Genomic DNA, 57671 nt, shown 5'->3' with positions numbered 1-57671 from the left:
CGGCTCTATCTGGCCGTGGTCCGCGCAGTGTTGCGCACGAACGCCTTTGCCCCCGCCGGGCAGGTGGCGCTGGCCTTCAAGATCGATTCCGCTGCCGTGCCCGGCTTGCCCAAGCCGGTGCCATGGCGCGAGATCTTCGTCTATTCGCGACGGCTTGAAGGCATTCACTTGCGCTCGGGCCCGATCGCGCGCGGCGGGATCCGCTGGTCGGACCGGCGCGACGACTTCCGCACCGAGATCCTCGGCCTGATGAAGGCGCAGAAGGTCAAGAACGCGGTCATCGTTCCCGCCGGGGCCAAGGGCGGCTTCTACCCCAAGCAACTGCCGGACCCGGCGCTGGACCGCGCCGGCTGGGCAGCGGAAGGGCAGGCGGCCTACGAAGTGTTCATCTCGACCCTGCTTTCGGTCACCGACAACATCGTTGAAGGCATGGTCGTCCATCCCGCCGATGTGATCGCCCGCGACGGTGAAGACCCCTATTTCGTCGTCGCCGCAGACAAGGGCACCGCGCGGTTCTCCGACGTTGCCAACCGGATCGCCCAGAGCGCCGATTTCTGGCTCGACGATGCTTTCGCCAGCGGCGGCTCCAACGGCTACGATCACAAGGCGATGGGCATCACCGCGCGCGGTGCCTGGCTTTCGGTGCGCCGCCACTTCGCCGAAATGGGCGTGGACGTGCAGAGCGATCCCGTCCGCGTGGTCGGCGTGGGCGATATGTCTGGCGACGTCTTCGGCAACGGCATGCTGCTGTCCCGCGCCATCCGGCTGGTCGCCGCTTTCGATCACCGGCACATCTTCCTCGATCCCGACCCCGATCCCGAAACCGGCTGGGCCGAACGCAAGCGGCTTTTCGATCTGCCGGTTTCAAGCTGGGACGATTACGATCGCACCCTGATCAGCCAGGGCGGCGGTGTGTTCCCGCGCACCATGAAATCCATCCCGCTCAGCCAGGAAGTGCGCGACGCCTTGGCCTTCCAGGTACCCGAAGTGGACCCGGATTCGCTGATATCGGCGATCCTGTGGGCCAAGGTGGACCTGCTGTGGTTCGGCGGCATCGGCACTTACGTCAAGGCATCGGGCGAGAACAACGCCGCCGTAGGCGATCCCGCCAACGACGCGCTGCGGGTCAGCGCCAACGAAGTCGGCGCGCGTGTCATCGGCGAAGGTGCGAACCTGGGCGTGACGCAGGCCGGGCGCATCGAATTCGCGCTCAAGGGCGATGGCGGGCGCGGCGGCCGGATCAACACCGACTTCATCGACAATTCGGCCGGCGTCGATTGTTCGGACAACGAGGTCAACATCAAGATCGCGCTGGCGGCGGCGAAGCGCGCAGGCAAGCTGTCCGAAGCGCGCCGCGTCACCCTGCTGCGTGAGATGACCGACGAAGTGGCGGCGCTGGTGCTGGAGGATAACCGGCTGCAGGCGCTGGCCCTGTCCATCGCCGAACGCGGCGGTGCCGAAGCGCTGCCCGCACACATGCGGCTGACCGAACTGCTGGAAGAACGCGGCGGCCTGGATCGGCGCACCGAAGGCTTGGCCGACAACGACGTCCTCCAGCGCCGCGCGCTCGACGGGCGCGGGCTGACCCGGCCCGAGCTGGCGGTGCTGCTGTCCAGCGCCAAGCTGATGCTGCAGGACGCGATCGAGCAGAGCCGCCTGGCGGGTGATCCGGTGATGGTGCCGATGCTGATGGCCGCTTTCCCGGAACCGATGCGTGCCAAATTCGCCCGGCCGATCCGCGAGCACCGGCTGGCCGGAGAAATCATCGCCACCAAGCTCGCCAACCGCATCGTCAACCGGCTGGGTATCGTCCATCCGTTCGAGCTGGCGGAGGAGGAAGGCGCGTCGTTGTCCCAGGTCGCCGCAGCCTTCGTCCTGGCCGAGGAACTGCTGGGCCTGGAAGCGACCTGGACGCGGCTGGAAACGGAACCGATGCCCGAACAGGCGCGTCTGGCCCTGTTCGAGCGGCTCGCCATCGCCACACGCGGCCACATGGCCGACCTGCTGCGTGCCGGCGCGGGAGAGCAGACGCCATCGGCTTTGCTCGCGCGGCTGACAAAGGGCATGGCGGCACTGTCCGACATCCCGCCTGACGTCCTGGGCGAGGTTACGGTGGCGCAGGGCCAGGCGATGCGCGACCGGCTGGCCGCGCTGGGCGCACCGGCCGATGCACTGGACGATGTCCTGCGGCTGTTCGACCTTGACGGCGCGGTCGGGGTGGCGGCGCTGGCCGATCAGACGCGGATCGCCCCGCTCGATCTGGTCGCCGCGTTCACCCGGCTGGGTGCCGGGCTGGGGCTGGACTGGGCACAGTCCACGGCGGCCATCATGAACCCGTCCGACCCATGGGAACGCTTGCTGGTCGCCGGCCTCGCGCGCGATTTCCAGCAGATGCGGCTGGACTTCCTGGCCGGTCTCGCGGCCACCAAGGATGGCCGCGCCGATCTGTCCGCCGCCTGCGAAACGTGGATGCGCGAACACTCGCAGGCGATCCGCGCCTATCGCATGACCGTGGCCCGCGCCGAAACGGCGGTGCCGACCACCGCCGCGATGCTGGCGCAACTGGCCGGGCAGGCCCGCAACCTGCTGGGCCGGTAGGCCGGCGGGGGCGTCCTCTGCTGGCCCGGGAAAAACGATTTGGGGGGAGTGGGCAAGCCATTCTCCCGTTCGTATCGAGCGCAATCGACATACGAACGGGGGCGATGCCTTCCCGCAAGCGTTCTACCGCTCCCAGCCGCCCTGCGCGAGGAACGCTTCGGCCAGCCGGGCGAGATAGGCGGCCCCTTGCGGCAGCACCGTTTCGTCGACCATCATCCTGGTCGAATGGATGCCGCAACAGTGCTGCCAGTCTGCGCCTTCGTGCGCGACGCCGAGGAAGAACATCGCGCCGGGCACTTTCTCCAGCACATAGGCGAAGTCTTCGGCACCCATGATCGGATCAGGCAGGCGCAGGAAGGCCTGCGGGCCATAGAGATCGCGCGCAACCTGCTCCCCGAAAGTAACCGCGCGGCCATCACACAAGGTGGGCGGGAAGCCTTCGAGGATGGTGACCTCCGCCGCCATCCCGTGCGCGGCGGCGATGCCCTCCGCCAGCCGGGTGATGTCGGCCTGCAACCGGGCGCGGTTCGCAGGCGACAGGGTGCGCATGGTGCCGGTCAGCCGCGCGCTGTCGGGGATGACGTTGTGGGTGGTGCCGGCCTCGATCTTCGCGATAGTGACGACGACCGGATCGAACACGCTGTAGCGCCGCGCCACCAGCGCCTGCAGCGCGCTGACGATCTCGCAGGCCACCGGCACCGGATCGAGCGTATCGTGCGGCATCGACGCATGGCCACCGCGCCCGGAGACGACGATGCCGATCTGGTCCGCCGCCGCCAGCAGCGCGCCTTCGCGCCCGCCGATCAGGCCGTGCGGGGCGTTAGGCATGACATGCAGCGCAAACGCGGCGTCGGGCAGGGCGATGCCGCTATCCCCACCGCCCAGCAGCCCATCGTCCAGCATGAAGCGCGCGCCGTGGTGGCCTTCCTCGCCCGGCTGGAACATGAAGCGCACTTCGCCGGCCAGGCTTTCCGCCCGCGCGCACAACAGCCGCGCCGCGCCGGCCAGCATCGCCACATGCGCATCGTGGCCGCAGGCGTGCATCACGCCGGGCACGGCCGAGGCGAATTCCAGCCCGGTTTCTTCCGGCATCGGCAGCGCGTCCATATCGCCGCGCAGCAGCACGCAGGGACCCGCACCGGCCCCGCCGCGCAAGGTAGCGACCAGCCCGGTGGTCGACGGCCCTTCAACCCATTCCAGCGGCAGCCCGGCCAGCGCCGCGCGAATCTTGTCGCGCGTCAGCGGGGTATGCAGCCCCAGCTCCGGCTCGGCATGGATGGCACGGCGCAGCGCGACGATGTCGGCGGCGAGTGTGCGCGCCTCGTCGAGCAAGCGATCGGGGTTCTGAAGCATCCGCGCACCATACCCGTTCCTATTCGCCAGTCGAGAGACCTTGTTCGAGGATGTCATCCGGAGCGACCGGCACCTTGTGGCGTAGCGCCCACAGCGCCATCGCGCCCATCATCACATAGCAGACGAGCCCCGAGATCATGACCGCCCATGCCGCACCGGTAGCGCCATGGCCGGCCAGCGCGAACAGGCCGATCCCCAGCACGACGACGGCGGCGATCCGCGCGGCCAGCGACAGGCGGGCATGGCCGGTCGAGTGCAGCACCGGTTCGAAAGCCAGGCTGGCGAGATCGAAGCTTGCCGCGATGGTCAGCGGCACCAGCACCGCAGCGCCATTGCCGAACCCGTCTCCGCCGATCAGCCCCAGTATCTGGCGGCCGAACAGCAAGGCGACGAGCACGACGACCAGACCCGCCCCGCCCGCCATCAGGCTGAGCCGGATCGCCAGGCGGCGGAAATCGACGAAATCGGCGGTCACCCGCGCCCGCGCCAGTTCGGGGTAGACCGCGCGGGTAATGGTGGTCGAAAGCTTGCTGAGCGATTGCGCGAGCTGGCTGGCCATGCGGAACAGGCCCGCCGACCGGGTTCCCGCCAGCGCACCGACCGCCAGCAGCGGCCCCTGCTTGGTCGCCGCATCGATCGTGGAGCCCGAATAGGTCACCCACAGGAAGCGCCAGATGCCCGGATTTTCCTGCAGTCCACACCGCCAGCCGACGAGGTTCGCCAGCGTCAGCGCCTGCGGTGCGCGACGCCAGGCTTCGACCCAGAACAGCGCCGCGCCGATCAGCGATGCGAGGGCCCAGCCGATCAGGAAGCCCGCCACTGTCGGGCCGATCCACCATACGATCAGCGCGGCGACCAGTCGTCCGAACAGCGGGATCGCTTCCAGGATGGCGATCGCCTCGAACCGGTCAAGCGTGCGCAGAACGCCCGTCATCGCCGAGTTCAGCGTCCACGCCGAGGCGACGCAATAGTAGAACGCCAGATCGATGTAGGCCGGGTTGAGGTCCAGCGCATCGGCGAAGCCATAGATCAGGATCGCCGCCAGCGCGCATGTGCCGATGGCGCCGACGACATCCATGATCGCGCAGATCGCTACCAGGCGGCCGAACTTGTCCCATTGCGCGTGATGAACGTATTCGACGCCATAGCGCACGACGACCCGCCAGGTCTGGAAGCCGGCGATGGCACTGAGCGCCTGGCCGGTGCCCGCGATCAGCGAGAAGTGGCCGAAACCCTTGACGCCCAGACCACGCGCCATGAGCGCGAGGTAGATGACGCTGCAGATTGCCGCGAACCCCTTGCCCCCCATCAGCCACGCGACATTGATGAAGATGCGGCTGATCGCGGATTTTTCGGGGGGTGCGGTCACGTCCGGATCGTCAGGCATCGCACGGCACTTGGCCGAGCGCAGGAGACATTACAAGCCATACCTTCACCGGGCCGGCGCACAGCCCGCCTCCAGCAGATCGACCAGCGCCCGCGCGGCGCGCTCGGCAGCAGGCACACTCTCGACGCTGAAGGTGCGGGCAAACGCCTCGGCCTGCCGCGCGGCATAGCCGTCAGGGCTGGCCTGCGCAGCGTCCAGCGCATGGGCCATCCCAGCAATGTCGCTGACGACCGGCCCGAGCTGCCAATGGGCGAAATTGGGATCATCGTGCCAATCGATCCGACGCGGGTTGAGGAAGATCGCCGGACGCGGGCGGGCGATCCATTCATAGATCTGGCTGCTGGCATCGCCGAGATAGATGTCGGCTGAACGGGTATAGGTCATGTCGGTCGACCGCGCGCTGCCGGTATCGATCAGCATCGCGGGATGATCGCGAAACCGCGCCGCAACCGCGCCGCGCCAGCGCAGCAGGCGATGTTCGACCGAAGCATGGATGCGCCGGCGAAACAGCATGACATGCGGCGCGAACACCAGATTGAAGCGATCCTGTCCCGCAAACCAGTCCAGCACCGCCTCGCCCATTTCAAACCACGAGGACAGGCGCGGATCGAAGTGCGGATTGTACACCACCGTCGGCCGGCCGTTGGCGAACAATGGCGGACCGGGACTTGACGGGTCCAGGGTATCAAACTTGGGATAGCCGACGATCCGGCACCGCTCCGGCTCCACCCCCCCTTCCGCGATCATGCGCTCGCGCACTTTGGGCCCCGCCACCAGCACCAGATCGAACCGGGCAGCGATACGGCGAAAGCCGACCGAACGATCCCCGGCACCATGCGGAATCCAGATCAGTTTGGGCGTCTTTACCCCCATCGCGTCGCGCAGGAGCATCGTCGTCGTTTCGGGAACCACGATGGCATCGTAGCCGGCAAGGTGGTGCCGATTGTGCAGCAGTACGGCGATGCGCCGGAACGGGCCCGCCAACGAGAGCAGCGGCCCGGCAGCCCGGGCAATCGGCCCCGGGGTCAGCATCCTGAACCGGACCGGGCCGTTCCCCTCATTTTCGCCGACGATGGCGCGCGCTTCGCGGTCCTGCGCCGCGCTCGATGACAGGATCGCCACTTCCAGACCGGCATACCGCGCCAGCCTTGCCGCGACCGGCGCGGTATGCCGCACCTGATGCACTGCCTCGTGATTGAACAGGAACGCGACCCGGAAAGGGGGGGCCCGGTTCACGGGCGCGAGACCGACCGGCGCACAAAAGCCATGATTGCCTCGGCGCAGCGCGCGCTGGCACCCGGGCTGGTATCGCCCAGCGTATCGGCGATCATACGCTCCTGCCGTTCGCGATAGAGCGCGTGGCGTTCGGGCGCGGCGCGGATCGCATCCATCACTTGCGCGGGATCATCCACCACTTCGCCCAAGTGCCAGTTGGCGAAATGTGGATCATCGCGCCAGTCGATGCCGTGCGCGTTCAGAAACACGCACGGGCGCGGCCGGTCGAGAAAGTCGTAAACCTGGCTGCTGATATCGCCGACATAGATCCGGGCGACGGCCGGATACGTACCGTCCACCGATTCCCTGGAGCCCGGATCGCACAGGACATTGGCGGTACTGCGCGCGCGCAACGCCGCACGCTCGCGCTCGGTGCGGCGGTTGTACATCTTGATGTGGGGCGCGACGATGAGGTTCATCGAACGGTCCTCGTCGAACCCGCGCAGCAACGGGTTGAGGAAGCGGTGCCACGAGGTCAGCTTGGGCTCGCGGTGCGGATTGTAGAGAACGGTTGGCAGCCGCATGTCGAGAGGTGCCGCCCAGCGTCCACCCAGCCGCGCCGCGACTTCCAGCTTCACCACGCCGGTCAGCGCGTAATGGCCTGGGCGGATGAGCCCCTTTTCCAGCATCCGCCGCTCGGTCTTGGGGCCCGCCAAAGTGACGAAATCGAACCTTGCAATGCGCGGGAGGAACGAGACTGCGCGATCGCCGAAGCCATGCGGGAGATAGATCATCAGCGGTCGATCGACGCCCAGATCGCGCAGTGCGATACCGCTGTTTTCCTGAGCGACGATGGCGTCATACCCGTTAAGCTCCGCCACATTGTCCCGCATGACGGTTTTCTTGAACAGGCTGAATCGTCCCAGGGCCCGCTTCAGCAGGCGCGTGCGCAGCCGTTGGCGCATCGGCCGGCAATCCAGCGGTTGAAAACCGAAGGCCTGCCGTATGCGCTCGATCTCGGCCGGGGTGGCGGGATCGTGATAGTAGGCGGTGACATCCCAGCCGCTGCGCTGCGCCAGCTCCATGGCAACCGACGCACCGTGATAGGTCTGATAGGCTTCGGCAATGAACAGGAATGCGATCTTCATGCCGCCGCGCCATACCGCTACGTTGCGGTTAACTCAATCGCATCACGCGCGGGAGGCAAGACCACCAAAACCGGAAACCCGCAGCTTCCCTAAAATGTAACAATTGTATGATACGCGTCCTTTTCTGATGATTTTTCCGCGCCTCGCCTCTATGGAAGGCGGCGTGCACGGTACGATCTACGAATTCGAAGCGCTGCCCGCGCTGGGCAAGCAGGTCGCGCAGGAAAGCGCGCGACGGCGGCGTGCGGCCAATGCCGGGCCGGCAGTCGCGCTCGTCGGAATCATCCGCAATCCGCGCAGCCATCGCAACAAAGGCGTCCCTGCGGAGATGGAGGATTGCTCCAACATCCTCACCCGCACGCCCAAATCGCGCGAGGAACTGCATCGGGAACTCGCCGGTTTCGCCCAGCGCGGGATCGATTATCTGGTGGTCGATGGCGGCGACGGCACGGTCCGCGATGTGCTTTCGTGCGGCGCGGAAATTTTTGACGAGGCGTGGCCGACGCTGATCGTCCTGCCCAAGGGCAAGACCAACGCGCTGGCGGTCGATCTGGGCCTGCCGACCGACTGGACGCTGACCGACGCGATGGCTGCGGTGCGCTCCGGCGATACCCTGACCCGCCGCCCGCTGCGCATCCGCCGTTCGGATGACACCGCGATGGCGATCCAGGGTTTCATCATGGGCACCGGCGTTTACAGCCACGCCACGCAAGTGGGCCAGGAAGCGCATCGCCGTGGCGCGTTCAACAGCCTCGCCGTCGGCGTGACGGTGCTGTGGGGCATCATCCAGGCGCTGTTCGGCGGCAGCCGCAATCCCTGGCGCAAGGCCACCCGCACCCGGCTGACGGATCGCCAGACCCGGCAGGACCTGCCCCGTTCGCGCCGCGCCGCGCGCGATGAGCGCTATCTCACCATCGCCACCACCTTCGAACGCTTCCCGCTCGGCGCGCGCCCGTTCGGCCGCGACGTGGCCCCCGGCCTCAAACTGGCCCTAATCGATGCGCCGGTGCGCTGGGTGGTGGCGCTGCTGCCGCTGGTGATCTTCGGCATCTACGGACGCCTGCTCAAGCGCGCCGGGCTCCACCGCGTGCATGCCAGCGAAGTGGAGATGGATCTGGATGGCACCTTCGTCCTTGATGGCGAAAGTTTTCCGGCCGGCCATTACATCATCGATGAAGGACCGCTGCTGACCTTCGTGGTCCCGTGACCACCGATCTGGAAGGGCGCGTCGCGGCCGCGCTGGCGCGGTCCGTGACCGCTCCGGTGCGCGCCTTTGCCGCTCACCTGGCGACCCACCGCAGCGATGCCCGGCCCGTGGCTGCGGCACTGTTCTACGGCTCCAACTTGCGCACCGGATCGCTTGAAGGGGTGCTGGATTTCTACATCCTGACCACGGACACGCGCGAAGAGCGGATCTGGCCGCGCGTCAGCTATCATGAATGGGAATGGCAGGGCGTGCCGCTGCGCGCCAAGGTTGCCACGATGAACTTGACCACCTTTGCCGCCGCCGCCCGTGGAGACCGGCTCGACACGACGATCTGGGCCCGCTTCGTCCAGCCCGCGGCTCTGGCCTGGCAGGCCGATGATGCCGCCGCCGCCAGCGTGGTGACAGCGGTCTCGCAATGCGCCGCCACCGCCGCCCGGCTTGCCGTGGCACTGGGCCCGCAAGCCGGCACGCCCGAGGATTACTGGCGTGCGCTGTTCCGCGCGACGTATGCGGCCGAATTCCGGGTGGAGAAGGCGGGCCGCGAGGATTCGATCCTGTCCGCCAACCGCGATCACTTCGACGGGCTGCTGCCACTGGCTCTGCTGGCGCAGGGCATCGATTTCGCGCGCGGCGCGGACAGTGTGATTCGCCCGCACCTGCCGGCCACGCAGCGCCTCGCCCTGCTACGCTGGTGGCGCGCGCGCCGCCGGATGGGCAAGCCGCTCAACGTCACGCGCCTGCTCAAGGCATCGACCACGTTCGAGGGGGCGGCGCGCTATGCCGCCTGGAAGATCGAGCGCCACACCGGCATCGTCGTTGCGCTGACGCCCTGGCGTGAACGCCATCCGGTGCTGGCGGCCCCCGGCGTGCTGTGGCGGCTGTGGCGCGCCCGCCGCGCCGCCGCCCGGTCTGCCGCATGACCCCGGCCGCGCTGATCCTGGCCGGATCGCGGCCCGGCGCGCCCGATCCGGTGGCCCATGCCCAAGGCGTCAGCCACAAGGCGCTGGTCGATGTGAACGGCCAGCCCATGCTGGCGCGCGTGGTCGGCGCGGTGCGCGAAGCCGGGCTGTCGCCGGTCGCCGTGGTCGCCAGCGATCCCGCAGTCATCGCGCTGGCGCAGCGGCTCGATTGCACGGTGATACCGGCCGAACAGGGCCCCAGCGCCAGTGTCGCCGCCGCCTTCCAACGGCTCGGCGCGCCACTGCTGGTCACCACCAGCGACCATGCGCTGCTGCGTCCCGAATGGATTGCCCAGTTCCTGCGCGATACGCCCGGCGGCACCGATGTCAGCGTCCTCCTCGCCCGACGCGAGGCGATCGAGGCGGCGATGCCCGGGAGCCGCCGCACCTACCTGCGGCTGGCCGACGGCGCGTGGTCGGGCTGCAACCTGTTCCTGCTACGCACCCCGGCGGCCCGCGCCGCACTCGACACCTGGTCGATGGTCGAGGCCAACCGCAAGAAGCCCTGGCGGATCGCCGCCCGGCTCGGGCCGGGAATGCTGCTGGCGTTCCTGCTGGGCCGGCTGTCGCTGGCGGCGGCGCTCGATCGCCTGGGGGGCGGGATCGGCATCGTTGCCCGCCCTGTCGCCGCCGACGATGGGCTGGCGGCCGTCGATGTCGACAAGCCCTCTGATCTGGAGGATGCCCGGCGCTTGTTGGCCGGGCGCTGATCCGGCTTACATGTACCGCATGTGGATGCGGATCGGCTTGACGTCCTGCCCCACCGCCACGCCGACCTTGCTGTAGCTGGGCTTGCCCAGATTGAAGATGTTGAGCGACGGGTTGTTCGACATCGCGCCGCCATCGGACGAGATATCGGTCTTGCCGTTGCCGTTCTCGTCATGCCGGACCGCGACGCCGTAAGTGCCGGGGGCCGGCATCGGCAGGCAGAACGTCATCGTCCCGGCGCGGGCCGGAACCTCGATACGATGCAGCCACTTGCCCTTGACCAGCCATTCGGCCGCATTGGCGCGATAGGACTGGACACGCAGGGTGCCGGCCGACGACTTCACCCCATCGACGGTCACCAGCAGCGCCGGCCCCGATCCGGCGCGGCATTCGCTCATATCGTTGCGGATTTCGTTGCGGTACTGCCCCGCTGCCGCAGCCGGCAGCGCGAACGCCAGAGCCAGAACGCCGACGGCTCCGGTTTTCACTGCCCGGGTTTTCAGGGCGGCGCGATAAACCATCGAAATCGTATCCTTCCTTTTCATCGAACCTGAAGCATTCCGCCGCGATAGGGCTATCGCCGTGAATAGCCTGTGAATTTGCAGCGACCTTTGCGTTAATCAAGGGTAGCCAGGCGACGTTTCGCCCGCATCCGCAACGCTGGCATGCCGATCTACCACATAGCGTGTGGAAAACGCCCGTCTGCGCGCTTGTCGCCTCAAGATGTGGTGCCTTATCGTTTCCCCAAAGGAGTTCCATCCCCCTCATGACCGTGCCCCTGATTTCGCCGTCCATCCTGTCCGCCGATTTCGCCCGGCTGGGGGAGGAAGTGGCCGCAGTCGATGCCGCCGGGGCCGACTGGATCCATATCGACGTGATGGACGGCCACTTCGTGCCCAACATCACAATCGGGCCCGCCGTGGTGAAGGCGCTGCGCCCGCACACGGCCAAGTGCTTCGACGTTCACCTGATGATATCGCCGATCGATCTCTATCTCGAAGCGTTCGCCGATGCGGGAGCCGACGTGATTACCGTTCACCCCGAAGCAGGGCCGCACATCCACCGCACCGTGCAGACCATCAAAAACCTGGGCAAGCAGGCAGGCATCTCGCTCAATCCGGGAACTCCGGCGAAGATGCTGGATTACCTGATCGACGATATCGACCTCGTCCTGGTGATGAGCGTGAACCCCGGCTTCGGCGGGCAGAGCTTCATCTCCAGCCAGTTGCGCAAGATCGAGGCGGTCCGCAAGATGATCGACAAGTCGGGCCGGGACATCCGGCTGGAAGTGGATGGCGGCGTGGATGCGAACACCGCGCCGCTCTGCGTATCGGCCGGGGCCGATGTGCTGGTGGCGGGGTCCGCCACGTTCCGGGGCGGGCCGGGACAATACGCGGGCAATATCCGCACGCTCAAGGGACTGGCCTGACCGATGGGCGCCCGGCGGCCAGGGGCAGCGAGCATGACCCGGCCTGCGGGCACCTTGCCCGACGCTGCGGCGGACGAACGCACCGTCGGTGCCGCAACGGCACAGCGGGCGGTCCCCCTGACCCCCGCGCCCGAGGAGGCTGTGGTGAAGCATAAGGCGGCCCCCAAGCCGATCGAGCGGCCGGGCGAACTGATAGAGCCGGGCCGCGCGCTCGCGCTCGTCGATTTCTCGCCCCCGTCACTGGGGGCCGGCGAACGGCTGATCCGCTTCGCCTACAAGGTCGGCATCCCCGGATCGATGCTGAGCGCCCCGGTCGGCCGCAAACCAAAGAACCGCGTTCTGGCCACCGTGACCAATACCGTGCCGGGCAACCGCGCCGCCGGTGTCGCGCTGCGCGCCGGGCATTTCCTGGTCCACGGGGCCAAGACGCCGATCGCGCAGATCGATTTCGCCGGTGCCGCGCGGGTGACCCCGCCGCTCGAACGGGTGGTGCACAGCTTCGCCTGGCTGGCAGACCTGGAAGCGTGCACCGCGCGCGAGCAGGGCGCACCGGTGGCCGAGCGCATCCTCTCCGCCTGGCTAGCCGCCAATGCCGCGCCGCCCTCGCGCCCCGGCAAGGGACCGGCGTGGAGCGTGGGCTGCACCGGCGCGCGGCTGATGAACTGGCTGGCCTTCGCCCCGCTGGTGCTGTCGGGCGACAAGGCGCTGCGCTCGCGCACGCTGGCCGCCATTGCCCAGACCGCGCGCTGGCTTGACCGCCACGTGACCCGGGCGGAGGATCATCTGGCGGAAGTGGCGGGCTGGTGCGGCATCGTCGCCGCCGGCCTGCTGCTGGCCGACGGCCATCCGCGCCGGCTGTTCGGCGAAGCCGGCCTGATCAATGCACTCGGCGAACTGATGGGCGACGATGGCGGCGTCCTGTCGCGCAGCCCGCTGGCGCAGATGGAGGCGATCGCGCTGCTGGTGCGGCTGCGCGATTGCTACAAGGCTACCCGCCGCGATGCTCCCGAAGCGGTGGAGCAGGTGCTGGCGATGCTCGTTCCGCCGGTGCTGGCTCTCACCCATGGCGATGGCTCGCTGGGTTCGTGGCAAGGGGCCTGGGCCGTAGATGCCGCCGATATCGCCGCGCTGATCGCCGCCAGCGGCGTGCGCACCCGGCCGCTGCGCGATGTTCGCCAGTGGGGCTACCAGCGGGTGCTGGCGCGCAAGACCATCCTGCAGTTCGATGCCGCGCCGCCGCCGATGCCACGCCACGCCCGGTTTGGTTGCGCTTCCACGCTGGCCTTCGAGATGAGCCACGCCGGCCACCGCCTGATCGTCAACTGCGGCGGCGCGGCGGCGGGCGGCGGGCTGGTTCCCGTGCGGCTCGAACAGGGCCTGCGCGCCACCGCCGCGCACTCCACCCTCACGCTGGACGATGCCAATTCCACCGCGATCCTCATCAACGGCAAGATCGGCTCGGGCGTCACTGAAGTCGCAGTGGACCGCAAGACGCTGCAGAACGAGAACGGCAGCAGCGCCACCCGGCTCGAAGCCAGCCACAACGGCTATGCCGCGCGCTATGGCCTGACTCACCAGCGCATCCTGATCCTGCGCGATGACGGCACCGAACTGCGCGGCGAAGATCTGCTGATCCCCAAGGGCCGCAAGACCCGCCACGGCCGCATCGGCTTCGCCATCCGCTTCCACCTTGCCCCCGAAGCCGAAGTCCGGCTTGGCGAAGACGGCCAGGGGGCGGGCATCGCGCTGCCGGACGGCAGCTACTGGCAAATGCGCCTGACCGGCGAGGGCGACCTTGCGCTGGAAGATTCGCTGTGGGTCGATGGCCAGGGTCGCCCGCAAGCGAGCCAGCAACTGGTGATCCAGGGCATGGTCTCTCGTGGGGGCGGCAACTTCGGGTGGCTGATCAAGAAGATGGGGTGAGCGGGCGGGCTGCGATTGTCTCCGCGCTCACCCCCATATTGCCTGACGCATTCCCTTACCCGGCATCCTTGTCGATCCGGATCAGCACCGCACCGGCGGTTACCTGATCGCTTTCCGCCGCGTTGAGGTCGGCGACCGTCCCGTCGAAGGGTGCGGTCAGCGTGTGTTCCATCTTCATCGCTTCGAGGGTCAGCAGCTTCTGGCCCTTGAGAACGCGATCGCCCGTCGCGATCGAAACGGCGATGATGCGGCCCGGCATGGGTGAAAGGATGGTCCCGTCCGAGGCATCGCCGCCCGCCGAAACGGTCGCGCGCCAGGGTGCCAGACGCCATACCTGACCGGCTTGAGTGACAAGCGCTTCATCGCGCTGCGGCTCGTCGCCCGCGTGCGCTGCCACCGCGATCGTGACCGGTTCGCCATCGAGCAGGAAGGTCGCTTCGGCCCGCCTGTCGGCATTGAGGCGGAACCCGGCCAGCATGCCGCCGCGCGAAAGCGTCGCCGCAGCATCGGCCAGCAGCGCCTCGTCCGGACGAGCCGGGGGCATCAGCGCGTCACCGGCCCGCTCGATCAGACCGGTATCGAGGCGCGCCGCGCTGAAATCAGGGTGTTCCAGCGTCTTGACCAGAAAGCCCGCGTTGGTCTTGAGCGGCCAGATCACCGCGTCTTTCAGCGCCGTTGCCAGCGACGTCCGCGCCGCATCGCGGTCGGTGCCATGCGCGATGACCTTGGCGATCATCGGATCGTAGAACGGCGAGATTTCCGCCCCCTGTTCGACCCCGGTATCGATCCGGCAGCCTGCGCCCAGCGTGAAAGTATCGAGCCGGCCGATCGAGGGCAGGAAGCCTTTCGCCGGGTCCTCGGCATAGAGGCGCGCCTCCATCGCCCAGCCGTTGATCGCCAGCTCGTCCTGCGCCTTGGGCAAAGGCTCACCCGATGCGACACGCAGTTGCCATTCCACCAGGTCCTGCCCCGTGATCTCTTCGGTCACCGGATGCTCGACCTGGAGGCGGGTGTTCATTTCCATGAACCAGATATGGTCCGCCCGCAGGCCGGCCGATCCATCGGCGATGAATTCGATCGTCCCGGCACCGACATAGTTGACCGCCTTCGCCGCGCGAACGGCGGCCTGGCAGATCGCCTCGCGCGTGCCGGCATCCATGCCGGGGGCGGGCGCTTCCTCGATCACCTTCTGATGGCGGCGCTGCAGCGAACAGTCGCGCTCGTACAGGTGGACGACCTGGCCCTGCCTGTCTCCGAACACCTGCACTTCGATGTGGCGCGGGTTCGTGATCCACTTTTCCAGCAGCACATGGTCATTGCCGAAGCTGGAGATCGCCTCGCGCCGGCACGATGCCAGCGCCTCGGCGAAGTCCCCGGCCGTATCGACCTTGCGCATGCCCTTGCCGCCGCCACCCGCGACAGCCTTGATCAGGACCGGATAGCCGATCGCGTCCGCCTCGGCGGCAAGGCGCGCCGGGCTCTGGTCTTCGCCGAGGTAGCCGGGCGTCGTCGGCACGCCGGCATCCTGCATCAGCTTCTTGGCCGCGTCCTTGAGGCCCATCGCGGTGATCGACGCGGCATCAGGCCCGACCCAGACCAGCCCGGCATCGACGACAGCCTGCGCAAACTCCGCGTTTTCGCTGAGGAAGCCATAGCCGGGATGCACGGCCTCGGCCCCGGTCGCCTTCGCGGCGGCGATGATCCGCTCGCCCACCAGATAGCTTTCGCGCACTGGCGAGGGGCCGATATGCACCGCTTCGTCCGCCAGCCGAACGTGCAGCGCCTGTGCATCGGCGTCGGAATAGACCGCGACGGTACGGATGCCGAGCCGACGCGCGGTACGGATGATCCGGCAGGCGATTTCGCCACGATTGGCGATGAGGAGGGATTTCATCAGGGCCATGGCGATTACATCCTGAACACGCCGAACCGCGCCTGTTCCGGCACCGGCGCGTTCAGCGTTGCCGCGAAGGCAAGGCCCAGCACATCGCGGGTCTGCGCGGGGTCGATGATCCCGTCATCCCAGATTCGTGCAGTGGCATAGTAGGGGTTGCCCTCGTCCTCGTATTTCTGGCGGATCGGGGCCTTGAAAGCCTCCGCTTCCTCGGCCGTCCAGGTCGCGGCGTCACGATGGACGGTGGCGAGCACGGATGCCGCCTGCTCGCCACCCATCACCGAGATGCGCGCGTTCGGCCAGGTGAACAGGAAACGCGGCGAATAGGCGCGGCCGCACATGCCGTAATTGCCCGCGCCGAAGCTGCCGCCGACGACGACGGTGATCTTCGGAACGCTGGCCGTGGCGACGGCGGTGACCAGCTTGGCACCGTGCTTGGCAATGCCTTCCGCCTCGTACTTCCCGCCGACCATGAAGCCGGAGATGTTCTGGAGGAACAGCAGCGGAATGCGGCGCTGGCAGGCGAGTTCTATGAAGTGCGCGCCCTTGAGCGCGCTTTCGCTGAACAGCACGCCGTTGTTGGCGAGGATCGCGACCGGCATGCCCCAGATATGCGCGAAGCCGCAAACCAGCGACGATCCGTAGAGCGCCTTGAATTCGTGAAATTCGCTGCCGTCGACGATCCGGGCGATGACTTCGCGGACATCGTAAGGCGCCCGGACATCCTGCGGGATGATGCCATAGAGCTCGGCCGGATCGAACTGCGGGGCCTTGGGCTCGCGCAAATTGAGGTCCGGCCTCAGGTCCGGCTGCAAGGTGCTGACGATATCGCGCACGATGCTCAGGGCATGCTCGTCATTCTCGGCGACGTGATCAACGACGCCGGACTTGCGCCCGTGCAGATCGCCGCCACCCAGCTCTTCGGCGCTGATCACTTCGCCGGTCGCGGCCTGCACCAGCGGCGGCCCGGCAAGGAAGATCGTGCCCTGATTACGCACGATCACCGTTTCATCGGACATCGCCGGGACATAGGCACCGCCCGCCGTGCAGCTTCCCATCACGCAGGCAATCTGGGCGATGCCGCGCGCGGACAGGTTCGCCTGATTGTAGAAAATCCGCCCGAAGTGATCGCGGTCGGGGAATACTTCGGCCTGATTGGGCAGGTTCGCGCCGCCCGAATCGACGAGGTAGATGCACGGCAGGCGGTTTTCGAGCGCGATCTCCTGCGCCCGCAGATGCTTCTTGACGGTCAGCGGATAATAGGTGCCGCCCTTCACCGTCGCATCGTTGCAGGCGATCAGCACCTGCCGGCCGGCAACCCGTCCGATCCCGGCGATGATCCCGGCACCGGGCACTTCATCGCCGTAAAGACCGTTTGCGGCCAACTGGCCGATTTCGAGAAACGGCGATCCGGCATCAAGCAGCCGCTCGACCCGCTCGCGCGGCAGCAGCTTGCCGCGTCCGACATGCTTGGCCCGCGCGCTTTCGGAGCCGCCCTGCGCCGCTCGTGCCACCGCGTGCCGCAGCCCTTGTGCCAGCGCGCGATTGTGGACCGCGTTGGCTCGGAATTCCGGACTTTCGGGCGACAGCTTGCTTTCCAGAACCGGCCCGCTCATGCCCCGATCAACTCCCGGCCGATCAGCATGCGCCGGATCTCGTTCGTGCCTGCGCCGATATCCAGCAGCTTGGCATCGCGCATGTAGCGTTCGACCGGCCAGTCCTTGGTATAGCCCGCCCCGCCCAGCGCCTGCACCGCTTCGAGCGCAACCTTCATGGCATTCTCCGACGCCAGCAGGATCGCGCCCGCCGCATCGAACCGCGTCGTCCGGCCGGCATCGCAGGCCCTGGCCACGGCATAGACATAGGCCCGCGCCGAATTGAGCGCGACATACATGTCCGCGACCTTGGCCTGCATCAACTGGAACGCACCGATCGGGCGGCCGAACTGCCGGCGTTCGCGCACATAGGGCAGCACCGTATCGAGACAGGCCTGCATGATGCCGAGCTGGATGCCAGACAGCACCGTGCGTTCGTAATCGAGGCCCGACATCAGCACGCCGACGCCGCCGTCGAGCGGGCCCATCACGTTGCTGTCCGGCACTTCGCAATCATCGAACACCAGTTCCGCCGTGGGCGAGCCACGCATGCCCAGCTTGTCGATCTTCTGGCCGATGGAGAAGCCGGCCATGTCCTTTTCGATGATGAAGCTGGTGATCCCGCGCGAACCCTCGCCCGTCTTGGCGTAGACGATCAGGGTATCGGCATAAGTCGCGTTCGTGATCCAGAACTTGGTGCCGTTAAGGACATAGCGATCGCCGCGCTTCTCCGCCCTGAGCTTCATGGACACGACGTCCGACCCGGCCCCGGCCTCGGACATCGCCAGGCTGCCGACATGCTCGCCGGAGATCAGCTTGGGGAGGTACCGGCGCTTCTGATCGTCATTGCCCCAGCGCCGGAGCTGGTTGACGCACAAGTTGGAGTGGGCCCCATAGGACAGCCCGATCGAGGCGGACGCCCGCGCCACCTCCTCCTGCGCGACCACGTGCTCCAGATAGCCGAGGCCAAGCCCGCCCCATTCCTTCTCGACCGTGATGCCGTGGAGGCCCAGTTCACCCATTTCCGGCCAGAGTTCGCGAGGAAACCAGTCCTTCGCATCGATCTCGGCGGCGAGCGGGGCGATGCGATCGGCGGCGAACCCCGCGGTCGCTTCACGGACCATGTCCGCATCTTCGCTCAAGGCAAAATCGAAATCGGTCAACGCGCCTCTCCTTTGGACCACGCTTTACGCCACCGCAGTCCTGTTCTCTAATTGAAAGATCGGGGCCAACAGCATAGATAAAATCTATGATGGACCGCTATCACCTCCGGTACTTTCTGGCCGTGGTCGATCATGGCAACTTTTCGCGCGCGGCGGCGCACTGCAATGTCGCGCAGCCTACGCTCTCCGTCGGGATTGCCAAGCTGGAGAGTGCACTGGGGACGAAGCTGTTCGTCCGCACGAACCAGCGCGTCGAATTGACGGTGGCGGGGGCCCGGTTCCTCAACTACGCCCGGCGGATCGAGGGGGAGTTCAACGCCGCCCAGCGCGCGATGGCACAAACCGCCCCGGCGGCGCTGTTCCGTGTCGGCGTGCTCGGCAGCATCCCTGGCGCGCTGATCGCGCGGGCCGTCGCCGCAAGTCTGGCGGTGGACCCGTCGCTGCGGATCGAGATCGTCGACGGGAGCGAGCGGGAACTGTCCGCCCACGTGGCGCGGGGCCGGGTGGATTGCGCCGTGACCCTGATCGATCGCGGCTCCGACCGGTTCGAGGAGGAACTGCTGTTCGAGGAAGGCTATGCCCTCGCGCTCTGGGCCGATCATCCCCGCGCGGCCGAGGCAGTGGTGCAAGGCGAAGACCTTGCCGCCGACACCATGATCGTGCGCCGCCACTGCGAGGCGCTGGGCGAGACCAGCCGGCATTTCACCGAACGCGGCGTGCGGCCGCGCTTTTCCTACCGCTCTACCAATGATGAACGGGTGCTGGCACTGGTCGCGGCCCGGCTGGGCATCACGATCATGCCCGACTGCTTCGAGGCACCCGGCGTGGCGCGCCCGAGGCTGTCCGGCTTCACATTGCGCCGCAAGATCGGGGTGGCCTACACCCTGGAATCGCACGCCAGCGGCGTGTCCACACACCCGTTCCTGCAAACTCTGCGGGAAATGGCCCCTGCCCTCAACGTCTGACCGCTGATGCAGTTCAGCCGCATTGCCAGTGGTGCCGGGCATGGCTATGGAGAGTTGAAAGTTGTTTCAGGCTCAGCCGGCCCGGTTTTTGGGTCGCGGCCGTGACAGTTTACTATGTCCGGCACCCTTGCCGTGCATGGCGATTGGATCGATGCAGCGGTTTTGATGAACTACGACGCTAGGATTGATGTGCAGGCCCCCTCGGAAGCCGTGATGCCCGATGCCGACCCCGCACTATCTGGTGCCGCTCCGGAGATACCCGGATATGCGGCACCGGCATCGCGTCGGCGCGTCTGGATCATCGGCGGCGCAGTCGCCCTTGCCGTCATCGCGGCGGTGGCGCTGCTCCATCGTGCCCCGCCCGAAGAAGCCGCCGGTGCGGACGACAGCCAGATCCCGCACGTCAGCGTTTCCGTTCCCGGCCGGTCCACCGTAGCCGGCGTCATCAAGGCCACCGGTACGCTGGCGGCGCGACGGGAAATGCCGGTCGGCTCGGTCGGCGAAGGCGGGCAGGTGCGCGCGGTGCTGGTCGAACCGGGTGACTGGGTGAGCAAGGGCCAGGTGCTCGCGGTGATCGACAGTTCGGTCCAGTCGGAACAGGTCGCGAGCCAGGCCGCGCAAGTTCAGGTGGCGCAGGCCGATGCGCGGCTGGCGCAGGCCAATCTCGATCGCGCGCTGAAACTGGTGGATCGCGGGTTCATCTCCAAGGCGGACGTCGATCGGCTGACAGCGACCCGCGATGCCGCCAACGCCCGCGTGGCAGTGGCCCGGGCGACCTTGGGCCAGTTGCGGGCGCAGACGGCGCGGCTCAATATCCTTGCGCCGGACGCCGGCCTGGTGCTGACCCGCGCGGTCGAACCGGGGCAAGTGGTCGGCGGCGGCACCGGTGTGCTGTTCTCGATCGCGCGCGGCGGCGAGATGGAACTGCGCGCGCAGTTGAGCGAGGATGATCTCGCGCGGGTGTCGGTGGGCAATACCGCGCAAGTGACCCCGGTGGGATCGGGCAAGGTCTTTACCGGCCAGATCTGGCAGATTTCGCCCGTCATCAATGCCGAAGACCGTCAGGGTCAGGCGCGCATCGCGCTGCCTTACGCGCCTGAACTGCGCCCCGGCGGCTTTGCCAGCGTGCAATTGCGCAGCGGCACGATGGTCGCCCCGACCCTGCCCGAATCGGCCATCCTCAACGATGAGCAGGGCAGCTACGTCTATATCATCGGCAAGGACAACAAGGTGCAGCGCCGCGCCGTCAAGATCGGCACGGTCGGCGATGACGGCATCGCCATCGCCGAAGGGCTGAACGGCAGCGAGGCCGTGGTGCTGCGTGCCGGCGGGTTCCTCGCGCCGGGGCAGGCTGTCGTCCCGCGGCGGGTGTCCGCAGGCCAGACGCGCTGACCGTCAGACCCCGATCATGAACTTCCGCAACATCTCGGCCTGGTCGATCCGCAACCCGGTCGTGCCGATCGTGCTGTTCCTCGGCCTGCTACTGGCGGGCATCGTCGCGTTCAACAGGATGGACGTGAACGACAATCCGGATGTCGATTTTCCGGCCGTCACAGTCGATATCAGCCAGCCGGGTGCCGCGCCGACGGAGATCGAAACGCAGATCACCCAGCATGTCGAAGCGGCGGTGCGTTCGATCAGCGGCGTCGATGAAATCCAGTCGACCGCGAGCGAGGGCAATTCCAACACCTTCGTTCAGTTCGCCATCGGCGTCGATGCCAACGATGCGGTCAACGAGGTCAAGAACGCGGTCGATCAGATTCGCGGCGAACTGCCCGAAGGCATCCTCGAACCGCGCGTGGCCAAGGTGGATATCGGCGGTGGCGGGCAACTGGCGATGTGGGCGGTCCAGGCCGATGACATGACGATGGAGCAGCTTAGCTGGTTCGTCGACGATACGATTGCCAAGCGCCTGCTGGCGATCGAGGGCATGGCCCAGGTCGAGCGCGTCGGCGGGGTCGATCGCGAAATCCGCGTCGTCGTCGATCCCGCGCGGATGCAGGCGCTGGGCGTCACCGCCAGCCAGATCAACGCGGTCCTGCGCCAGGTCAACACCGACGCCGCCGGCGGCCGGGCCGAAGTGGCCGGTTCGCGGCAGTCGGTGCGGGTGCTGGGCAATGCCCGCGATGCCTTCGCCCTCTCGCAAACGCGCATCAACCTCAGCGGCGGGCGCACCGTGAAGGTGGCGGATGTCGCCGATGTGACCGATTCCTATTCGGAACAGACATCGATCGGCAAGATCGGCGGCCGCCAGGTGGTGTCGTTCGGCATCCAGCGCGCCAAGGGCGCGTCCGACGTCACGATCTACGACGAATCGGCCAAGGTCATCGCCGAGATCCAGAAGGAAACGCCGGGGCTGCGCTTCATTCAGCTCTACAACAACGTCGATTACGTGAAGAGCCAGTACAAGAGCTCGATGGCGGCCATGGTCGAAGGCGCGATCCTGGCGATTCTGGTGGTTTTCCTGTTCCTGCGCGACTGGCGCGCCACGATCATCAGCGCCATCGCCATTCCGCTGTCCGCCATTCCCACCTTCTGGTTCATGGACCTGATGGGCTTCACCCTGAACGGGCTGTCGCTGCTGGCGCTCAGTCTGGTGGCGGGCGTGCTGGTCGATGACGCCATCGTCGAGATCGAGAACATCGTGCGCCACATGCGCATGGGGAAAAGCGCTTACCAAGCCTCGATCGACGCGGCCGACGAGATCGGCCTGGCGGTGGTCGCCACCACCATGTGCATCGTTGCGGTGTTCCTGCCGGTCGGCCTGATGCCGGGAATTTCCGGCCAGTTCTTCAAGAACTTCGGCCTGACCGTGGTTGCCGCCGTGCTCACCTCGCTGGCGGTGGCGCGGATGATCACGCCGATGATCGCCGCCTATTTCCTCAAGGCTCATGGCGAGGCGACGCACGGCGAAGGGCGGTTGATGGACCTCTACATGAAGGTTCTCCACTTCACGCTCGACGATCGCAAGGCCCGGGCGTGGAAGCGCGATCATCGCGGGCTGACCGGCCGCATCGTCGCCCGCGCGCTCGATCACCGGTTCCACGCTTTCCTGGTCGGCGTCGTCGCGCTGGCCATCACCATCGCCCTGATGGCGGGGCTGCCGCAGCAGTTCGAGCCCACCGTCAACGAAGACACCAGCCGCGCCAACATCGAGATGGTGCCCGGCACCACGATCGAGCAGACCGAGGCGGTAACCGATCGCGTCACCGCGCTGCTGGAACGCCAGCCCGAAGTCTTGCGCGTGCTGGAACGGATCAACGAAGGCAACGCGCGGCTGTTCATCACGCTCAAGCCCGATCGCGAAATCACCAGCATCGATTTCGAGCGCCGCGTCGCCCGCGATTTCCAGAAGATTGAGGATGCGCGGGTCAGCTTCGCCTCGCAATCGGGCGGGTTTGGCACCGGGCGCGATATCTCGGTCATGCTCACCGGGTCGGATCCGGTAGTGCTTAATCAGGCGGCGCAAACGCTGGCCGAACAGATGCAGGGCATCAAGTCGATTGTCGCGCCACGCGTGGCGGCGGATATGAAGCGGCCCGAACTGATCATCGTCCCGCGTCTCGATCTGGCCGCCCAGCTTGGCGTCACCACCCAGGCACTCAGCCAGACCATCCGCATCGCCACCATCGGCGAGATCGACCAGAACGCCGCCAAGTTCTCGCTGTCCGACCGGCAGGTGCCGATCCGGGTGATCCTGCCCAAGGAATCGCGGCGCGATCTCTCGACGATCGAGAACCTGCCCGTCGCCACCGCCAATGGCGGCTCGGTGCCGCTTTCGCGCGTCGCTGAAGTGCGCTTCGGGGCCGGGCCGACGCAGATCCAGCGCTTCAATCAGGCGCGCCGGGTGCTGGTCGGCGCAGACCTGGCGCAAGGTGCGGTCAAGGGGCCGGCGACGGAGGCGATCGCCCAGTTGCCGATCATGAAGAACCTGCCGATGGGCGTCTCCAACAAGCCGGTGGGCGACGAGAAGTGGCAGGCCGAGCTGATCATGAACTTCATCATCGCCGTGGTCAGCGGCATCCTGCTGGTCTTCGCGGTGCTGGTGCTGCTCTACAAGCGCTTCATCTCGCCACTGGTAAACCTGACCTCACTGCTCCTCGCCCCGCTCGGCGGGCTGCTCGCGATAGCCCTGCTCGGCCAGCCGATATCACTGCCGGTCTATATCGGCATCCTGATGCTGCTCGGCATCGTTGCCAAGAACTCGATCCTGCTGATCGATTTCGCGATCGAGGAAATGGACAAGGGCGTGAGCAAGGGCGAGGCGATCGTCGACGCCGGACACAAGCGTGCGCAGCCTATCGTGATGACCACCGTGGCGATGGTGGCGGGCATGTTGCCCACCGCCTTTTCGTTCAGCGGCGACGGCGCGTGGCGCGCACCGATGGGGTCGGTGGTGATCGGCGGGCTGATCCTGTCCACCCTGCTGACGCTGGTGCTGGTCCCGGCCGCGTTCAGTCTGGCCGATGGCCTGGAAAAGCGCATCGGCCCGTATCTGCGCCGCGTGTTCCTGACGTTCGAGCCGCATCATGCCCACGACGATCGGGGCACGGGCGGCACAGGGTCGACCGGCTCCGTCCCTGCAGAGTAAGCCGGTGCGCATGCCGCATCGCCCCGCCGCAGCCGCCGGATCGCCGATCGACCGGGGTCGCCGCATGCGCCTGTTCGCCACCGGACTGCTGCTGGCCATGGCAATCGCCTTCATCGCGATGAAGCGGCTGGCCGGCACGCACCCCGCGTGGGGATATGCCATGGCATTCACCGAAGCGGCGATGGTCGGCGGTCTGGCGGACTGGTTTGCGGTGACTGCGCTGTTCCGCCGTCCGCTCGGCCTGCCGATCCCCCACACCGCGATCATCCCGGTCAACAAGGACCGCATCGCCGATACCATGGCCGGGTTTCTGCGAACCAATTTCCTGATCCCGCAAGTGGTTGCCCGCCGCCTCCACGGCATGAACCTCGCCGCCCGGCTGGGCGAAGTGCTGGGCGATCCGGGGCGCGGGCAGGCCTCTCCGCTGATCCAGGGCGGCGCGAACCTTCTGGCCGACGTGCTCGAATCGCTCGATCCCGAGCGGATGGGCGGCATGGTGAAAACGGCGCTGCGGCGGCAGATCGAGAAGATCGACCTTGCCCCGCTGATCGGCCAGATGCTGGAAAACGCCATTGCCGACAGTCGCCACCTGCCGGTGCTGGAAAGCCTGCTGCACAAGCTGGGCGAACTGATCGAGGCGAACGAACCGCTGATCCGCCGCATGATCCACGAACGCGCCAACGCCATCCTGCGCTGGACCGGACTGGACGAGCGGCTGGCATCGGGCGTGCTGCAGGGCACCTACAAGCTGCTGGCCGAAGTGATCGTCCAGCCCGATCATCCCTTGCGCGCCAAGGCGGACGAAGTGCTGGCCAACCTTGCCCGCGACCTGCGCAGCGATCCGCAGACGATCGCCAAGGTGGAGCGGCTCAAGCACGAACTGCTCGCCAACCCCGCCACCGCCGCCTGGCTCGATGCGATGTGGGAACGCAACCGCGCCGGGATGCTGCGCGCGGTGCGCAATCCGCAGGGCGCGCTGGCTGGCGGGCTGGGCGAGACGCTGCGCGATGCGCTTTCCGATCTGGGCCGCGCCCTGCGCGAGGATGCGCGGCTGCAGCAGCAGGTCAACCGTTTTGCCCGCCGCACGCTGGCGGGCACGGTCAGCCGCTATGGCGGGGAAATCGTCCGCCTGGTCTCAGAAACCGTCAAGCGCTGGGATGCGCAGACGGTAACCACCCGCATCGAAGGCGCGGTAGGTCGCGATCTTCAGTTCATCCGTATCAACGGCACCCTCGTCGGCGGGCTGGTCGGACTAGTGATCCACGGGGTCGAGCAGCTTTTCTGATCGCAGCAACCGCTTCAGCCATGCGGCAGCAGACCCCGGCGTGGGCGTGGCGTTATCGTCGCGGATCGGGCTGATCGTGATCGCATCGCGCACCAGTGCCGCCTCGTCCCCGGCCTGTGCCGCGGTCGGCGGGTGCGGATTGGCCCCCAGCGACAGCCGCGCCCCGGCGGCATCGGGGACCATGGTGACGGCATAAGCATCATAGGTGCCGATCCGCGCAGCGCGCCAGCGGGCGGCATCCGGCGCATCGGGGAAATTGACGTTGAGCGCCAGCCCGGCAGGGATCAGCCGCGCCTCCCCGGCCAGCCGGTCCAACGCGGCGATCAGGCCCACCGCACGATCGGCGATCCGCGCCGAGGCGGGATTGGCAAGATCGCGGTCATCGCCGGTCTGCGCACCGGCGCTCAGCGCGATGGCGGGGATTCCGCGCACCAGTGCGAACCGCACCGCGCTGACCGTGCCGGACGCCAGGATCGAGGGCCCGGCATTGCGCCCCTCGTTCGGCCCGGACAGCACCAGATCGGGCCCGCCATGCCAGCGGGCGGCGGCCAGCATGTCCACCCCGTACAGCAGCGCCATGGTCGGAGTGCCGTCGATATAGTGAAAATCGGCCGGTGGCAGGCCCGTCCGGGTCATCGGCCCCGCCGCCGGAGCGCCGGCCTTGGCCGCGCCGGCGCGACAGTCGCGATCCAGCGGAGCAGGCGGTTCGAGCCGCAGCGCGGTGCCCTGGCCGCTCTGGTTGTGGCACGGGACCGAGACGATCACATCGTCGCCGCGCGCCTTCAGCGCCCTATAGAGCGCCAGCACATTGCTGGTCAGCCCATCGTCATTGACGATCAGCACATGCCTTTGGGCGGCAACAGCAGGGGCACAGGAGGCCCAAAGCGCGCTCAGCAGGATCAGGATTCGCAGCATGGCACAAGGGTGTCCGGGCGATGGACAGCCGGGTCAAGTCCTGCGACGTTCCGGTCGGACCGGTGTCATCCGGCGACCAGACAGGAGAAGCGCGTGCCCACAGCCCAACCCGCATTCCCGGCCGCCGCGCCGCTGGTCACCACCGCGCGGCTGGAACTGTGGCTGCCCCACCCGGATGATCTCGACGATCTGGTCACCATGCTGGCCGGTGACGGGATGACGCGCTACCTCGGCCCCGCCCGCGCCGAGCGCCAGCCGCAGTTCGACCGGCTGCTGCGCAACGGCGGCTCGTGGGCGCTGTTCAACACCGGCCTGTTCCACGTGCGCAAACGCGGGGAGCGCCCGGTTATCGGCACTTGCGGCGTGTTCCGCTCATTGCGCGGGTTCGGCAAGGGCATGGACGAAGTGCCCGAAGCGGGCTGGATCATCCGCCAGGATTGCTGGGGCCAGGGGTTCGCGGCCGAAGCCATGGCCGCCGCGCTCGCCTGGTTCGACGCCGCGCACGGCCCCGGCCGCGTGGTCTGCATGATCGAACAGGGCAACACCGCCTCTCACCGCCTCGCCGCCAGCCTGGGCTTCGTGCGCTACGACAGCCATATTGCGGAGGATGATGGGGCAGTGCTGGAACTGTTCGAGCGAAACCTCGCCTGAGGCTCCTGCAAACAACGAAAAAGGCCCCGCAAGCGATGCGCTTGCGGGGCCTTTTCGTGTCTGGCGACAGGTTCACAGCTTGCCGGTAAGTTCCGGCACGGCTGCGAAGAGGTCTGCGACGAGGCCGATGTCGGCGACCTGGAAGATCGGGGCGTCCTCGTCCTTGTTGATGGCGATGATGGTCTTGCTGTCCTTCATGCCTGCAAGGTGCTGGATCGCGCCCGAGATGCCGACCGCGATGTAGACTTCGGGGGCGACGATCTTGCCGGTCTGGCCGACCTGGTAGTCGTTCGGCACGTAGCCCGCATCGACCGCGGCGCGGCTCGCGCCGACGGCTGCACCCAGCTTGTCGGCGAGCGGCATGATCGTCGCTTCGAAGGTCGGCCCGTCCTTCAGCGCGCGGCCGCCCGAGACGATGATCTTGGCGCTGGTCAGTTCCGGACGCTCCGACTTGGCGACTTCGGCACTCACGAAGCTCGACAGACCCGCATCGCCGGTGGCGGCGACCGCTTCCACCGCGCCGCTGCCGCCGTTGGCGTCCGCCTTGGCGAAGGCGGTGCCGCGCACGGTGACGACCAGCTTGGCGTCCGAGCTTTCAACCGTGGCGATGGCGTTGCCGGCATAGGTCGGGCGAGTGAAGGTCCTGGGGCCTTCCACCGAGAGGATGTCCGAGACCTGCATCACGTCGAGCAGCGCGGCGACGCGCGGGGCGATGTTCTTGCCGTTCGAGGTGGCGGGGGCGACGAAGGCATCGTGGTGGCCCATCAGTTCGACCACCAGCGGCGCGACATTCTCGGCCAGCGCGTTGGCATAGGCGGCATCGTCCGCCAGGTGCACCTTGCCGACCCCGGCGATCTTTGCAGCAGCTTCAGCCACCCCGGCGCAGCCCGCACCCGCCACCAGCAGGTGCACTTCACCCAGTTGCGATGCCGCGGTGACGGCGGCCAGCGTCGCGTCCTTGACCGACGCATTGTCGTGTTCGACCCAAACGAGAGTTTTCATCTTCGAGTTCCTTTCCTGCCCTTCCGTTCGTGTCGAGCGAAGTCGAGACACGTTGCGCGAACGGTTCTCGACTACGCTCGAACCGAACGGGGAAGGGAATCAGACGATCAGGCGACGCCCATGTCCTTGAGCTTGGCGACCAGCGCATCGACGTCGGCAACCTTGATCCCGGCCACGCGCACCGCCGGTTCCACCACCTTGAGCGTCTTGAGGCGCGGGGCGATGTCCACGCCCAGATCGGCCGGGGTCTTCACGTCGAGCGGCTTCTTCTTCGCCTTCATGATGTTGGGAAGCGAGGCATAGCGCGGCTCGTTGAGGCGCAGGTCCGTCGTGACGATCGCCGGCATCGCCAGGCTCACCGTCTCGAGGCCACCGTCGACCTCGCGGGTGACGACGACCTTGTCGCCCTCGACCACCACCTTGGAGGCGAACGTGCCCTGCGGCCGGCCCAGCAGCGCCGCCAGCATCTGGCCGGTCTGGTTCGAATCGTCGTCGATCGCCTGCTTGCCCAGGATCACCAGGCCCGGCGCTTCCGCCTCGACCAGCGACTTGAGGATCTTGGCCACCGCCAGCGGCTCGACCTCGGCATCGGTTTCCACCAGCACCGCCCGGTCCGCGCCCATCGCCAGCGCCGTGCGCAGCGTCTCCTGCGCCTTCGCCGGACCAACCGACACCACGATCACTTCCTCGGCCGCGCCGGCTTCCTTGATCCGCAGCGCTTCTTCCACCGCGATCTCGTCAAACGGGTTCATGCTCATCTTCACGTTCGAAAGATCAACACCCGTCCCGTCAGCCTTCACCCGAGGCTTCACGTTGTAATCAATCACCCGCTTCACGGGCACGAGGATCTTCATCGCCAATCCGTCCTCTCAATGAAGGCGCGCGATCCGGCCCGGCCGCGCTTCGTTTCAACAAGCTGCGGGATTAGGCCCCGCCACGGCATGCCGTCAAGCATGCCGGGCAGAGATAGTCAACTGATTTACTACTTACGCCTGTCGAGGACGGTTCACCCTCGGTCCAAGGCTCTGCAACTTTGGATTACGGGCAAACCATCCCCGCTCCACGATTGCGAGCGGCGATCAGGCCCCGGCAGCGAGGCCTTTTCCCGTCAGCGAATCGAGCGGCCAGTTCTCCTGGGCAAGGCCATGTCCGATATGCGAACCGTCAGTCCATTCGACTGTCGAGAATTTGGCGAAGGTACAACTGTAGCAGGGCCAGGGGTGCTGGGCGACGACCTTGCCGGTGTAGCGGTACTTGCGACCGGCGGCATCCTCGACTTCCATCTCATAGCCCGACGGGAACGGCCCGGAACGATCGACGGCCTGGATCCGCCCCTTCGTGAGACCGCGCACTTCGCCATCGGCGATCACATAGCCATGAGCCAGTGCGAACTGCTCCGCCAGAGGTGCCAGCGGGTTGAAGGTCCAGATCGTCTGGAAGGCATCCTTTGCGCTGAAGTTGCCGTTGATCCATCCCATCGAACGCATCCCGCGCTCGCCACGCGGGCCCCAGCTATGGTCCATCGTCGTCACGCAATCGATGGCATATTCCTTGCCGCGAACTTTCAGCGTTCCGGTGGTCCGCGCGGTCATATCGAAGTGGTTGGCATAAGCCGCCCCGAAACCGCTGGCATTCGCATCGGTGGAGGCCAGCGGGTCCATCGCCGGATCGTGGATGTCGAAAGGCTCCATCACCCCTTCGACGGTCCAGTGCAGTTCGGTATCGTCGACGCCGATATAATCGAGCTGATAGTTGCGGATGGAGTGGCCTTTGAAGGTCAGGCCATTGGGCAGGCTGTAGGATTCGAAGTTCTGCGGTAACGGCAGATGCTGCTGGAAATCGATGTACCGGGCATCGAGCGAATAACGCCCGACGCCGTCGATCACCTCGACGTCGCACACGATCGCGCCGACGCCGGGCCGTGCAATGATATAGACCCAAGCGGTCAGGTTGGCTTCGGGCACATAGACCGAAAAGAACGAGGTTTCGGCCCAGTCATGGGTCACGTCGGCCGGCGTATGGTAGCGCAAATCTTCGTCGCGAATCACGGCATTCTCCCGATGCGCCAGGATCGGCGCTTGTCTTGGCTATGACCGACAGCCTAACCGGCACGGGAGCTAAGGGCAATATTGCGTTGACCAATTACGCAATTTTGGCGCGCAACACGCACGGCCCACCCCGACGCGTGGGCCTACTCGACCAGTGATGCGCAGTATGCGCGCCAGCCGCCGAACGCGGTGATATCGCGTGCGCCCTCGGCCGCCCAGGCTTCGCACAGGAACCCGGACACCCTGCCACCGTCGGCCAGTTCCAGCTTGCCGATCCCCAGCGGGGCGGCGATCCGGCTGACGAACAGCCCGAACGCCGCCGCGGGCAGGGCCCATATCTCGATCTCGATGCCGTCGCCCGTCTGCTCGGCCACGCGGATCAGGCCGGGCTTGGGCGGAACCGTCCCCGGCAGTGCATAGAGCCGATAGGCACCCGAGGTGCGCGTCCGGGCCGACAGCGTCGCGCCGAGGGCGAGCAGTTCCGGGTTGAGCGGCATGCCCGACAAGTGCGCCCCGACCACCGCCAGTTCGATCGTCTGCGCACCCTCCACCGGCAGAGGCGGCGAGCAGGCGGGGAGCGGCAGGTCGCGCGCGATCCCGGCTCCGCACATCGCGCCGCGATGCAGCCGGTCGGCCAGCGGCACCAGCGCCTCGTCGGCGAAGGCCGGGCCGACCAGCGTCACCCCGAAGGGCAGCCCGTCGCTCGCGAACCCGGCGGGGACGGCGATGGCGCTGAGGCCAAGCAGGTTGCAGAAATTGGTGTAGCGGCCCAGCCGGGTGTTGCGGGCGATCGGCTCGGCCAGCATCTCCGCCACGGTGAATATGCCGGGCACGGTCGGCAGAAGCAGAACGTCAACCTTGTCCAGTTCGGCCGCGCAGGCCCGGCGCAGCGCGGCCAGCCGGTGCAAGCCTTGGAACGTGGCGACGGCATCAAATCGCGCAGCCCCGCTGAATATCGCGGCGACGCTGGAGTCCAGCGCGGATGCCGGCACACCGAACCCGGCGAAGGCGGCCTGCCGTTCAGCCACCCACGGCCCATCGTAAAGCAGCGCGGCGGTCTCGGCGAACGGCGCATAGTCGATCTCGACCGCCTCGCCCCCGGCGCGGGAGATCGCATCGGCATAGAGCCGGGCATTGTCGGCGCTGCCCAGCAGATCGCGATCGGCGGGGGCCAGCACGCCGATGCGCAGACCCTCGCGCGGCAGGGCATGCGGGCGAGCGGGTTGCGACCAGGGATCGGCGGGATCGAACCCTTCGCAGATGCGTCGGATACGCGCGCCATCGCTGACGCACAGCGAAAACACGCTGATGCAATCGAGACTGGCGCAGGCCGGCACCAGCCCGGCTGTGCTGAACAGCCCCGGCGTCGGCTTGATCCCGACCAGGTTGTTGAAGGCGGCCGGCACCCGCCCCGAGCCAGCGGTATCGGTGCCGAGCGCAAAGCACGCCATCCCCGCCGCCACCGCCACGGCCGAGCCCGAACTCGAACCGCCCGAGATGTGTTCGGCACTGAACACGGAGCGCGGCGCGCCATAAGGCGAGCGGGTACCGTTGAGCCCGGTGGCAAACTGGTCGAGGTTGGTCTTGCCGAGCACGATCGCCCCGGCGGCGATCAGCCGGGCGACGACGGCGGCGTCTTGCTGCGCGGGCCGCGCGAACGCCGGGCATGCGCAAGTGGTGGGCAGCCCCGCCACATCGATGTTGTCCTTGACCGCGAACGGCACCCCCCATAGCGGCAGGCTGCCGGGCTCAGGCGCGCGGCGGAGGAGATCGGCGACGGCGGCGTCGATCATCGCCGGAGGCGTGCGGGTGATGAACACCGCCGGATCGCCCGCATCAATGCGCAGGCCGATCTGCGCCATGACATCGGCCGGGCCCACCCGCCCCTCGCGATAGAGCGCGTCCAGTGCATCGAGCGTCAGCACTTGTGGCAATGTCACGGTCAGTGGCCTTCTCCCAGCATGGAAATATGCGCGCTGACGATGCGCCAGCCGTCCGCCATCCGCGCCCAGGTCTGGCTTTGACGCCCCGGCCGGGGCGCGCCGGCACGCTGGAACTCGGCATTCACAGTGGCAAAATCGTCACCGAAAGTGGTCACCCGCACTGCCAGCAGATCGCGCGCAGGCGAGCCGCCGGGGCGATTGACGCGGAAGGCGCGGATCGCATCGATGCCGTAGAGATTCTGGCCCGGACCGATCCGCACAGTCAGCTCCGATTGCCAGAACAGCCCGTCGAGCACATCGATCTCGTTCGCCATCAGCGCCTGTTCGTATAGCTCGAACGCGGCGGTCACTTCCGCCACGGTTCCCGGATCGTTGATCTTCATCCTCCCACCTCCATGCGGCCCGCCAGCCCGGCGCGTTCAAGCAACGCCGCCGCGCGCAGGACGATATCCTCGCGCCACGGCGCGGCGATCAGTTGCACCCCGATCGGCATGCCGTCGCTGACGACCGGGAACGAGACGATCGGCACCCCGACGAAGCTGAGCGGCTGGGTCAGCAGGCCGATGTTGGGGCGGGTGGGCAGCGCCTGCCCGGCGACGGTGATCGTCGGCTGGCCCAGCAGCGGCGCGCTGCACGGGGTAGCGGGGGCGAGCAGCAGCGGCGTGCGGGCCAGCGCCGCCAGCACTTCGTCGCGGTAGAGCATGCGCACCCGCTGCGCCTGCAGCACGGCATTGGCCGGGATCAGCGCGCCGGCCAGCAGGCGATCCCGGGTTGCCGGGTCAAAATCGCCGGCCGCTCGCTTCAGGTTTTCGATGTGCAGGTTCGCGCCCGAAGCGCAGGTCAGCACGAACGCGGCCGCGCGGGCCCGATCGGTCCCCGGCAGCACCACGGTGTCTCTCGCCCCCAGCACATCTGCCACGCGGGCCACGGCAGCACGGCCCTGATCGTCCGCCAGTTCATCGAACCAACCGCCCAGCACGCCGACCGCAAGATCGCCGAGCGGCTGGTCCAGCAGCGTTGAAACCGCCTCCGCAGGCCGTTCGGCGCAAGCGTGATCGCCCGGATCGTGGCCCTGCACCGCATCGTAGACCAGCGCCAGATCGCCGACGCTGCGGGCGAACGGGCCCAGGTGATCGAGATCGTGGACAAACGGGAACGTCCCGGTGCGCGGCAGCCGGCCGAATGTGGGCTTCAGCCCGAACAGCCCGCAGAAAGAGGACGGCACCCGGATCGAGCCGTTGGTATCGGTGCCCAGCGCGAACTGCGCCAGCCCCGCAGCTACCGCCGCCGCCGATCCGCCCGACGACCCTCCGGCGCTGCGGGCCGGGTCGAGCGGGTTGCGGGTGGCGCCGTAGTGGGCGTTTTCGGTGGTGAAGCCATAGGCGAGTTCATCCATGTTGTGCGTGCCGACCAGCACCGCCCCCGCCGCGCTCAGCCGCCGCACCAGCAGCGCATCGGCAGCGGCGGGGGGCAGGCTGCGGTTAACGATCGACCCCGCCAGCGTCACCCGCCCGGCCACGTCATAGTTGTCCTTCACCCCGAACGGCACGCCTGCCAGCGGCCCCGGATCGTGGCCGGCGCGGACCATCGCATCCACCCGTGCCGCCTCGCGCCGGGCGCGCTCGGACAGGACTTCGGTATAACAATTAAGCGCGCCGTTGCGCTCGTCGATCCGGGTCAGCAGGCTTTCAACCAGCGCGACGGCCGAAAGCCTGCCCTCCCTGACCGCTGCGGCGATGGTGGCCGCCGAACGGGCTTGCGTCTCGCAGGTGGTCATCACAGGCGATAGACCGGGGCGGGTTCGATCGGCGGGTCAATCGGTTTCGCGAACAGCAGCAGGATCTGCCCCTCCAGTACTTCGAGATTGCGGATCACGCCGGGCATATGTTCGGGCGCGATCTCCAGCCCGCTATGCCCGGCGAGATGCCGCACCAGTTCTTCGCTAATCCGCATCGCGTGGCTACTCCGCCGGCTGGCTCGCCGGATCGTCGTGATGATGCACCACCTCGCTGATTTCCGCGAGGATCTGTTCCTTGCGCGACAGGATCGCCAGGAACACGGCGACCACGAAATAGGCGGCGGCGACCGACGGGGTCTTCATCACCCCGATCGCTTCGGCATGGATCAGGCCGAAGAAGGTCAGCACTGCGCCGGCCAGCGCGAAGGCGGCGGCCTTCATCAGCTTGTTGTCGATGATCATCACCGCGATCGAGCCCAGAATGATCCCCGCCAGCGTCGCGCCGCTGCCCAGAATATGCAGCCCTTCGTAGAGGACCCCATTGTTGGCCAGCGCGTCCATCCCGACCTTGCCGGCATCGGTTCCCGCCGCACCCAGCGCGTTGTTGATCTGCGTCGTGCCCCAGGCGGCGATCGTCGGGACCACCGCCAGGACCACCGCCGGGGCGTGCTTGTGCGGGCTTTCCTGAAAAGCCTGCGCGCCGATAAGCATGCCGATGTAGAGCAGGATCGGCAGCAGGGCGACGGCGGGAATGATCGCCATCATCAGCGCCACGACGCCGAACCAGGTGAGCAGCAACATCAGCACGCCGGTGGCGGCCGAATAGCCGGTGCGGCCGCCCATCGCCTTCCAGCCGGGATGGCCGATGTAGACCGCGTTGATGAACGGATTGCCCATCAGGCAGCCGATCAGGCTGACCACGCCATCCGCCGTCAGCACGCGGGTAGTCGGGAAATGGTCGCCGGCCGCCTCCGCGCTCTCGACGTTGTCCATCGCTTCGACCAGGTCATAGATGCCGAAGGGGATCGCGGTGACGAGGATCACGCCGATGTAGTGAAAGCCGCCCAGAACATGATCGAAGGCCGGCAAGGGCACGTGGAAGCCGAAATCGGCCAGCGCACCGACGACCTTTTCGGGGCCGATGCCGCCGATGTCGAAGCCCAGCAGATGCCCGCCCCAGGCGATGCCGGAGCCGACGATGATCGCCATCAGGCCGCCGGGAATGCCGCCGGGATAGCGATAGTTGCCCAGCCAACTGGCAAGAATCACCGCCAGACAGACCACGCCGATGACCGGCGTCATGAACAGTTGCGCGCCGGGGCTGAGCGCGATGAAGGTCAGGCTGATCCCGGCGAGCGACCCCAGCAGCGCCGCACGCGGGGTGATCTTGCGGATATAAGGCGCAGCGAAACCGCCGATCATCAGCACGAAGCTTTGCACGAACACCCAGGTCAGCCCCGCACCCCACGCCGCGACCGGATCGCCGCTATCGAGCAGGATCGGCAGCATGACGACGAACACGACCACGAACATGTGCGGCACGCTGATCCCCGATGGCAGCGCGCAGACGTCGGCCCGCCCGGTCTGGATCGCCAGCTTGCGGGCAAGCCAGGCGTAGTAGCAGGTTGAAAGGAACATCATCAGGCCGACGGCCGGCAGGATGCGGCCGAACACGATCTCGTCCGGCATCTTGAGCACGAACCGCAACAGGCCCGTCAGCACGAGCACGTTGACGAGGATATTGGTCCCGAACCCGAAGAAGGCGTTCCAGTCTCCGGGTGTCCACCAGGGAAGCGAACTGGCCGGACTTGCCGGCTTTGCGGTCGTCGTCGTCATGGGTACTGCCCCCTTTCGTCAGCCTGCTGCCGGTTCCGCCGGTGCGGTGAGCGCGGAAATGACGCTCGCCGAGTCTGTGACCCAGCCAAAGATGCCGCCTTGCGCCACGATCATGCGCAGGGCGGCTTCGTGAAATTCGGGAAAATAGCTGGCGGTGCAGTCCGCCAGCACCAGGCAATCGATGCCGCGATCATTGGCCTCACGTACCGTCGTGTGGACGCAGACCTCGGTGGTGACGCCGCAGACGATAAGCTGCGTCAGCCTGCGCTGCGCTACGATGTCAGCCAGTTCGGTGTCATAGAAGGCACCCTTGCCCGGCTTGTCGATCACCGGTTCGCCGGCGATCGGGTAAAGCTCGGGGATGATGTCGTGCCCCGGCTCGCCGGCAATCAGGATACGCCCCATCGGCCCGCTGTCGCCGATCGTCGTCGTCCCCTTGCCGCGCAACCGCTTGCTCTCGTGCAGGTCGGACAGGTCCGGCTTGTGGCCTTCGCGGGTATGCATCACGAACAGCCCGGCCTGCCTTGCGGCGGCCAGCAGCGCCACCAGCGGCGCGATCGCGCCGCGCAGTTGCCCGACATCGTTGCCGAGCATCGCCCCGAAGCCGCCGGGCTCCACGAAATCGCGCTGCATGTCGATGATCAGCAGCGCGGCCTTGGCGGGATCGAACACGAAATCATACGGTTGGGCGGGAATCTGAACCATCGCGGGCTCCTTCCGGTCTGCCGGTCTGTCGCTTGACGTGCCTTGGTCTGGGTTCGGCACCGGGGCGCGGATAAGTGCGGGAACCCCGCGCCCCGATGTCCGGCGCTCAAAAGCCGAAGCTGAGGCCGGTGCCGATCACGAAGTGGTCGCGGTTATGATCCCCTCCGTTGAGGAAGGCCTTGGACGCCACCAGATTGTCGTTGATCAGGTGATAGTATTGGCCCTGGACGTAGACCGAGGCCCCCGCACCGCCCTTGATGAACGACAGCGACGTGCTGACCTTGAGCCCGGTCGTGGCGACGCCGAAGTTGCTGCCCTTCTGCTTGGGCACCAGTCCCAGCGCGATCAGGGTGTTATCCTTGTCACCCCAGTACGATTTGGGGCCGACGGTGATCCAGCTCGGCATCGAAATCGTCACGCCGGATGTGGTATAGGCCGGGACGGCCCCCAGTTCGACATCGAACGTCCCGCCTTCCTTGCCGAGCAGCACGGTCGAGGACTTGCTGTCGAAAGCCCAGAACAGCTTGGCATAAGGATTGACGGTGAAGGCCGCGCCTTTTTTGCCATCGTGATACTTCAGGGTGAATTCGATATTGCGTTCATCGAAGAACGCGTTCTGGCCGCTGATGAACTGGACGTAGGAAACGCCCGCTTCGAGTTTGGGCGTGATGTTGACGTTGGCCCCGACGAAGAAATCGAATTCGTTGACGGTATTGGTATTGCCGTCGCCATATCCGGGGTTGAGATCGGTCCAGGTGCCGGCGTTGAAGGTGACGCCGGCAGGCGTCACCAGCACCAGTCCGTTTAGCACCTGCACGGTCGCCCCGTCCGAGGTGACGACAAGGCCGCGCGGCGTCACATAGTCATTCTTGACCGAAACATCGCCGAAACCGTGGAGTTCATACCCTTCGGCACAGGCTGACGTAGCCCCCGCCGATACCCCGAACAGTGTCAGAACGGCGGCCATCCCCCTGGCCAGCCTCTTGTCGACAGTCCAACTCTCGCTGAAATTGCGCATATCCGGTCGCTCCCTGAAAAGAACAGCGCCCAGACATCCCCCCGGCTATCCGCTTTTACACCACCCTGCGGTTCACCAATTGTATGCGTTAAGTGAAATCTTGCATGCAATTCACGATTCGGCAATGCCGATTGTCCATCATCCGTCATTTTTGTATGCAAGATACCGCAGCCCTTCGCGGCCTGGCGGGTTAAGTGTTGTAAAACGACGGAGATTTACGGTTTGAGCGGAACTGCGGCCGACAAGCTTGCCGACGATCTGGCCCGGGCGATTATCGAAGGGGTGTTCCCGCCGGGTGCCCGACTCGACGAGCAGCAACTGGCGCAGCGCTATGCCGTCTCGCGCACGCCGGTTCGCGAAGCCTTGCGCCAATTGGCGACGACGGGGCTGATCGAGGTGCGCCCGCGCCGCGGGGCCATCGTCACGCAGGTAACGCCGGCGCAGTTGGAAGAACTGTTCGTCGCCATGGCCGAACTGGAGGCGACCTGCGCCCGGCTGGCGGCACTGTCGATGGCCCCGACCGAGCGGCGGCGGTTGCAGGACCTGCACGAAACCATGGGCGAAATGGCCGCCGCCAACGACGTTGCGGGATTCACCGATGCCAACCAGGCACTGCACACCCTGATCTATGCCGGCGCGCACAACGTGGTGCTGGCCGACTGGGCAGCGGCGACGCGACGGCGGCTATCGCCGTTCCGCCGCGCCCAGTTCCGCGTCGAAGGCCGCCTGCCCAAGTCCCATTCCGAACACGACGCGGTCGTCCGCGCCATCCTCCAGGCCGATGCCCACGCCGCGCACGCGGCGATGCTGCACCACGTCACCCGCGTCGAACGCAGCTTCGAGGAACTCTGCGCCGAAAGCGCCGCTTCGGCTTCGGCCTGAGCGGCGCGGATAATTCCCGCATCATCAGGACTTTCTCTGCTCCGTCTTTGCGAGCGACCGCAGGTCGCGCGGCAATCCAGGGCGGTTTACGCCGCCTTGGATTGCTTTACCCGCTTCGCGGATTCGCAATGACGAGCCGTGAGATAGCGCAAATTCGGGCTCAGAACCCGACCCGCATCGTCCCGCGCAGCGACATGTTGACCTTGTCGAAGCGCTGCTCGGCTCCTAGTTCGCCGCCCAGCGTCAGGCCGGACATGCCGCCGAACAGGCGCAGGCGCGCGTACCAGCCGCCGTCCGGGTCTTCGCCTTCCAGGGTGAATGCCGTGCCGTCCTTGAAGCGCGCGGTGGTCTTGCCGACACCGCCCGACAGAATCTCGCGCCAGCCGCCTTCGGTTTCCAGCCGCAGCCAGTTGTCGTCATGCTTGGCGGTGCCATAGAAATCGACGCCCAGCGTAAGGCCGCCGTTGACGCCCAGTTCGCTGCTGCGGCGGCCATCGACGGTCAGGTCCAGCGCATCGCCGCCGCCGCTGTCCTTGTAGCCATCTTCCTTCAGCCGCACGTAATCAACCGTAACCGCCGGGCGATAGAAGAAGTGGACAGTGCCGCCTTCGGCCGAAATGCCGCCGGCAAGGCTGGTGAACGTACCGTTCCACTTGCCCTGGATGGTCTTGTCGACCGCTGTGCCAGCGTTATCGCCCTGGAAGCGGCGCTTGTTCCTGAAATCCGCCTTGCCGATCGAGGCGCGGGCGAATGCGGAAATCGTGTCCCACGTCCCGCGCCACCCGGCGGCGACCTCGAACGAATCCGAGCGGTTGGTCGATAGCCCGTTCTGCGTATAGCGGTTCCACAGATAGGCACCCGAAACGCTGAACGCGCCGACGCCGGTCTGATATTCGCCGATCAGCGACATCGCGTAGCCGGTCAGGTTATAGGCGGCGCTATCGCCCTCCTTCTTGTCGGTGCCCCAGACATTGGCGGTGGTATAGACCGACAGGTTGCCCGAATAGGCAATCGGCCCGCGCGGATCGAGCATCTGCCGGGTAAGCGAGCGCACGCCCTGGCTGACGCCTTCGAACGCGCCGCCGGCATGATCGGGCAGCATCGAGGCCACGGCCTGGCGGAAGGTCTTGCTCTCGGTGATGTTGAGGAACACGCCTTCGACCGCACTGTCCTTGCCGATCGCCGCGAACACGCCGTCATAAGCGGCCGTTTGCGAACGGTTAAGGCCGAGTTCGGACGCGGCGCGGCGCGCCACGTTGACGACGATGGTGTTCGCCGGCGCGTTGGTGGCAAGGGTCGCCTTGAACAGGAACGGCACCAGCGTGCTATCGGTAGTCAGGTTACCGGCACCCTGGAGCGTGCCCGCGCTAAGCACTGTATAGTTGCCCACCGCCGTATCGATATCCGCCAGCCGCAGCTTGAGCTTGGACCCTTGCGCGAACGAGGCGGTGCCGGCGACGGTATAGGCGGTACCCTGCCCGGCGGTCTTGTCCAGCGTCACCACCAGCACGCCGCCGCTGCCGACCGCCAGCGAGGCGATGGCGGTGGGTTTCCTGACGTCCAGCGTGCCGCCGTTGACGGCCACGGCCAGCCCGGCCGAATTGGCCAGCGAGCCCTGGAAAATCGAGGTGCCCGACAGCGTCAGACTGTCAATGCCGCCGCCGAAATCGACCGCACCAATGTACACGGACGTGCCGGCCAGGCTCATCGCGTCGTTGCCGGCACCGAAAGTGACGTTGCCGGCCTGCCCAGCGTCGCCCGACAGCGTCAGCGTATTGTTGCCGCCGCCGAAGGCGATCGCGCCGTTCAGCACGCCGTCGGCAAGATCAACCGTGTCGTTGCCGCTGCCCAGCCTGATGTCGCCAACGATCGTCGGCGCGGCAAAGCCCGAGCCCACCACCGTCTGCCGCACGATCACGCCGGCACTGTTGGTGGACAGATCGATGGCAATATTGCGACCCGAATCCGCCTTGGCACCGGTTGCCGAGATCGCGCCGCTGTTCTCGATCAGCGATACGGTGCCGCTGCGATCGACGATCGCGGTGGCGCTGCCGTTCTCTCCGGCGACTGCCTTGATCGTGCCGGAATTGCGGATGGTCGGCAGGCTGGCTCCAGCGTCGATCACCAGAGCGCGCGCCTCGGCACCGGCCACGCTGGTGGTGACGGCACCGATCGTACCGGAATTACGCAGTTCGGGCGTCGATGCACCGCTGCCCAGGCGCAGGCCGGTCGCATCGCCGCCATTCGAGCTCGCGGCAACGAGCCCGCTGACGCCGATGCCGTTCGCCACGGTGACGGCACCGCCGCGTCCGCCGATGACCAGCCCGTTGCCGTCGATCCCCGCATAGACGCCGTTGCCTTCGATGCTGCCGTCGATCTGCAGGCCGAAGCCGCTGGCGGTGCCGGCCACGGGGCCGATGGCAATGGCATGATCGGTCGCGCCGATCACCATGGCGGGGGCAGCGCCATAGGTGACGACGCGGGCCGAACCTTCCTTGGCATCCTCGATCCCGTCGCCATCGACGTCGGGATTGGTAGTGCTGGTGTTCTTGGGCGGAACCGCCAGGACGATGCCGCCGCTGACGTTGCCTTCGATGATCAGCGCCGAGCCGCCCTGGAGCAGATCGTCGGCATCAAGCTTGCTGGCATCGGCCGGGGCCGTGGTGTTGCGATACCCGGTCGATCCAATGGAGCCCTGCACCACCATTGCGCCGTTGACATCACCGGCGAAGCGCGCGCCGATCGCGTCCTTGCCTTGGGCCGTCACCGTTCCGGCCAGCCGGACATTGCCGTTGATCTGGCGGGCATCGACACCGACCGCGCGGTCACCGACAACGGTGGTCTTGCCGTCGTGCGTGAAGTTCCCGGTCAGCGTGCCGCCCAGGGCGATGCCGGCCGAATCGTTGCCTTCTACCGAGATCGTGCCGCTGTTGCTGATCTTGCCGGTGTGATCGCCCAGCGTGCGGATGCCGTACCGGCCGGAGCCCAGCGCATAAGGCCCGTCCAGATCGCCGTCGTTATCGGTGTCAGTGGCGACATAGGGCTCATCAATGGTGATCGTGCCGGAATTGACGATATCGCCGGTCGTGCCCGCATTGGCGACAATACCGGCACCGCCGTTGGCGTTGCTGGCCGGATTGACCAGGATCTTGCCAGCGTTGGACACCGCGTTGTTGCTGTCCATCGTGACGGCCGTGCCGCCGGTGAGTTCCACCGATCCGGCCGCAGCGATGTCAATCGCATCGGGGGTGCCGGCCTTGATCGTCGATGTCTGGATCGGCGCGGTCTTCTTGGTCGAGATCGTTTCGGCCATGGCGTGGTCGAACGGGGCAGTGGCGGCAATCGCAATGACAGCCGTTGTGGCAAGCAGGGTCAGGCGCATGAATTTCCCTCAGTCAGGTCCTCTGACCCGACAGACGGAGGCGTTCGCGCGCGGCCTTGACGCGTCAGGCGAAAAATTCGCGAAAGCGATCAGAAGCTGGCGTCGAATCCCAGCCGCACCGTGCGCGGGCGCAGCGGCGTCACCTGTTCGCGGCCGACGCTGAACGGAGTGCCGAGCGAGAACCGGTTGCCGCGCCTGTTGGCCAGGTTGGTCACGCCCAGCGTCACCCCGGCATCGGCGCGGCCGATCCGCACGGTAAAGCCGCTGTCGAGGTAATCGCCCTGCGCCTCGCCCAGTTCCGGGCCGACGCCGAGCCGCGAGCGGCCGACGTAGCTGGCCCAGCCATGGATATCGAGCGCCAGTTCCTGCGTGACCGGGCGCGTCCAGCCCAGCCCCAGCCGGCCCGACACCTGGGCGATATTGGGGACCTGCCGGGTGCGGGTATAGAGCGCGGTCAACTGGTCGGAATAGGCCAGCCCCGCCAGCATCGGCAGCAGCGCCGATACGCTGGGCCGGTCGATCTTGCTGCGGTTGACGGTGACCCCGCCTTCGACCCGCAACCCCGGCGACAGCCGGACCCCGCCGGACAGGCTGGCCGACCACACCCGGCCATCGCCGATGTTGGCCGAACTGGGCAGGCCCGCGCCATCGATGAAGTCCGCCTGGATATCGTCCCAGCGGGTGTAGGAGATACTGGTCGCCAGATCGAACGGCCCGCTATCGGCCCGCCCGATCCGTGCGCCGGCCTCGAACGTGGCGGTGTGATCGTTGTTGAAACGGCGGACGAAGTCGTTCTCGATGGCGAGGCCGCCGGGGCGGAACCCTTCCTGATAGCGCAGGTACAGCACGCTACCGGCACGGGGCGACAGCAGCAGCGACGCGGACGGGAGGAAGCGCTTCTCGGTGCGGTTCGCGGTCACTGCGGCAAAGGCACGGGCCAGCAGCGGCGATACGTCGTTCCCCGCGCCGCCCAGCCAGGACATCGTGTAGCGACCGCCCAGCGTGGCTGTGAAACCGCGCACCAGCGGCAGGCTGGCCTCGCCATAGAGCGTCAGCTCGTCGATCCGGTTGCGCACCCCGGCCGAGGAGCCTTGCGCGAGAATGCGGCCGCTGACCGGATCGGGTTCGATGAACCGGCGTCCCAGCCGGGTGAGGTTGTGGGTGTAGCTGACCCCGGCCAGCCACCCCAGGCCGTCCGGCGCATGGTTCCAGATGCGGGTCTCGTGCGCGACCATGCGGGTGCGGTTGGTCTGTTCGAACAGCCTCGCCGGGCCACCGGGCATCGTCGCGTCATAGCGTTCCGCCAGTTCCTGCCCGGTGATCCCGGTGGATGAACGCAGCCGCACCCCGCCCCACTGCGCCGATACCACCACCTGCCCCTGCGCATAGTCTGCCTGCGCTCCTTCGCGCAACGTCGCGAGGCTGTTCAGCGTGTGGCCGCCGCGATCGACATACTGGCTGTCGCGCGCCCGAGTGGACTGGGCGAGGCCGATAAGGTCCACACTGAACCCCGCCGCCGGTTCGACTCGCACAATCGCGCGGCCGCCATAGATGCGGGTGCGGTTGACGTCCGATCGGGCAATCGCCGGCTTGTCGATATAGCCGCCCTGCTGTTCGGCATCGGCGGTCACCCGCAAAGCCGCCAGTTCGCCGGAAATGGGCAGGTTGATCGTCGCGCTGATATCGCCGCCCGGATCGCCGTCCTGCGTCAATGCCCCGCCGATCTGGCCCGAAGCGCTGACCACGCCCTGGCGCGGCATGCGCGGGACGATGCGCAGTATCCCGCCAAGCGAGCCCGCGCCATAGAGCGCGCCCTGCGGGCCTTCCAGCACCTCCACCCGTTCCACGTCCGACAGCCGCAGGTCCGGATCGGGCGCGTTGTAGCTCAACCGCAGATCGCCGAGGTACTGGCCGACCGTGGCCTGCGTCGGCCCGGTGAAGCTGGAATCGGCAATGCCGCGGATGAACAGCTTGTTGCGCCCGCTGCCCAGATGCGTCGAGGTGACGGTGGCAAGGCGCTGGGTAATCTTCTCGCTCCCGCCCACGCCGCCGCGCACCAGGTCATCCCCATCCAGCACCGTGATCTGGCCGGGGAACTGGTCCAGCGTGAGGTCGCGCTTGGAACTGATGACGACGATCGGCTCGGCGGCCACGGTTTCCGGCGGTGGTTCAGGAGCGCGATACACGGTGCGCGGCGTGGCTGGCGGCAACGACGCTGGGGCCCGCGGAACCAGCCGCCAGGCATCGGTGCCCGATCCGATCGCATCCGCCCCTGCGGCCCGCGCCAGCCGGCGCACCGCCTCAACGCGCGCCATGCGGCCGCGCAAGGCGGGGACAGCGCGACGGGCCAGGCTGCTGTCAGTGATGACGATGCTGGTGCCGGTCTGCCGGGCCAGCGCGATGGCAGCGGCCCCGGCCGATCCGGCGGGCACATCGATGCGCACCTCGTCATGCCCGGACCCGGCATGGGCGGGCGCGGCGGCAATAACCGTACCGGCAAGCAGAAGGGGCCAGGCGGCGCGCAACGTCAGTCCGCTTCGATCATCCAGCGGCCACCCTCTTCCCGCACGGTCAGCCCCAGCAGAGGGCCGAGCGCCGCCGGATCGGGCCGCAGCGGATCGATCACGATGCTGCCCGAAACCCGCCGCTCGGCCCCCGGTGCTGCGGCGTAGGCAATGCCGGTCAGCCGCGTCAGGTCCGCCGCGACCTGTGCCGGGGTTGCCGCCTCGAACGTCAGCCGCCCGCTGCGCCACTCGCCCACTTGCGCGGGCGCTATCTCGCTCAGCGCATAGACGTCGGATCCCGCCTCGCGGCTGAGCGCATGGCCGGGCTCAATCGACACCTGCTGCTGGTCGGGGTTGAACACGACCAGCCCTTCTGACACCGCAACCCGCATGCCGCTGCCGTTCAACGTCACGTCGAAGACGGTGCCGGCATCGACCAGCCGGTCATCGCCCACGCGTACTTCGAACGGATGCGCGGCATCGTGGCGCACCGTGAACAGCGCCTGCCCCGCCAGCAGCCTGGCATAGCGCGGATCGTGGCGGTCCAGTTCCAGCCGGGTGCCGCCGGACAAAGCCACGCTGCCGCCGTCCGCCAGCGACGCCGTGCGCATGGTGCCGGGATCAGCGACGATGATGTACCGATCGGTCTGGCCACGCCACAGGCCGATGCCAACGACCAGCGCCAGCGACGCGGCCATCGCCCCGACGAACCAGCGCCGCCGGTCAAACGGCCGGGTGACCGTACCGGGATCATCGTTCGCGGCGGGCATCGGCGCGTGCGCCGCGATCAGCTCTGCGGCGTCGGCAACGGCAGCGCTGGCGCGGTCGTAAGCGGCGGCGTGGCGCGGGCTTTCGTCCAGCCAGCGCGTGAACGCCTCCCAGTCGGCGAATTCCGGGTCGCCCGCCCGCACCGCCCAGTCCAGGGCCTGCGTTTCGATCAAGTCATCATGCGGCATCGTCTTGGCCTCCGGCAGCGATGACGGAGGCGTTGCCCTCAAACCTCATCGCGCCGCTCCTTCCAGTCCCTGATCGCACGATAGGCGGCGCGCAAGTCGCTTTCCACCGTGCTCAGGCTGATGCCGAATTCGGCGGCGACCTGCCGCTGCGCCACGCCGTCGATACGGTGGCGGCGGAACACCGCTGCGGCGCGCGGGCCCAGCCGATCCAGTTCGTCCATCACCCGCACCGCGTCCTGCCGCGCGGCCACGGTGCGTTCGGCGGACGGTTCATCTGATGCCCCCGCGCCGTCCCCGGCGTTGAGGTCGCTCCACGCGCGTTCACGCCTGTGCGCCTGGCGGACCGAGCGATAGCGATCGATCAGCAGCAGATCAGCGGTGCGAAAGAGATAGGATAGCGGCGAGGCGATCGGGCCGGGGCGGGCGGCACTCAGCCGCAGCCAGATTTCCTGCACAAGGTCTTCGGCCGCGTCTCCGGCCCCGCGGGCCCGCAGGAAATGCAGCAGCTTCGCGCGGTTCTCCAGGAACACCGCTTCGAGCCCGGCAGGGAAAACATCGTCGGACAACGGCACACCGATGGCGAACTGTGAACCGCGTCAGTAAGGCAGAGCAAGGCGCGAGGGAAGCATGCGATGGCCGCACGCCAAAAAACGCGGGGAGCTACGATCGCCTGCCCGGAACCAGCGTGCGGTCGGTGCGCTTAGCCTATCGCCCCCCCTGCATGAAAGGACATCTGCCATGACCGTCAATTCGGCCACCGCCCGCTACGAAGGCCTGGGCAAGACCGGCAAGGGCCATGTCGCCACCAAGTCGGGCGTGCTCGATGCGGCTTACGGGTTCACCACTCGCTTCGAAGGCGCGCCGGGAACGAACCCTGAAGAGATGATCGCCGCCGCCCACGCCTCGTGTTTCACCATGGCCACCAGCTTTCAACTGGCCGGGGCCGGCTTTACCGACGGCACGCTGGAAACGACGTGCGCAGTGACGCTCGAAAAGGACGGTGACGGTTTCAAGGTCAGCAAGAGCGCGCTGACCCTGACCGGCAGGGTCGCCGGCCTAGACAAGGCACAGTTCGAGGAACTGGCCGGCATCGCCAAGAAGGGCTGCCCGATCTCCAAGCTGCTGAACTGCGAGATCACGCTGGAAACGAATTTCCAGTCAGCTTAAGCCGACCATCACGGCGTCGCCTTCCACCTGCACCGGGTAGGTGGTGAGGCCGCGCTTGGACTTCATCTTGATGAACAGGATGTGCGGATCGTCCATCACCGCGCCGGTGGCCAGATCGAACCGCGCCTTGTGCAGCACGCAGGTGACCGAGGCCCCGTTAAGCGCACCCCGGCACAGGCTGAAGCCCATGTGCGGGCACTTGCGCTGGGCGGCGTAGAAGACGCCATCGACATTGGCGAGGAGCAGCTTGGCACCCTTTGCCTCGACCGGGATCATCCGGCCCGGCGCGACATCGGCAGTTGCCGCCACGCGAATATATTCCATGACTTCCCCCATTTCTGCCCTTTGCACAATACGTATCACTACGACGCATTTTGTCGAGAGGGATCGCCCGGCTCGCCGTAGCCAAGCGCATGAATCTGAATCATTCCCCGTTCGTGTCGAGCGTAGTCGAGCCACTTGGCGCTGAGTGTCTCGACTACGCTCGACACGAACGGAACTTGTGGCGCTGGTGAAGGCTCGATGCTTTAGGGCTGCCGCAGCGAATCCAGCAGCGCCTCCAGATGCGCGCGCCCCAGCCGGCTCCACACATTATAAAGGCAGCGCTGCCCGCCGACGCGGACATAGGCCAGCGCGTTTTCGCCGCGCCCATCGGGATTGGCCGCAGCGAACGGCCGCGCGCCTTCGAGTCCGTATACGGCATAGGCGGGCTGCGGCAGATCGGGCAGGCGGATGAAATGGGGCCATTGTGCGCTAAGCCGCGCCTCCGACTGCGCGGGCGGCACCTCGTTCTCGTCCAGCGATCCGGTCCCGGCGATGCCATAAGCGCTGCGCGTACCGGGCAGGTCAAAGGCGACAGCCCAGCCGCCCGCGAAATGCGCCGCACGCGCGCTGGCGGGCGCTCCGGCGTCACTGGTGAGCAGCAGCGGCGCGCAGCCCTTGCGATTGGCCGCCCGCGCCCATTCGCGCCTTACCAGATCGGCGGTGAGCGGGCGGTGGACAACCGGCGGATCGTCCGGCGCGAGGTGATCGGCCGGAGGTTCGGTTACGCTCTGCGAGGGATCGACCGGTGAAGCCATATCCTCCACGACAGATGTCTGGCGCGCTTCCGGGGCATCAGGATCGGGCGTGCACCCCGTCAGCAAGGCGGCAGGTGCGAGCAGCAGGGTCAGCGTTCTCATGCCACGATCAACCCCCTGGCCTCGCTCCGGTTGCCGATGCCAACTGCGGATCGCCCCGCCCCGCGGCGTCTGATGCCGGACATAGCAGGAAGCACGGGCACATCATGAAGAGGATTTATCGTTGCGCGTTGGCGCTGGCCATGGCGACAGCCCCTTGTGCGCAAAGTGTCCGGGCCGAACCCGGACCGGTGGCCACGTTCGATCTGCTGGTGACCGATCTTCACTCCGCCAGGGGCCAGCTCATTGTCTGCCTGTGGCGCGACAAGGCCGGCTTTCCCGCCTGCGAAAAGAGCCGCACCGCGCTGCGCCGGGTCGTACCGGTCACCGCAGCGACCATGCACATCGCCTTCCCGCTGCCCGCACCCGGCCGCTATGCCGTGACCGTGGTGCATGACGAGGACAGCGACGGGAAGACCCGGCACGATTTCATCGGTATGCCGCTGGAAGGCGTCGGCATTTCCAACAATCCCGGCGGCATGCCGGGTTACGACAAGTCGCTCGCCCCGCTGGCACCCGGCGCGAACCTGACGGTGCGGATGAAATACCTGTTCGGCGGCTGAGCATTGTGCCCTCCCCAAATGCGACGAAATCTGCCATGCGCGCCGCGAGAGGAGCAAGCCATGGCCGCTGACGACGAAGACTACGTGTACGACGAGGACAGCGGCGAATGGCTGCCGGCCGGCGAACTGGCGGCACGGCGCGCCAGTGCCGATGCCGTCGAAGTCCGCGATGCCGTCGGCAATCTCCTCGCCGACGGCGATTCCGTCACGCTGATCAAGGATCTCGACGTCAAGGGCGCGGGCCAGACGCTCAAGCGCGGCACGGTGATCCCGGCGATCCGGCTGACCGGCGATGCGCAGGAAATCGACTGCCGTTATCCGGGCATCAAGGGTCTCGTCCTGCGCGCGGAATTCGTGCGCAAGCGCTGATCAGGGGGTGGCGAGGATCGTCACCGCCGACAGACCGTCTTCCACGCCGTAGAAGCCGCCGCTGTTCTCCGCCAGCGCCACCCGCGCGCCATCGACCTGACGCGCCCCGGCTTGCCCGCGCAACTGGGTGACCAGTTCGAAGATCTGGCCAAGGCCGGTGGCACCCAGCGGGTGCCCCTTGGACACCAGCCCGCCCGAGACATTGACCGGAACGCGCCCGCCCAGCGCGGTGACGCCGGCTTCGGCATCGTGCCCAGCCTCGCCCGGCCGGCTCAGGCCCAGCGCTTCGACCTGCACGATCTCGCCCGATGAACTGGCATCGTGCACTTCGGCCAGATCGACGTCCTGCGGCCCGATCCCGGCCTTTTCATAAGCACGGGTGGAGACGATGCGGGTAACGTGGCGGGCATAATCGTCCGGGGCGCGATCGCTGCCGCTCAGCGATTCCGCGGCCAGCACCCGCACCGGGCGAGCACCGGGGAAGCGGTCTAGCACATCGTCGGCGCACAGCACCGCCGCCGCCGCGCCATCGCTGATCGGCGCGCACATCGGCACGGTCAGCGGCCATGAGACGTTCGGCGCGGCCAGTACTTCATCGATGCTGAGGACGTTGCGGTACTGCGAGAGCGGATTGAACTGCGAGTGATAGTGGTTCTTGGCCGAAACCGCCGCGATCTGGCGCTGGCTGGTGCCGTAAGTCTGCATGTAGAGCCGCGCCTGCGCGGCATAGGCGTCCATCATGATGTTGGGGCCGGGTCCGTCGACCCCTTCGGGTGCGGGCGCAAGCATATGGCGAGTGCGCGCGATGTAATCCTGCGCCACCCCGGCATCGAGCGGCTGCTGGAAGACCGCGAAGCGCTTGTCACGATCCGTGCTGTAGAGCTTCTCCACGCCGACGATCAGCGCCACATCGACGATCCCGGCGCGGATGTAATCCGTCGCCACGTGCATGCCGATGGTGGCACTGGCGCAGGCCGCCTCGATGTGGAGCACGCGCACGCCCTGGATGCCGAGCGGGCGCAGCGCATATTCGCCGGGGATCGACATTTCCCCGGCAAAGAAGCCCTGCACCACGTTGGCATAGATCGCCATGCCGAGGTCCCCGGCCTGCGCCCCGGCATCCGCCAGCGCCGCAATCACCGCCTGCTGCGCCAGATCGGTATGTGTGCGGTCGAGATGGCGGCCGAACGGGGTCATCCCCACGCCGATGACGCTGACGGTGCGCATCAGATCTTCCTCCCCGCCGCGTCCCAGAACGGCTTGCGCAAGTCGGCGCGTGAAACCTTGCCGGCGGTGGTGCGCGGCAGTTGCGCGATCACCTCGATACGCTTGGGCGTCTTGACCGGGCCGAGCGCATCGCGCGCAAAGGCAAGCAGCGCGTCCTCGTCGGGAGCATGGCCGGCGCGCGGTTCGACGAAGGCGATCACCGCCTCGCCCCACTTTTCGTCCGGCACGCCGACGACCGCGCAATCCTGCACATCGTCATGCGCCAGCAGCGCCTTCTCCACCTCGGCCGGGTAGACGTTGAAGCCGCCCGAGATGATCATGTCCTTCTTGCGGTCCACCACATAAAACCAGCCCTGCTCGTCACGCACGCCGATATCGCCGGTGTGGTGCCAGCCGAAGGTCGAGACTTCGGCGGTCGCCTGCGGGTTCTTGTAATAACCCGCCATCACCAGTGGCCCGCGCACAACGATCTCGCCGCGTTCCCCGGGCGGGAGGATACGGCCCTCGTCGTCCATGATCTCGACCTGCGACAGCAGATTGGGACGGCCGCAACTGCCGGGATGGGCCAGCTCGCCGGCGGCGTCGAGATGTTCGTGCGGGGGCATCGCGGTAACGCACATCGGTGCCTCGGTCTGCCCGAAGCTGGCGTTCATCACCGGGCCGAACACGGCAATGGCCTCCTTCAACCGGTCCAGTGACATCGGCGCCCCGGCGTAGGAGATATATTCGAGGCTGGAGAAATCGGCATCGCGCACGCCGGGGTGCGACAGCAGCATGTAAACCGCCGTCGGCGGCAGGAACATGTAGGTCACGCGGTGGCGTTCGATCGCCTCGATCACCGTGGCGGGCTCGAAGCGCGGCAGGATGACGACGGTGCCCCCCAGCGCCATGCTGGCCAGCGCCAGCGGCCCGGCGGCATGGGTCATCGGCGCGGCGACGAGGTTCACCGGCGGGGCCTTCATCGGCATCGAGGCGACCAGACTGGAAACCAGCGCCTGCCAGTTGCCGTTCGACAGCATCACCCCCTTGGAGCGCCCGGTTGTGCCGCCGGTATTGGCGAGAAAACCCAGTTCTTCGGCAGCGCCCGAACGACGCTGCTGCACCGGTGGAGCGGCGGCGCCGATCCGGTCTTGCAGGTAGAAATCAGCTTCCGGAAACGGCCGGTCGAGCGCGATGTAGCGGCGGATGCCGGGGCACTGCGCACGGAAAGTCGCGATGCGATCGGCGACTTCTGAATGGACGAACAACGTATCGATATCGAGCAGATCGAACAGGTAGGCGTTCTCCGCCGGGCTAGCCCGGTTGTTGGCCATCGCCCACACGCCGTCGGCGCGCAGGATGCCCAGCACTGCCTCGAACGCGGCCATGGCATTGCCGCTCAGCACTGCCGCGTGGGCCCCGGCGGGAAAGCCGTCGGCGATCAGCATCGCCGCCACCGCATTCACGTGCGCTGCCACTTCGGCATACGAGCGCTGCCGATCGCCCTCGATCATGCACGGTCGATCCCGGGCGATGCGCAGGCCCCGGTCGAAGTAGTCGATCATCCGCATCGGATCAGCGCCGCAGCGTCAGGTCGAGCATGCTGGACTTGATCTGCACCAGCGGCGCGTTGGCCATCCGGATCAGCTTCTGGACCTGCGCCAGTTCCGGAGAGGACAGCGTGGGATAATCGCGCGCCACCGGGCCCGCCTTGCGCATGCGCTCGATATCGGCAGCGGGCACCAGCGCGCGCAGCAGGAGCTCGTCATCATCGCCATGGGTGCCGTGGCGGCGGTGCAGTTCGGCGCGATCGGGCTGTTCCGGCGGCTCCGCCCGGATCTCGGCAGCGCGCGGCGCGGACATGATCCGGTCCATCGCTTCCCCATCGATAGGTGCCGGCGGTTCGCCGTAATAGCCGACGGCATACTGGATCACTTCATCGGGAACGGCAGAATAGCGCTTGCCGGTGACGATGTTGAGCACCGCAACGGTGCCGACCAGTTGCGCGAACGGCGTCGCCATGCCGGGATAGCCCAGCTCCCGCCGGACCATGGCGACTTCCTCCAGCACCTCGGGCAGCTTGTCGAGCATGTTCTGCTGGATCAGCTGGTTGCGCAGCGTCCCCATCATCCCGCCCGGAATCTGCGTCGCGAGCGAGGTGACGTCGTATTCATAGGACTGATCGTGCAGGTAGCCCGCCGCCTGCGCCACCGCGCGGAAGCGATCGGATACCGGCTTGAGCTTGCTCGTATCGATGTTGTGCGTGTGCCCCAGTGCTTCGAGGTTCTTGCACATGATGTCGATCGAAGGGATTGACGGGCCGTTAGCCATGGACCGGGCCGCGGTGTGCAGCACGGTGACGCCGAATTCGACCGCATCGCAATAGGCCTTGGCCGACTGGCCGAGCATGTTGTTCGAATGCATCTCGATCGGCTTGCCCCGCGCCTTGGCCTTGATGGCGGGAACCAGCGTGGACAGGCGTTCGCGGTCCAGCACGCCCCCGGTATCGTACAGCAGCAGGCTATCGATCTCGGGGAGAGCGGACAGCTTGTCCGCCTTGTCGGCCCAGAACGCATCGTCGTGCACGGGTGACAGGGTGAACAGCATGGTGCCCGCGACCTGGCAATCATACGTCTTGGCGATCTTGGCCAGTCGGTGCATCTTGTCGATGTTGAACAGGACATCGTAGAGCCAGAAACTGCGCAACCCATGGGCGCAAAGCCGATCGACCCAGATATCCATCAGCGCATCGGGCGTGTGGCCGAACGTGACCGAGCCGTTGGAGCGGCAGCCCGCGCGCAAGGGCGTGTTGGGCATGGATTTGACCAGCAGGTCCAGACCGGCCCAAGGATCCTCCTGGCAATGGCGGATCAGCACTTCGAACAGTGACGAGCCGGCAAGGCTGATGATCTGATACCCGGTCTGATCGATGATCGGGGTGACCGGCAGGGCCATGCCGGCCTGCATGCGCATGCCCCACAGGCTCTGCTGGCCATCGCGCAAGGTTTCGTCGAGGAAATTGATATGCGCCATCGGCTACTCCGTTGCGGGTACGCCGTCTGCGAGCAGGACCTGCTCCAGCCAGCGCGTGTGGATGCGGTTTTCGATGAAATCGGGATGGCGCACGATGGCGCGGTGAAGGCCCAGCGTGGTCGGCACGCCTTCGACGACGAAAGCGTCCAGCGCATCGGTCAGGCGCGATACCGCCTCGGCGCGATCCTTGCCGTGAACGATCAGCTTGCCGATCATGCTGTCATAGAATGGCGGGATCACCGCACCTTGCGCCATGTGGCTGTCGAGCCGGATGCCCTCGCCCTGCGGCGGTTGCCATCCGGTGATCCGGCCGGGCACGGGGATGAAGCCCTTGCCCACATCTTCGGCGTTGATGCGGCATTCGATGGCGTGGCCGGTGAGCGCGATGTCGTCTTGGCTGACGGATAGCGCGGCCCCTCCGGCAATGCGGATCTGCTCGGCGACCAGATCGAACCCGGTGACCATCTCGCTGACCGGATGCTCGACCTGGATGCGGGCATTGACCTCGATGAAGTACACTTCCTCGCGCTTGACGTCGTAGAGGAACTCGGCCGTGCCGGCGTTGCTATACCGGACACTGGAGGCCAGCGCCACGGCGGCTTCGTGCAATTGACGGCGCACCTGATCGGGCATCGCCGTGCACGGCGCTTCCTCGACAAGCTTCTGGTAGCGGCGCTGGACCGAACAGTCGCGCTCACCGAAATGGACGACTTTGCCGGTGCCGTCGCCCATGAGCTGCACTTCGACGTGGCGCGCCTCGGGCACGAAGCGTTCCATGAACAAAGTGCCGTCATTGAACGCGGCCAGCGCCTCGGCACTTGCCTTGTGAAAGCCCGCTTCGGCTTCCTCGGCATTGTTGGCGATCACCATGCCGCGCCCGCCGCCCCCGGCCGATGCCTTGAGCAGCACGGGATAACCGATGCGGTCTGCCTCGCGGCGGGCATCGGCAGCGCTGGCGATCTCCTCGCTGCCCGGCACCAGCGGCACCCCGGCGGCCTTGGCCATGGCGCGGGCGCGCAGCTTGTCGCCCAGCGCATCGATCATGTCGGGCTCGGGGCCCACGAAAGCGATGCCATGGTCGGCGCACAGGCGCGGCAGGATCGCGCGTTCAGAGAGGAAGCCGTAACCGGGATGCAGGGCATCGCAGCCGGCAGCCTTGGCGGCATGGACCACCAGACGCGGATCGAGATAGCTGTGCACAGCAGGGCCGGGGCCCAGCAGCAACGCGCGGTCGGCCAGCGTGGCGGCGGCGCTGCCCTGATCGGCCTCGGAAATGCCGACCACCGTTTCGATGTCGAGCGCCTGTGCCGCGTGCACGATCCTGAGCGCGATTTCGCCCCGGTTGGCGATGAAAAGACGGGATACGGCCATCGAACGATCAGCCCGGAATGACGGCGAACAGCGGCTGGTCAGCCTCGACCATCTGCCCATCCGTCGCCAGGATCGCGTGGACCGTGCCCGATATCCCGGCACGCACCGCGGTGAACAGCTTCATCACTTCGACCAGGCACATATCGGACTCGGGCGTCACCACCGTGCCGACATCGACATAGACCGGCGAGCCCGGCTTGGGCGAACGGTAGAAAGTGCCAAGGTAAGGCGCGCGGACGATCACCACGTTGTCCGGCAATCCTGCCACTGCCGCCGGCGCTGCCGCTGCAGGAGCAGCCGCAGACGCGGCCGGGGTGGCAGAGGGTGCAGCGACGGCAGCCGCCTGGCGGACCACCGGCGCGGCATCGAGCCCGGCCGCCCTCGCATCATTCGACAGGTAGATCTCCACCCCGCCTGACCGAACATGCAGTTCGCGGAGGCCGGATGCCTGGAATTCGGCGATCAGCGTCTCGATGTCGCGCAAGGTATCCGGCCCGCTCATGCGTTGTTCTCCCTCAGGATCTCGATCTCGTCCCGGGTCAGCCCGGCTCCCTTGCCGCGCAGCAGGCGCGACTGTTCCTGTTCGAGCCGGTACAGCGCATCGACATCGGCCGAAGCCGGGGCCGACCGCACGCTGGCATCGCACAAGTAGCGATAGGGCGGCTGCATCTGCGCCGGCTGGAATGCCCCGGCGCGCGCATTGTAATCCGACAGGGTCAGCGCCCCGACGCTGGTGACATAGCGATCCACCTTGTCCGAAAGGTGCGAAACGCCCGCCGCGACATGCCCGCTGCCGGGCGGGACAGCATCGTTCAGGACGCTGTGCGGGATGTGCGAGATATAGCGCGCGGGGCGGTTGTTGTGCTGCATCATCGCGTAATCGTGCAACTGCTGGCTGGGCAGATCGACCAGCCCGACCAGTTCACCCAGGAAATCGCGGCCGAATTCGTCGTTGAGCAGCGGGCGGAAACGATCAGCGCGTTCGTCGATCTTCATCCAGTCATCGACGTCGTAGACCCCGGCGACATGCGCGAAATCCTTGATGAGGCTGAAATAGGTCAGCGCACCGGCATCCATCATCTGATCGCGCGACCAGCCCGCCATCCGCTTCCACAGTTCGGTGGTGGCGGTGCGGAAAGTGTCGGTCAGGCTTTCGAAGGTTTGCGCCAGTTCCTCGGCCGACCCCATGCCGACCGGCATGTAGGTTTCGGTGAGAACATCGGAGGTATAAAGGCCGATGCCGGTCAGCTTTTCGGCGGTGAATTCGGGCTTCGATTCAAAGCTGCCCCAATCGTCCATCAGGTAGAAATGGCAATCGGTCACTTCCATCGTCACGGTCAGGTTGGGGTAAGGCACGGCATCGGCCACCCCGTCCAGCCACGGATAGTCGCCCTGCGCCAGATCACTGAAATCGCGGATGATGATTTCGCGATTGTCGGCCAGCTTGTACGGCCCGCTGTTGTTGAGCGTGCAGCGGCTCTCGCACGAAACCAGAAACCCGTACTGCGAAACGGTGGCAAGAAAGGCCTGCGCCGCCTTGTGCAGGCGATCGCCATTGCTGCAGGCGTAGAGATCGGCGTGGAAGCGCTGGATGCGGCGCTCGGGCAGCAGTTGCACCCGCTGGCCGTATTCCCGGGCGTTGATATGCCCATCCTCGCGCTGCTGGGCGAGCTTGAAGCGACGCCAGAAGTCCATGACATAGGCCACGTCCTCGGCATCGTCCTCCGGGCGCAACAGGCCGAAGTTGATCAGGATTTCGCGCCCGAGCAGGAAGAACGTCGGCATGCCCCAACCCGGCAGGTTGCCGAACTTGCCGCCCATCGCGCGGGCCCGATCGCCGATCTCCTCGGCCGACATCCGCCCCTCGATCTTGCGCAGCAACGCCGGGTAGCGATAGTAGCAGCACAGATAGGACAGCAGCATGTACGACGGCACCGGGAACAGCTTCGATTCCTGCACCGTACGGGTCACGCACAGCCAGTAGGTGTCGTCCCCGATGGTCTGGATGGCGTTGTTCGCCTGCAATAGCCGCACATAATCCAGCGACATTATCGCCCCTGCTCCCAATTGGCGGGCATGGCCCTCTCCTCAGACGTCTTTTTGATTCGCACAGACTTTATAGTCAATCAAAATCGTCTGACAATCTGAAAACTCCGCATGCCTTTACAGCCTTCCCGGCGCGGCTGAACTCTTGCGGTGGGGCGATGCCGCGACCAGATGGATGAAGGCCGCAGCCGGACCCTTCCGCCTGCCCTTCGCGCAGGAGAGACCGCATGGCACAGACCCGCACCGAAACCGACAGTATCGGCCCGGTCGACGTTCCCGGCAATGCCTACTGGGGCGCGCAGACCCAGCGCAGCCTGGAGAACTTTCCATTCGGCCCGGCAGAACGGATGCCGCCCGAAATCATCCACGCACTGGCGATCGTCAAGCAGGCAGCAGCGCGCGTCAACCGCCGCCATGGCCTCGATCCCCGCGTCGCCGAAGCGATCGAAGCGGCGGCTGCAGCAGTCGCCAACGGGAAACATGACGATCAGTTCCCGCTGGTCATCTGGCAGACCGGCAGCGGCACCCAGACCAACATGAACGTCAATGAAGTGATCGCCGGCATCGCCAACGAGACACTGGCAGGCACGCGCGGCGGTAAGAGCCCGGTCCATCCCAACGATCATGTCAACATGAGCCAGTCCTCGAACGACAGCTTCCCGACCGCGCTCCACATCGCCGCCGCGCTGACGGCAACGCACCGGCTGCTACCGGCGCTGGAGCGGCTCGAAGCAGCTTTGCTGGCGAAGGCGCAGGCGTGGGACGTGATCGTCAAGATCGGCCGCACCCACCTCCAGGATGCGACGCCGATCACGCTCGGACAGGAATTCTCCGGCTACTATGCGCAACTGCGTCTTGCGCGGACCCGCATCGAACCGCTGGTCGAGCATGGCCTGTCCAAGCTGGCGCAAGGTGGGACCGCCGTCGGCACCGGGATCAACACCCCGCCCCACTTCGCGACAGACATCGCGACAGAGATCGCTGGGCTGACCGGCTTTGCCTTCACCAGCGCGCTGAACAAGTTCGAAGCGCTGGCCAGCCAGGACACGCTGGTGGACTTTTCCGGGCGGCTCAACACACTCGCCGTTGCCCTGACCAAGATCGCCAACGATATCCGCCTGCTCGGATCAGGCCCGCGCTCCGGCCTTGGCGAACTAGACCTGCCGGCCAACGAGCCCGGCAGCTCGATCATGCCGGGCAAGGTCAACCCGACCCAGTGCGAAATGCTGACGATGGTTGCGGCGCAAGTGATCGGCAACCACCAGGCGGCCACCGTCGGCGGCTTGCAGGGCCATCTCGAACTCAACGTGTTCAAGCCGCTGATCGGCGCGGCGGTGCTGCGCTCGATCAACCTCTTGGCGGTGGGGATGGAGAGCTTCACTGACCGCTGCATAGCCGGTCTCGAACCCAACCGCACCCGCATCGCCGAACTTGTCGATCGCTCGCTGATGCTGGTCACCGCGCTGGCACCTGAAATCGGCTACGACAACGCCGCCGCCATCGCCAAGCACGCGCATGCCCACGACCAGACGCTCCGGGAAGCGGCGCTGGCGCTGGGCGTGGTAGACGAAGCGACGTTCGATCGGGTCGTCAGGCCTGAACTGATGGTAGGTCCTGGCTCGTCGGCGTAATATCTCGCAGTCGAGACTGCGCGAACGGTGGACCCGTCATTGACACGGGCCTGTGTGATTTGGATGGGATGATATATTGGTTGCGGGGGCAGGATTTGAACCTGCGA

At 66.8% G+C, this 57671-nt stretch carries 47 protein-coding genes (1 of these 47 running past the window's edge); 16 read left to right on the top strand and 31 right to left on the bottom strand.

Annotation, left to right across the window (positions count from 1 at the left end):
- A protein-coding gene (locus IE122_RS06450; protein WP_189620303.1) for an NAD-glutamate dehydrogenase domain-containing protein crosses the window boundary here: on the top strand, positions 1 to 2598 show its 3' portion. The gene continues 2196 nt to the left of window position 1, outside the view; the window shows 2598 of its 4794 coding nt (coding positions 2197-4794); the start codon falls outside the window, past its left edge; its stop codon occupies positions 2596 to 2598.
- Between the two features lie 123 nt (positions 2599 to 2721).
- Here the strand turns inward: IE122_RS06450 and IE122_RS06445 are convergent, their stop codons facing one another.
- From IE122_RS06445 to IE122_RS06430, 4 genes are read right to left on the bottom strand one after another with little or no spacing between them, the layout of a single operon-like run.
- Entirely contained in the window at positions 2722 to 3951 is a 1230-nt protein-coding gene (locus IE122_RS06445; protein ID WP_189620302.1) for a M20 metallopeptidase family protein, read from the bottom strand.
- Between the two features lie 19 nt (positions 3952 to 3970).
- The gene (locus IE122_RS06440) at positions 3971 to 5338 is read right to left on the bottom strand and encodes a lipopolysaccharide biosynthesis protein (RefSeq protein WP_189620301.1); all 1368 of its coding nucleotides are present in this window, start codon (positions 5336 to 5338) and stop codon (positions 3971 to 3973) included.
- 45 nt (positions 5339 to 5383) lie between these two features.
- Entirely contained in the window at positions 5384 to 6574 is a 1191-nt protein-coding gene (locus IE122_RS06435; RefSeq protein WP_189620300.1) for a CDP-glycerol glycerophosphotransferase family protein, read from the bottom strand.
- On the bottom strand, positions 6571 to 7701 hold the full coding sequence (locus IE122_RS06430; protein ID WP_189620299.1) for a hypothetical protein: 1131 nt from the start codon (positions 7699 to 7701) through the stop codon (positions 6571 to 6573). The genes IE122_RS06435 and IE122_RS06430 overlap by 4 nt, the downstream gene beginning before the upstream one ends.
- Before the next feature lie 127 nt (positions 7702 to 7828).
- Here IE122_RS06430 and IE122_RS06425 point away from each other — a divergent pair, with 127 nt between their 5' ends.
- Genes IE122_RS06425 through IE122_RS06415 form a run of 3 tightly spaced genes read left to right on the top strand, consistent with a single transcriptional unit; the run spans position 7829 to position 10577 of the window.
- Complete coding sequence (locus IE122_RS06425; protein ID WP_229813840.1) at positions 7829 to 8908, top strand: diacylglycerol/lipid kinase family protein; 1080 nt, start codon at positions 7829 to 7831, stop codon at positions 8906 to 8908.
- Positions 8905 to 9828 (top strand): hypothetical protein, encoded by a 924-nt coding sequence (locus IE122_RS06420; protein ID WP_189620298.1) that lies wholly within the window; start codon positions 8905 to 8907, stop codon positions 9826 to 9828. Before IE122_RS06425 ends, IE122_RS06420 begins: the two co-directional genes overlap by 4 nt.
- Entirely contained in the window at positions 9825 to 10577 is a 753-nt protein-coding gene (locus tag IE122_RS06415) for a nucleotidyltransferase family protein (RefSeq protein WP_189620297.1), read from the top strand. Before IE122_RS06420 ends, IE122_RS06415 begins: the two co-directional genes overlap by 4 nt.
- 6 nt (positions 10578 to 10583) lie before the next feature.
- On the opposite strand, the gene IE122_RS06410 is transcribed toward IE122_RS06415, so the two are convergent.
- Positions 10584 to 11096, bottom strand: coding sequence for a DUF2141 domain-containing protein (locus IE122_RS06410; protein ID WP_189620296.1), 513 nt, complete (start codon positions 11094 to 11096; stop codon positions 10584 to 10586).
- Positions 11097 to 11341: 245 nt separating this feature from the next.
- On the opposite strand from IE122_RS06410, the gene rpe reads away from it, so the two are divergent.
- Both rpe and IE122_RS06400 read left to right on the top strand, forming a co-directional pair.
- Complete coding sequence (rpe, locus tag IE122_RS06405) at positions 11342 to 12004, top strand: ribulose-phosphate 3-epimerase (RefSeq protein ID WP_189620295.1); 663 nt, start codon at positions 11342 to 11344, stop codon at positions 12002 to 12004.
- A 33-nt stretch (positions 12005 to 12037) separates the two neighbouring features.
- The gene (locus IE122_RS06400) at positions 12038 to 13927 is read left to right on the top strand and encodes a heparinase II/III family protein (protein ID WP_189620294.1); all 1890 of its coding nucleotides are present in this window, start codon (positions 12038 to 12040) and stop codon (positions 13925 to 13927) included.
- 55 nt (positions 13928 to 13982) lie between these two features.
- Here the strand turns inward: IE122_RS06400 and IE122_RS06395 are convergent, their stop codons facing one another.
- The 3 genes from IE122_RS06395 to IE122_RS06385 are packed head-to-tail and all read right to left on the bottom strand — an operon-like array spanning position 13983 to position 18579.
- Positions 13983 to 15824 carry an ATP-binding protein gene (locus tag IE122_RS06395; protein WP_308430411.1) on the bottom strand — a complete coding sequence of 614 codons (1842 nt, stop codon included), beginning with the start codon at positions 15822 to 15824 and terminating at the stop codon, positions 13983 to 13985.
- 11 nt (positions 15825 to 15835) lie between these two features.
- Complete coding sequence (locus IE122_RS06390; RefSeq protein ID WP_189620292.1) at positions 15836 to 17437, bottom strand: carboxyl transferase domain-containing protein; 1602 nt, start codon at positions 17435 to 17437, stop codon at positions 15836 to 15838.
- Positions 17434 to 18579: an isovaleryl-CoA dehydrogenase gene (locus IE122_RS06385; protein WP_189620291.1), complete on the bottom strand. Its 1146-nt coding sequence runs from the start codon at positions 18577 to 18579 to the stop codon at positions 17434 to 17436. The genes IE122_RS06390 and IE122_RS06385 overlap by 4 nt, the downstream gene beginning before the upstream one ends.
- 86 nt (positions 18580 to 18665) lie before the next feature.
- Here IE122_RS06385 and IE122_RS06380 point away from each other — a divergent pair, with 86 nt between their 5' ends.
- The 4 genes from IE122_RS06380 (at position 18666) to IE122_RS06365 (ending at position 25420) form a co-directional block, all read left to right on the top strand.
- Positions 18666 to 19544 carry a LysR family transcriptional regulator gene (locus IE122_RS06380; RefSeq protein ID WP_189620290.1) on the top strand — a complete coding sequence of 293 codons (879 nt, stop codon included), beginning with the start codon at positions 18666 to 18668 and terminating at the stop codon, positions 19542 to 19544.
- A gap of 165 nt (positions 19545 to 19709) precedes the next feature.
- Positions 19710 to 20936, top strand: a complete 1227-nt coding sequence (locus IE122_RS06375; protein WP_189620289.1) for an efflux RND transporter periplasmic adaptor subunit — start codon at positions 19710 to 19712, stop codon at positions 20934 to 20936.
- A gap of 16 nt (positions 20937 to 20952) precedes the next feature.
- Positions 20953 to 24135, top strand: coding sequence for an efflux RND transporter permease subunit (locus IE122_RS06370; RefSeq protein WP_189620288.1), 3183 nt, complete (start codon positions 20953 to 20955; stop codon positions 24133 to 24135).
- 10 nt (positions 24136 to 24145) lie between these two features.
- The gene (locus IE122_RS06365) at positions 24146 to 25420 is read left to right on the top strand and encodes a DUF445 domain-containing protein (RefSeq protein WP_373299115.1); all 1275 of its coding nucleotides are present in this window, start codon (positions 24146 to 24148) and stop codon (positions 25418 to 25420) included.
- On the opposite strand, the gene surE is transcribed toward IE122_RS06365, so the two are convergent.
- Positions 25388 to 26335: a 5'/3'-nucleotidase SurE gene (gene surE / locus IE122_RS06360; protein WP_229813836.1), complete on the bottom strand. Its 948-nt coding sequence runs from the start codon at positions 26333 to 26335 to the stop codon at positions 25388 to 25390. The genes IE122_RS06365 and surE overlap by 33 nt on opposite strands.
- 93 nt (positions 26336 to 26428) lie before the next feature.
- Here surE and IE122_RS06355 point away from each other — a divergent pair, with 93 nt between their 5' ends.
- A complete protein-coding gene (locus IE122_RS06355) occupies positions 26429 to 26986 on the top strand; it encodes a GNAT family N-acetyltransferase (protein ID WP_229813834.1) in 558 nt (185 codons plus the stop codon).
- Between the two features lie 72 nt (positions 26987 to 27058).
- Here IE122_RS06355 and IE122_RS06350 read toward each other — a convergent pair whose 3' ends face one another.
- From IE122_RS06350 to IE122_RS06305, 10 genes are all read right to left on the bottom strand, one after another.
- Entirely contained in the window at positions 27059 to 27988 is a 930-nt protein-coding gene (locus tag IE122_RS06350; RefSeq protein ID WP_189620285.1) for an electron transfer flavoprotein subunit alpha/FixB family protein, read from the bottom strand.
- A 107-nt stretch (positions 27989 to 28095) separates the two neighbouring features.
- Positions 28096 to 28842, bottom strand: a complete 747-nt coding sequence (locus IE122_RS06345) for an electron transfer flavoprotein subunit beta/FixA family protein (protein WP_189620284.1) — start codon at positions 28840 to 28842, stop codon at positions 28096 to 28098.
- A gap of 225 nt (positions 28843 to 29067) precedes the next feature.
- A complete protein-coding gene (locus IE122_RS06340; protein ID WP_189620283.1) occupies positions 29068 to 30036 on the bottom strand; it encodes a DUF7064 domain-containing protein in 969 nt (322 codons plus the stop codon).
- 143 nt (positions 30037 to 30179) lie between these two features.
- Positions 30180 to 31976 (bottom strand): allophanate hydrolase, encoded by a 1797-nt coding sequence (atzF, locus tag IE122_RS06335; RefSeq protein ID WP_229813833.1) that lies wholly within the window; start codon positions 31974 to 31976, stop codon positions 30180 to 30182.
- A gap of 2 nt (positions 31977 to 31978) precedes the next feature.
- Complete coding sequence (gene hpxZ, locus IE122_RS06330) at positions 31979 to 32362, bottom strand: oxalurate catabolism protein HpxZ (RefSeq protein ID WP_189620282.1); 384 nt, start codon at positions 32360 to 32362, stop codon at positions 31979 to 31981.
- Complete coding sequence (locus tag IE122_RS06325; RefSeq protein WP_189620527.1) at positions 32359 to 33756, bottom strand: AtzE family amidohydrolase; 1398 nt, start codon at positions 33754 to 33756, stop codon at positions 32359 to 32361. The genes hpxZ and IE122_RS06325 overlap by 4 nt, the downstream gene beginning before the upstream one ends.
- Complete coding sequence (locus tag IE122_RS06320; protein WP_189620281.1) at positions 33756 to 33932, bottom strand: DUF4089 domain-containing protein; 177 nt, start codon at positions 33930 to 33932, stop codon at positions 33756 to 33758. Before IE122_RS06320 ends, IE122_RS06325 begins: the two co-directional genes overlap by 1 nt.
- A gap of 7 nt (positions 33933 to 33939) precedes the next feature.
- Positions 33940 to 35553 carry a SulP family inorganic anion transporter gene (locus tag IE122_RS06315; protein WP_189620280.1) on the bottom strand — a complete coding sequence of 538 codons (1614 nt, stop codon included), beginning with the start codon at positions 35551 to 35553 and terminating at the stop codon, positions 33940 to 33942.
- A gap of 18 nt (positions 35554 to 35571) precedes the next feature.
- Positions 35572 to 36258 carry a cysteine hydrolase family protein gene (locus tag IE122_RS06310; protein WP_189620279.1) on the bottom strand — a complete coding sequence of 229 codons (687 nt, stop codon included), beginning with the start codon at positions 36256 to 36258 and terminating at the stop codon, positions 35572 to 35574.
- A gap of 106 nt (positions 36259 to 36364) precedes the next feature.
- Entirely contained in the window at positions 36365 to 37276 is a 912-nt protein-coding gene (locus IE122_RS06305; RefSeq protein WP_189620278.1) for a hypothetical protein, read from the bottom strand.
- Between the two features lie 222 nt (positions 37277 to 37498).
- Here IE122_RS06305 and IE122_RS06300 point away from each other — a divergent pair, with 222 nt between their 5' ends.
- Positions 37499 to 38158, top strand: coding sequence for a GntR family transcriptional regulator (locus IE122_RS06300; protein WP_229813831.1), 660 nt, complete (start codon positions 37499 to 37501; stop codon positions 38156 to 38158).
- A 160-nt stretch (positions 38159 to 38318) separates the two neighbouring features.
- On the opposite strand, the gene IE122_RS06295 is transcribed toward IE122_RS06300, so the two are convergent.
- The 4 genes from IE122_RS06295 to IE122_RS06280 all read right to left on the bottom strand — a co-directional run bounded on the left by IE122_RS06295 (position 38319) and on the right by IE122_RS06280 (position 45566).
- A complete protein-coding gene (locus IE122_RS06295; protein ID WP_189620277.1) occupies positions 38319 to 41540 on the bottom strand; it encodes an autotransporter outer membrane beta-barrel domain-containing protein in 3222 nt (1073 codons plus the stop codon).
- 89 nt (positions 41541 to 41629) lie between these two features.
- Positions 41630 to 44065: a TonB-dependent receptor gene (locus IE122_RS06290; protein WP_229813830.1), complete on the bottom strand. Its 2436-nt coding sequence runs from the start codon at positions 44063 to 44065 to the stop codon at positions 41630 to 41632.
- Positions 44066 to 44067: 2 nt separating this feature from the next.
- A complete protein-coding gene (locus IE122_RS06285) occupies positions 44068 to 45000 on the bottom strand; it encodes a FecR family protein (RefSeq protein ID WP_189620276.1) in 933 nt (310 codons plus the stop codon).
- 38 nt (positions 45001 to 45038) lie between these two features.
- A complete protein-coding gene (locus tag IE122_RS06280; RefSeq protein ID WP_373299114.1) occupies positions 45039 to 45566 on the bottom strand; it encodes an RNA polymerase sigma factor in 528 nt (175 codons plus the stop codon).
- A 172-nt stretch (positions 45567 to 45738) separates the two neighbouring features.
- On the opposite strand from IE122_RS06280, the gene IE122_RS06275 reads away from it, so the two are divergent.
- Complete coding sequence (locus tag IE122_RS06275) at positions 45739 to 46167, top strand: OsmC family protein (protein WP_189620274.1); 429 nt, start codon at positions 45739 to 45741, stop codon at positions 46165 to 46167.
- On the opposite strand, the gene IE122_RS06270 is transcribed toward IE122_RS06275, so the two are convergent.
- Both IE122_RS06270 and IE122_RS06265 read right to left on the bottom strand, forming a co-directional pair.
- Positions 46159 to 46491: a Rieske (2Fe-2S) protein gene (locus IE122_RS06270; RefSeq protein ID WP_189620273.1), complete on the bottom strand. Its 333-nt coding sequence runs from the start codon at positions 46489 to 46491 to the stop codon at positions 46159 to 46161. The two genes, IE122_RS06275 and IE122_RS06270, sit on opposite strands and share 9 nt — an antisense overlap.
- A 203-nt stretch (positions 46492 to 46694) precedes the next feature.
- Positions 46695 to 47348 (bottom strand): hypothetical protein, encoded by a 654-nt coding sequence (locus IE122_RS06265; RefSeq protein WP_189620272.1) that lies wholly within the window; start codon positions 47346 to 47348, stop codon positions 46695 to 46697.
- A 140-nt stretch (positions 47349 to 47488) separates the two neighbouring features.
- On the opposite strand from IE122_RS06265, the gene IE122_RS06260 reads away from it, so the two are divergent.
- Entirely contained in the window at positions 47489 to 47908 is a 420-nt protein-coding gene (locus IE122_RS06260) for a DUF2141 domain-containing protein (RefSeq protein ID WP_189620271.1), read from the top strand.
- A 60-nt stretch (positions 47909 to 47968) separates the two neighbouring features.
- Positions 47969 to 48277, top strand: a complete 309-nt coding sequence (locus IE122_RS06255) for an alkylphosphonate utilization protein (RefSeq protein ID WP_189620270.1) — start codon at positions 47969 to 47971, stop codon at positions 48275 to 48277.
- Here the strand turns inward: IE122_RS06255 and IE122_RS06250 are convergent, their stop codons facing one another.
- From IE122_RS06250 to IE122_RS06225, 6 genes are read right to left on the bottom strand one after another with little or no spacing between them, the layout of a single operon-like run.
- Complete coding sequence (locus tag IE122_RS06250) at positions 48278 to 49504, bottom strand: thiolase family protein (protein ID WP_189620269.1); 1227 nt, start codon at positions 49502 to 49504, stop codon at positions 48278 to 48280. It lies immediately after the preceding gene.
- Positions 49504 to 51048, bottom strand: a complete 1545-nt coding sequence (locus tag IE122_RS06245) for a class I adenylate-forming enzyme family protein (protein ID WP_229813829.1) — start codon at positions 51046 to 51048, stop codon at positions 49504 to 49506. The genes IE122_RS06250 and IE122_RS06245 overlap by 1 nt, the downstream gene beginning before the upstream one ends.
- Before the next feature lie 10 nt (positions 51049 to 51058).
- Positions 51059 to 52516: a pyruvate carboxylase gene (locus IE122_RS06240; protein WP_189620267.1), complete on the bottom strand. Its 1458-nt coding sequence runs from the start codon at positions 52514 to 52516 to the stop codon at positions 51059 to 51061.
- Positions 52517 to 52519: 3 nt separating this feature from the next.
- Positions 52520 to 53887: an acetyl-CoA carboxylase biotin carboxylase subunit gene (locus tag IE122_RS06235; RefSeq protein WP_189620266.1), complete on the bottom strand. Its 1368-nt coding sequence runs from the start codon at positions 53885 to 53887 to the stop codon at positions 52520 to 52522.
- Positions 53888 to 53894: 7 nt separating this feature from the next.
- Positions 53895 to 54389, bottom strand: coding sequence for an acetyl-CoA carboxylase biotin carboxyl carrier protein (gene accB, locus IE122_RS06230; RefSeq protein WP_189620265.1), 495 nt, complete (start codon positions 54387 to 54389; stop codon positions 53895 to 53897).
- A complete protein-coding gene (locus IE122_RS06225) occupies positions 54386 to 55936 on the bottom strand; it encodes a hypothetical protein (RefSeq protein WP_229813828.1) in 1551 nt (516 codons plus the stop codon). Before IE122_RS06225 ends, accB begins: the two co-directional genes overlap by 4 nt.
- A 224-nt stretch (positions 55937 to 56160) precedes the next feature.
- Between IE122_RS06225 and fumC the strand changes: the two genes are divergently transcribed.
- Entirely contained in the window at positions 56161 to 57564 is a 1404-nt protein-coding gene (gene fumC / locus IE122_RS06220; protein WP_189620264.1) for a class II fumarate hydratase, read from the top strand.
- The last annotated feature ends 107 nt before the right edge of the window (positions 57565 to 57671 follow it).

Origin of the sequence: Novosphingobium colocasiae (assembly GCF_014652555.1) — a bacterium.
In the GTDB taxonomy this organism is placed as follows: Bacteria; Pseudomonadota; Alphaproteobacteria; order Sphingomonadales; family Sphingomonadaceae; genus Novosphingobium; species Novosphingobium colocasiae.
The sequence above is the reverse complement of the archived record's forward strand: the minus strand, read 5'-3'. Positions and strand labels throughout refer to the sequence as shown.

What these genes read in the sequence shown, in the direction of transcription:
- IE122_RS06440 (WP_189620301.1), bottom strand. Translation starts at nt 5,338, where the DNA reads ATGCCTGACGATCCGGACGTGACCGCACCCCCCGAAAAATCCGCGATC.
- IE122_RS06345 (WP_189620284.1), bottom strand. Translation starts at nt 28,842, where the DNA reads ATGAAGATCCTCGTGCCCGTGAAGCGGGTGATTGATTACAACGTGAAG.
- IE122_RS06415 (WP_189620297.1), top strand. Translation starts at nt 9,825, where the DNA reads ATGACCCCGGCCGCGCTGATCCTGGCCGGATCGCGGCCCGGCGCGCCC.
- IE122_RS06240 (WP_189620267.1), bottom strand. Translation starts at nt 52,516, where the DNA reads ATGGCGCATATCAATTTCCTCGACGAAACCTTGCGCGATGGCCAGCAG.
- IE122_RS06265 (WP_189620272.1), bottom strand. Translation starts at nt 47,348, where the DNA reads ATGAGAACGCTGACCCTGCTGCTCGCACCTGCCGCCTTGCTGACGGGG.
- IE122_RS06255 (WP_189620270.1), top strand. Translation starts at nt 47,969, where the DNA reads ATGGCCGCTGACGACGAAGACTACGTGTACGACGAGGACAGCGGCGAA.
- rpe (WP_189620295.1), top strand. Translation starts at nt 11,342, where the DNA reads ATGACCGTGCCCCTGATTTCGCCGTCCATCCTGTCCGCCGATTTCGCC.
- IE122_RS06410 (WP_189620296.1), bottom strand. Translation starts at nt 11,096, where the DNA reads ATGGTTTATCGCGCCGCCCTGAAAACCCGGGCAGTGAAAACCGGAGCC.
- IE122_RS06425 (WP_229813840.1), top strand. Translation starts at nt 7,829, where the DNA reads ATGATTTTTCCGCGCCTCGCCTCTATGGAAGGCGGCGTGCACGGTACG.
- IE122_RS06250 (WP_189620269.1), bottom strand. Translation starts at nt 49,504, where the DNA reads ATGCGCACCGTCAGCGTCATCGGCGTGGGGATGACCCCGTTCGGCCGC.
- IE122_RS06225 (WP_229813828.1), bottom strand. Translation starts at nt 55,936, where the DNA reads ATGTCGCTGGATTATGTGCGGCTATTGCAGGCGAACAACGCCATCCAG.
- accB (WP_189620265.1), bottom strand. Translation starts at nt 54,389, where the DNA reads ATGAGCGGGCCGGATACCTTGCGCGACATCGAGACGCTGATCGCCGAA.
- IE122_RS06270 (WP_189620273.1), bottom strand. Translation starts at nt 46,491, where the DNA reads ATGGAATATATTCGCGTGGCGGCAACTGCCGATGTCGCGCCGGGCCGG.
- hpxZ (WP_189620282.1), bottom strand. Translation starts at nt 32,362, where the DNA reads ATGAAGATCAACGATCCGGGAACCGTGGCGGAAGTGACCGCCGCGTTC.
- IE122_RS06295 (WP_189620277.1), bottom strand. Translation starts at nt 41,540, where the DNA reads ATGCGCCTGACCCTGCTTGCCACAACGGCTGTCATTGCGATTGCCGCC.
- IE122_RS06275 (WP_189620274.1), top strand. Translation starts at nt 45,739, where the DNA reads ATGACCGTCAATTCGGCCACCGCCCGCTACGAAGGCCTGGGCAAGACC.
- IE122_RS06260 (WP_189620271.1), top strand. Translation starts at nt 47,489, where the DNA reads ATGGCGACAGCCCCTTGTGCGCAAAGTGTCCGGGCCGAACCCGGACCG.
- IE122_RS06380 (WP_189620290.1), top strand. Translation starts at nt 18,666, where the DNA reads ATGATGGACCGCTATCACCTCCGGTACTTTCTGGCCGTGGTCGATCAT.
- fumC (WP_189620264.1), top strand. Translation starts at nt 56,161, where the DNA reads ATGGCACAGACCCGCACCGAAACCGACAGTATCGGCCCGGTCGACGTT.
- IE122_RS06285 (WP_189620276.1), bottom strand. Translation starts at nt 45,000, where the DNA reads ATGCCGCATGATGACTTGATCGAAACGCAGGCCCTGGACTGGGCGGTG.
- IE122_RS06350 (WP_189620285.1), bottom strand. Translation starts at nt 27,988, where the DNA reads ATGAAAACTCTCGTTTGGGTCGAACACGACAATGCGTCGGTCAAGGAC.
- IE122_RS06305 (WP_189620278.1), bottom strand. Translation starts at nt 37,276, where the DNA reads ATGCGCAATTTCAGCGAGAGTTGGACTGTCGACAAGAGGCTGGCCAGG.
- IE122_RS06445 (WP_189620302.1), bottom strand. Translation starts at nt 3,951, where the DNA reads ATGCTTCAGAACCCCGATCGCTTGCTCGACGAGGCGCGCACACTCGCC.
- IE122_RS06390 (WP_189620292.1), bottom strand. Translation starts at nt 17,437, where the DNA reads ATGAGCGGGCCGGTTCTGGAAAGCAAGCTGTCGCCCGAAAGTCCGGAA.
- IE122_RS06235 (WP_189620266.1), bottom strand. Translation starts at nt 53,887, where the DNA reads ATGGCCGTATCCCGTCTTTTCATCGCCAACCGGGGCGAAATCGCGCTC.
- IE122_RS06375 (WP_189620289.1), top strand. Translation starts at nt 19,710, where the DNA reads ATGAACTACGACGCTAGGATTGATGTGCAGGCCCCCTCGGAAGCCGTG.
- IE122_RS06310 (WP_189620279.1), bottom strand. Translation starts at nt 36,258, where the DNA reads ATGGTTCAGATTCCCGCCCAACCGTATGATTTCGTGTTCGATCCCGCC.
- IE122_RS06400 (WP_189620294.1), top strand. Translation starts at nt 12,038, where the DNA reads ATGACCCGGCCTGCGGGCACCTTGCCCGACGCTGCGGCGGACGAACGC.
- IE122_RS06245 (WP_229813829.1), bottom strand. Translation starts at nt 51,048, where the DNA reads ATGATCGACTACTTCGACCGGGGCCTGCGCATCGCCCGGGATCGACCG.
- IE122_RS06325 (WP_189620527.1), bottom strand. Translation starts at nt 33,756, where the DNA reads ATGACCACCTGCGAGACGCAAGCCCGTTCGGCGGCCACCATCGCCGCA.
- IE122_RS06365 (WP_373299115.1), top strand. Translation starts at nt 24,146, where the DNA reads ATGCCGCATCGCCCCGCCGCAGCCGCCGGATCGCCGATCGACCGGGGT.
- IE122_RS06315 (WP_189620280.1), bottom strand. Translation starts at nt 35,553, where the DNA reads ATGACGACGACGACCGCAAAGCCGGCAAGTCCGGCCAGTTCGCTTCCC.
- IE122_RS06370 (WP_189620288.1), top strand. Translation starts at nt 20,953, where the DNA reads ATGAACTTCCGCAACATCTCGGCCTGGTCGATCCGCAACCCGGTCGTG.
- IE122_RS06430 (WP_189620299.1), bottom strand. Translation starts at nt 7,701, where the DNA reads ATGAAGATCGCATTCCTGTTCATTGCCGAAGCCTATCAGACCTATCAC.
- surE (WP_229813836.1), bottom strand. Translation starts at nt 26,335, where the DNA reads ATGCTGCGAATCCTGATCCTGCTGAGCGCGCTTTGGGCCTCCTGTGCC.
- IE122_RS06320 (WP_189620281.1), bottom strand. Translation starts at nt 33,932, where the DNA reads ATGCGGATTAGCGAAGAACTGGTGCGGCATCTCGCCGGGCATAGCGGG.